Below are 44,673 nucleotides of genomic sequence, written 5' to 3'. Positions count from 1 at the left end.
GTAATAGGGATTTTTATATACAACAGTTCATAATTTGTTCAAATTAATTCCAGCAAAAGGGTTGATTTATACGAATTACTAGATTATAATAATTATAAATTAGTAATTGATATAACATAACAACTCAAAAGGAGATTGATCATAATGAACAAACAAGTAATCGAAGTATTAAACAAACAAGTAGCAGACTGGAGCGTTTTATTCACAAAACTACACAACTTCCATTGGTACGTAAAAGGACCCCAATTCTTCACATTACACGAGAAATTCGAAGAACTTTACACAGAATCAGCTACTCACATCGACGAAATTGCAGAACGTATTTTAGCAATTGGCGGTAAACCAGTAGCAACAATGAAAGAATACCTAGAAATATCTTCTATTCAAGAAGCAGCTTACGGAGAAACTGCAGAAGGGATGGTCGAAGCAATCATGAAAGACTACCAAATGATGCTAGTCGAACTGAAAAAAGGCATGGAAATCGCTCAAGACTCTGACGACGAAATGACATCTGACCTACTACTAGGCATCTACACAGAACTAGAAAAACACGCTTGGATGCTACGCGCATTCTTGAATCAATAATACTTAAAAGCGAAAGCGGCTCGTTCAGAACAGGAGGGTGTTGGAACTCCTGATTACGAGGCGCTTTTTGCCTCGAATGAAGGAGTGAAACAACCGACTGTTCTAGCCGCTGGAGCTGGATATCATTAAAAGCGGAAGCGGCTCGTTTAGAATGTGAGGGGGATGGAGCTTTTGACGTAGAGGCGCTCTTTGCCTCGCAGGAAAAAGCGAAGCCACCGAACATTCTAGCCGCTGGAGCTGGATAATACTTAAAAGCGGAAGCGGCTCGTTCAGAGTCGCTTTTTTCTATTGGGTGTTCCCGTATGATGGTACATGAAATTATATCAACGATTTTTCAAATATATCGATCATAACTTGCAATATATCAACGATTTTTTCATTATATCGATCACAACTCACAATATATCAACGATTCGACAAAGAATATCGATTTACCAACAAATAACGACAATAATAGCACTCACCTCCTCTACTTTCATCAATATATTACAATCTCTTTTATGTTAAAATATAGGAAACACCTTTTAGTAATTAGATCCAAAAAGCTTTTCCAAGTTCATCATTTACTAATTAAATGGCGGGAGTGGTTCAGTTGAAAGACTACTTAATTAGAGCATTTTTTGCGTTAATAACAGTTGGGATTGTCTTACTTATAGCTACTATTTTCAATATACGTGTCGAGGTGAAAGACTATGCTTTCCTCGTTGTTGTAGCAATTGGTGGCGGCTGGGGTGGCTGGTACCTGTATAAAAAACAAAGTAATCAAAATGATAAAGGCATTCCAAAATAATACGGAATGCCTTCTTTTTATTGCCGTCTATAATAAATAATGAAATTCAAGCCGCTAATACAGCCAATCGCAATAAACATGTTAAAACTCTGCACATCTCCGGCTAGATTATACTCATCAACAATAAACCCAGTCATAAACAGTGTTATCGCAGAAACACCAATACATAATATCGAAATAAACCAAAGCGAAAACTCATTAATTAGCTCTTTCTTCTGCGTTGAAACAATTAGCATAACAAGAATAGATGCTGCTAATATACTTTAAAAAACAGGACGTAAATACACAAACTCCTCCATCTATTTCTCCTTTTCCCAAAACATCATATCTCAACATTAACATATTTAACCAAATTAAAAACACATGCCTTTTCAAGATAAAATGACATGTGTTTCCAAAAATCTCTATACAATTGTATTATGATAGTTGCTTCCACTTCGTCCCCAAAACAGGACGTTCATAATTTTGTATTTCATGAATTAACCTATCTGCTGTCTCAGCTGAAACGATCAACTCTTTATTTGATGGATTCATAAACCCTTCTTCTGCTGCACGTTCAACCATTTGCAGAATTGGTCCATAAAAATCTTTAATGTTTAATAAACCAACCGGCTTATTATGTATACCAATTTGTGACCAACATACAACTTCAAATAGTTCTTCAAACGTTCCGTATCCGCCTGGCAGTGCAATAAAAGCATCCGCAAGCTCTGCCATTTTTGCTTTACGCTCATGCATCGTTTCTACTTCAATTAATTCTGTTAATCCTGTATGTACGATTTCTCCTCGAAATAGACCACGTGGCATAACACCTGTTACACGCCCGCCCAAACGAAGAACTTCATTCGCCACTTCTCCCATTAATCCAACGCAAGAACCGCCATATACAAGCTCATAATCGTTCTTAACAAACATTTTCCCTAGCTCTATCGCCTGCTCTTTAAATTCTGGTCTCTCCCCTAAATTGGAACCTGCAAACACACAAATCTTTCTCATTCCTACACCCCAAAACTATATATTGTCATGATACAATGAGTATTGTACAACATATTGAAGGGATGAGGAAGAAATGGATATCGTCGCATTTCAAAGATGGGTGGAGGAATTTTACGAAAAACGAAGCTGGTCACAGTATAATTCCTTTATTCGCTTAAATTTCTTAACAGAGGAAGTTGGGGAAGTTTCACGCGTTGTTCGCGCCATTGAAATTGGCCGTGATCGTCCTGATGAAGACGCGAAAACAGAAGAAGAGCTAAAACAAGAACTAAAAGAAGAACTTGGTGATGTACTGTCTAACCTTATTATTCTTTCACAAAAATATGATTTAGATTTACAAGACATTATGGAAGCACACGTCACAAAGCTTTCGAAAAGGTTTGAAACATCTAAATGAGAATATTATCAATTATGATATAATATTCTTGTCACAATACTAAGGGGGATTTTATGTTATCTAAAAAATTGCACGACGCACTAAACGATCAAATGAACTTCGAGTTTTACTCTGCCCACGCTTATATGGCAATGGCTGCTTACTGTACAGCCGAAAGCTATGATGGATTTGCTAACTTTTTCCTTGTACAAGCTGAAGAAGAGCGTTTCCACGCAATGAAGCTTTACAACTACATTAATGACCGCGGTGAGCGCGCTATTATTACTGGATTTGATAATCCGAATAACGAATACGAATCTGTATTGAATGCTTTTGAAGTCGCACTTGAACACGAGCGTGAAGTAACGAAACGTATTTATCACTTATCTGATATTGCTTGGGATGAGCGTGAACACGCAACAATCACCTTCTTAAAATGGTTCGTTGATGAGCAAGTAGAAGAAGAAGCTTCATTCGATAGCATCATCCAAAAATTAAAACGTATTACAAGCGATTCAAATGCACTATTTATGCTAGATGCTGAATTGGAGAAACGTACATTTACGGCTCCAGCTGAGTAATATTTCAATCACCTTAATGAATGTATTAAGGTGATTTTTTTATTTCTTCCCTAAGCTTAATAACCTTCGCCAAATCCTTCTTATAAAGCCCTGAAACCTTTTCAACAAAGTCACTATGAGTAAAAGTCCCATCTCCTTCTTCTACTATGCTCAAGTATCCGTGTATCAATTTCAAAAATGCTCTAGCATCTTCACCAGTTAATTGGTCAATGTTCTCTATACTCTCATCAAACTCCCTTAAACTATCCCGTTCTTTCAACCTAATTCCCCCTCTCTGTATTACTTATCATACCAAAATAAAAAAGTCGTTCATCCCTCTAGGCGAGAGATAAACGACTTCTATACCGTTTTATTAAAGCATAACCCCAACGATAATCGCTGATAATATACTTACTAGCGTTGCACCGTATACAAGTTTTAGTCCGAATGATGATACAACGTTTGCTTGTTTGCCATCGATACTCTTCGTTGCACCTGCGATAATTCCGATAGATGAGAAGTTCGCAAATGATACAAGGAAGATAGATAAGATACCTACTGTACGAGTTGATAACTCACCAGCTACTTTGCCTAAATCAAGCATCGCAACAAACTCGTTCGTTACTAATTTCGTTGCCATAATTTGTCCTGCTGTTAGCATCTCTGATGTTGGAATACCCATTACGAATGCTAATGGTGAGAAGACATATCCTAAAATGCTTTGGAATGTGATTCCGAAAATTGAATCGAATACACCATTAATTGCTGTAATTAATGCTACGAAACCGATTAACATCGCCGCTACTGTTACAGCGATAGAGAAACCAAGCATAATATATTCGCCTAACATTTCAAAGAATGTTTGTTTCTTATCTTCTTGTAATTCTAAAATATCGTCTTCTTCTTTTACTTCATATGGATTAATGATATGAACGATAATGAATCCACTGAATAAGTTTAGTACAAGTGCTGTTACTACATATTTTGGATCAATCATTTTCATATAAGAACCGACGATTGACATCGATACTGTTGACATGGAAGATGCACAAAGTGTGTATAAACGATTTTTCGGTAATTTGCTTAGTTGATCTTTTACTGTAATAAATACTTCCCCTTGACCAACAATTGCAGCTGCTACCGCATTATACGATTCTAGTTTTCCTAAACCGTTAATTTTACTTAATAGGAAACCAACTGCACGAATGATAATCGGTAAAACTTTAATGTGTTGTAAGATCCCGATTAGTACTGCTAAGAAAATAATCGGTAATAATACTGTTAAGAAGAATGGTGCTTGTCCATCATTTGCTAAACCACCAAATACGAAATTAACCCCAGCTTCCGCAAATTTTAAAATAGCGCCAAACCCATCTGCAATCCCTTTTACTAATACAAATCCGACTTTTGTATTTAGTAAGAAATACGCAAGTACCAATTGAATGACAAGCATAAGTGCAATTGGTTTATATTTAATTTTCTTACGATCTGAACTGATAAGGAAACCTAGTACAAATACTACAAGTAAACCGACTAGAAACATTACTATTTTCATATGTGAATCCTCCACTTCTCCCACGAGTTATCGGTCGTATAACGTTTAACGTATAACGAATGACGTCTGACCATTGATGTTAAAAAATTTAAAACCCCTAAATACTATTCAACTGTTATCTAAAATCAGTAAGCGTTTACATAAATTGCAATTTATAAAAGGTAGCTTCTTCTCTCCTACCATACTTGAAAGTCTGAAATTGATACCACCTACAAATCAAATTGTAAGCGTTATCTAGATGAAATGCAATATAAATTTTAAAAGATTTTTATATGTTAATATATTCCTAATTAATTGGTTTTTTCATGAAAATTTACCATAAAAAAAATAGCCCTAACTATGAGCTAGGGCCACCTTTTTTTTATAACATAACACCAACGATAATCGCTGATAGAATACTTACTAATGTCGCACCATACACAAGGCGTAGACCGAATGATGATACAACATTTGATTGGTTTTCATCGATACCTTTCGTTGCACCTGCGATAATTCCGATAGATGAGAAGTTCGCAAATGATACAAGGAATACAGACAGAATACCAACTGTACGAGCTGATAAATCGCCAGCTACTTTTCCAAGATCAAGCATCGCAACAAACTCGTTTGATACTAATTTTGTTGCCATAATTTGTCCCGCTGTTACCATCTCTGCTTGCGGGATACCCATTACGAATGCTAATGGTGAGAAAATATATCCTAAAATAGCTTGGAATGTAATACCGAACATGGAATCAAACAAGCTATTGATTGCTGTAATTAATGCTACGAAACCAAGTAACATTGCTGCTACTGTGATTGCAATCGTGAAACCAAGCATAATATATTCGCTTAGCATTTCAAAGAATGATTGCTTTTTCTTATTTTCTAATTTCAGTGTATCTTCTTCTTCTGTAATATCGTACGGGTTAATAATATGAATAATAATGAAACCACTAAATAAATTTAATACAAGTGCTGTTACTACATATTTCGGTTCGATCATTTTCATATAAGAACCTACGATTGACATCGATACTGTCGACATGGAAGATGCACATAATGTATATAAACGATGTTTTGGGATTTTACTTAATTGGTCTTTTACTGTAATAAATACTTCTGCTTGTCCAACAATGGCAGCCGCTACTGCGTTATATGATTCTAATTTTCCTAGACCATTTACTTTACTTAACAACGTACCAATAGCACGAATAAATATCGGTAAAATTTTAAAGTGTTGCAGAATTCCAATTAAAACGGCAAAGAATACGATTGGTAATAACGCTGTTAAGAAGAATGAAACCTCTCCTTTATTAACAAGACCGCCAAATACGAAAACGATTCCAGCTTCCGCATATCCAAGAAGCGCGCCAAATCCATCTGAAATTCCTTTTACTAAAATATAACCAACTTGCGTATTTAATAAGAAATAAGATAATACTAGCTGAATAACAAGCATAATTGCGATTGGTTTGTACTTAATCTTCTTTCGATCGGCACTTATAAGAAAACCGAGTACAAATACAACGAGTAATCCTACAAGAAACATAACAAACTTCATTAATAAAATCCTCCATTTAACTCTTCATTAACGTTGAACGTCTGACCACTCAAAATAAGAAATAATCCGAACTTTCCATTTCTCCTCTAAAAGCTTCAATCGGATAGGAAAGATCATAAAACCTCTTGTTTCAAAGGCATTTTCCATTCTAACATAAATCACAACTCATATCCGCACTTTTCTTAAAAAAATTACATTTTATTATAAAACATCTATGAATGTTCGTCTTTTACTACCTACAAATAACTGGATAAAACAAAAAAATGAGCATCAAGTTTCACTTGATGCTCACCTCATTATACCGCTTTTTCTTTATCCGCTACTTGCTCTTCCCAGCACTCTGTATTTTCCAGACCTGGAATAGAATTTGCGTAGAAGACCGGATCTTTTCCTTGTTTCTTCTGCTTAATATAATCTGCTAACGCTGCGAAAGCGTATTTAGAAAGGAATACGATCGCCACTAAGTTAATAACAGCCATAATCCCCATAAATAAATCTGCTAAATCCCAAACGATTTGAATTGTTGCTACAGACCCTAACATAACCATACCAAGTACAGCAATGCGGTATGCATTTAATAGCACTTTACTTCCATTTAAGAACTCAATATTTGTTTCACCATAGTAGTAGTTACCTACTAATGAACTGAATGCAAACAAGAAGATTGCCACCGCTACAAATATAGAAGCCCACGGTCCGATATGTTGACTTAATGCTTGCTGTGTTAATTGAATACCATTTAGATCAGCTGCACCAGGTACATCAGATAATAAAATGATGAATGCTGTACAACTACAAATTAATAATGTATCTGTAAATACCCCTAAAGTTTGAATGAAACCTTGTTTAACTGGATGCGTTACGTTTGCAGTCGCAGCTGCGTTCGGCGCACTACCCATACCTGCTTCATTTGAGAATAATCCACGTTTTACCCCTAGTAAAATCGCAGCTCCTAATCCTCCGCCCACTACTTCTTTAATTCCGAAAGCATGTAAGAAAATTTCTTTAAATACATATGGAATTGCCGTAATGTTTGTTACAACAACGAATAATGCCACTGCTACATAAATAATTGCCATTACTGGTACGATCATTTCAACCGCACGTGCAATACGTTTTACTCCGCCGAAGATAATAACTGCAAGTAAACCAGCCATAAACAGACCTACAAACTTACCATCTGTGTTAAACGCTCCATCAAAAGCCGCCGCTACCGTGTTTGACTGCACGGCGTTGAAAATTAATCCGAAACTAACTGTTATTAGAACAGAGAAAACAACCCCTAGCCAGCGTTTCTTTAAACCCTTTTCCATATAATACGCTGGGCCACCGCGGAATGCATTCCCATCTTTTACTTTATAAATTTGCGCTAATGTGCTCTCTACAAATGCAGAAGCACCCCCAATTACCGCAATTAACCACATCCAAAATACTGCTCCTGGTCCACCCGCTGAAATCGCGATAGCTACACCAGCTAAGTTACCCGTACCTACACGAGAAGCTGTACTCATACAAAAAGCCTGGAACGATGATACACCGCTCTTCTCTTTTTGTGCTTTCCTCGTTTTCGAACTTGCCCCATCCCCAAGCAATCGAATCATTTCACCGAAGTAACGAATTTGGACAAATTTCACACGAAACGAAAAGTAAAGTCCTAACCCAATTAACATCGCAATAATGATATATGACCAAAGGACATTATTTACATCCCCAATTACCTTAGCTAAAAAATCCATATTTGCATTGCCCCCTCTTCCTAACAATAAGAAAATTATATTCTAAAAACTTTTAGTAATCAAGAACTTTATGTTAGGTTTTATGACATGAACACGTTAGATTTATTAACATACATGTTTTTTTTACGTAAAAATATAACCAGTACGTGCATGTATCTAATACTCAATCACTCATCCCATTCGATCATTCATACTTTTAAGACAGTACGTTCCTACAAATAACGAGAGGAATGAATGAACAAAAAATTATATTAATAATTACCTCCCACCCTCTTCATCATTTACTACAACAAAAAAGACGAGCATCGAATTTATCTCGATGCTCGCCTTTTCATTACACTGCTTTTTCTTTATCCGTTACCACTGGCTTATCCCAACACTCTGTATTCGTTAAACCCGGAATAGAATCTGCACTGAAGACTGGATCTTTTCCTTGTTTCTTTTGCCTTACATAGTCTGCCAAAGCAGCATATGCAAATCGGCCAAGAAGTGTAATCGCAATTAAGTTTGTGATTACCATTAGTCCCATAAATAAATCCGCCATATTCCATACAACTTGAAGTGTCGCAACAGAACCGAATAATACCATTGCAACTACCGCAATACGGTAAATTGTTAACCACGTTTTACTTTGTTTAATGAATTCAATATTTGTTTCACCATAATAGTAGTTTCCTAGAAGTGAACTAAACGCAAATAAGAAAATAATAATCGCTAAGAAGCTACTTGCCCATGGGCCGATTTGTGAACTTAATGCATTTTGTGTTAATTCAATACCTTCTAAATTTGTTGCTTTATATGCACCAGAACATAGTACGATAAACGCTGTTGATGTACACACTAAGAATGTATCTACTAAAACACCGATTGTTTGAATAAAACCTTGCTTCGCCGGATGCGTTACATCAGCTGTCGCTGCCGCATTTGGCGCACTACCCATACCTGCTTCGTTCGCAAATAATCCGCGCTGAATACCATATTTCATTGCAGCACCGATACCGCCACCTACAGCTGAATCTAAACCGAATGCACCTTTAAAGATCTCCGTAAACACATCTGGTATTAAATAGAAGTTTTTAATAACAACAAAAATAGCTACTGCAATATAAATAAGCGCCATTGGCGGAACAATCATTTCCGACATACGTGCGATACTTTTTACACCACCAAAAATAATAACCGCAACTAATGCAGCTAATGCAATCCCAACAATGTAACGCTCAATACCAAATGCATTTTTAAATGCTAATGTTACTGTATTCGCTTGTACGGAGTTGAAAATTAAACCGTAACTAATTGTAATAAGGATAGAGAACCAAATTCCCATCCAACGTTTATTTAAACCTTTTTCCATATAATAAGCAGGACCACCACGGAAGCCACTGCCATCTTTTATCTTATAAATTTGCGCAAGCGTACTTTCTACGAAACTTGAAGACGCCCCGATAATCGCAATCACCCACATCCAAAATACAGCTCCAGGTCCTCCCATAGAAATAGCTAACGCTACACCGGCTAAGTTCCCGATTCCAATACGAGCTGCTGAACTCATACAGAACGCTTGGAAAGAAGATACACTACCTTTTTTACGCGTCTTTCCAGTTAATCCATCACTCATTAGTCGAACCATTTCCCCTAAATGAGTAATTTGTACGAATTTCAATTTAATAGAAAAATAAAGACCTAAACCAATTAACATTGCAATAAGAATATATGACCAAAGAATTGTATTCGTTGATGAAACAAATTGTTCCAAAATATTCATACAATTAACCCCTCCTTTTCTCCATAAATCGAATTATATTCAAAAAATATTCAAAAATCAACATTTTTCGACATCTCATAACTTCCAAATATTAGGTCCCCATCACCAATACAATATTCTTTTATGATTTTACTTTCAGTAGCTGTGCATACTAAAACAAAAAATAAATCTACAAACTACCCCATTGACAAAAATACCAACCTGTAACTATAATGATTACAACAGGTTGTAACAAACATAATTACAATACATTCATTTACTTTCAGATATACACTTTAACAAAACACTTTGGAGGGATTTATTATGAAAATCGGAATCATCGGAGCAACTGGTAAAGCAGGAAGTCGTATTTTAAAAGAAGCATTAGATCGTGGACATGAAGTAACTGCAATCGTAAGAAATGCTGCAAAAATTACAGAAGAAAACGTAAAAGTTTTAGAGAAAGATGTATTCTCTCTTACATCTAACGACCTACAAGCATTCGATGTAGTTGTAAATGCATTCGGCGCTCCAGCAGGAGAAGAACATCTTCATGTAGATGCAGGAAATGTACTAATTGAAGCTATGAAAGGTGCACCTAACACAAAATTACTTGTAGTTGGCGGCGCTGGCAGCTTATTTGTAGACGAAGAGAAAACAACACGTGTATTTGATACACCTGGTTTCCCTAACGAATACCTTGCAACTGCTCAAAACCAAGGGAAAAACTTAGAAATTCTGCAACAAACAAACGATATTACTTGGACATTTATCAGCCCTTCTGCACTATTCGCACTAGGAAAACGTACTGGTTCTTATACAGCTGGTAAAGACAATCTTCTTGTGAACTCAAAAGGTGATAGCTACGTAAGTTATGAAGACTTCGCAGTAGCAGCACTTGATGAAATCGAAAATCCAAAACACGTAAACGAACGCTTCACAGTTGTTTCTGAAGCTGAATAAAAAAAAAAAAGAAAAACGCGCATAGATACAATATCTATGCGCGTTTTTCTTTTATTATATTCCCTTTACTTGTTCTAATCCACTTTGAGTAACTTTAAATGAAACTTTTGTTGAAGCTAATTGCTCTTCTAATTTACTCTTTTTATACCATTTTAAACGACTCGGTTCTGCATGATACACTTCAATAACATCTCCATACTCAAATGGAGTGCCATTTACTTGCTCAGCAAAATTCTTTGAAGTCTCTTGCCCTTCTGCTGTTACATGCTTTTTCTCAGTTCCATTTTGATCGTATAACGTAATTCCCATATATAATTCATTTTTAAAGTAGCTATGAATTTGTTCATCTGTAGACGTTACATGTAGTTTCTTATCCTCATGATTTAACGTTACAATAGAACGAACAACATTACTAAGCCCTTGGTATACAATGCTATCTCCATATGTTACTTCTACTGGTACTTCCGTCACTTTCTTATTTCCAAAACGATCTTTCGTTTCTACTTTTACTTTTTGTTCACCAATTTTTGTTGTATTCGGTTTTTCTACAAATCCGATTACTTCTCCATCTTTCACCTGAACAAAGTCTTTCGCTTCTAATTTTTCAGCGTCTATTCCGATTACTACTTTTTGTGGTACTGCCGTTACTTCTTGTAAGCTTTCCAGTTTTTCAAAACCTTTTTCCGTTATTTCAAAGTACAACTCTTGTTTCCCTTTACCGCTACTTACAAACTCATTCTTTTGATACCACTTTAATCGATCTGATTCTGCATGATATACTTCCACAACATCACCATATACAAAATCTAAACCATTTAATTGATTTGCAAAATTCTTTGAAGTCTCTTGCCCTTCTGCTATTACACGTTTTTTCTCGTTTCCATTTTTATCATAAATCGCAAGACCCATATATTTTTCCTTTTCAAAACGATAATGAACTTTAGAGTCCGTTGATGTTGCCTGTAGCTTTTTCGTATTATGATTCGCCGTTACGATAGAACGTATCGTATCGCCATCACCTTGGAAAATTACACCATCACCATAACCAACATTCACTACAACTGGAATTAAATTTTTATTCCCTTTTTTATCTATAATTTCTACTTTTACAGTTTTTTCTCCAATCCCAGGTTTATCTTGTATAATTACACCTGTTACTTTTACACTTTCTCCTAAATTTTGTACAAGTTCGTTTGCTTTTTTCTCATCATATGTAGTACCAACTGCTACATTTTGTATTTTTGTATCATTCGGCTCACCATATGGAACTTCATATGGCTCAGTCTGTTTTTCTCGAATTGGATTACTATCTGTCGATAACCATATTTCTTTTTCTAATTTTGGTAAATTTAATTTTTCAATCTTTTCTCTCGTAGCATCATTTGCAATTAATCCCCATTTATCAAAGAAAGGAATTAAATTTTGTCCTGCGACTTTTGACGTCATATAAATAAACATCTGCTTTTTCTCTTCATCAGATTTAGGCAGTTCTGTATCATGTAACAAACGATACATTTGATGTAAATTCGGATAGAATTGATCCCCATAAGCTAAATGCAACTGCCAAAACATAACTAATTTCTCAAATACATCCATCTTTTCTTGTGCATCCGGTTTACCTAAATAAGCAAATGCAGCTTCATAGCGCCCCTCTTGCTCTAACCTTGTTTTATGCCCGAATGTAGTTTGAACTGCCAAAGAATAAATATTAACGGTTACTTCTCCAAGTCCATCCCATAACCAAGTGTCCTGTTGATGTTGATGTCCCACTTCATGCCAAGGCCCCCATCCATCATTAGTTAACTCTTCTAGATTTAGTACTGACTCTAAATTCCCTTTACTATAAGCTGTTCGATAATAAGTCGCATACATATAATTGTCCGTATACCAGTCTTCAACAAAATGAATGGAATGTTTACCTTGATTCGCAACACCCGCACCATCTTTTGATAAACCTGATATCTTATGTTCTATATTAATTATTTCATCGTGTTTCTTTAATAACGCAGCTGGATCTTCTTGCTTCAAATGTTCCGCCACAGTTTCAGGATGCACAGTTAATAAACTATTTTCTCCCTTCATTTCTATTGCATATGGATCAGGATTCTCTGCCAACATACGCTTCCAATCTTTTGTCGTATGCTTTCCTAAAATAAATAAAGGATTTGGTGTACCACCTTTTTTCACTTTAGCGACTACTTCTCCTGTGTTGTGATAATTATAAAAGTATAATAGTCCCCCATTTGAAGAAGAAATTTTATTCTCACCAGGATTTAAATTGAATTGTTTAGGTTCTTCTTTTTCATAAGAATATGTGCCAATATAGGCTCTAATCTGTTGATTCCCTTCTACTTGAATAACTACTTCTTCACCTGGCTTTACATAAATGCCCGTTGGTTCATAAGGAGAAAAACTCATTCGACGCTGATGCAACTCACGCATCCCTTCTACATCACCTTTTGGCAGTAATTGATACACTCGCTCTTCTTGCTGTTTCTCCTTATCTTCAATCGTCATCTCTGCATACACCTTAGGTAATTCAAGTCCATATGGCGTTAATAACGTAGCTAAACAAACACAAGCTACTAATACCCTACTCGTCTTTTTCTTCGACATAATCTGTGTCCCCTGTCCTGTTTTTAAACCAACCATCCTATACATTCATTTAATGAAAAATCCTATTATTTTTATAAAAACATTTAACAAATAGACTAACACCTCGCACGCCTATATCAATTACTACCGCATTTCTCTAAATATATTCGCTTTCTTACATTGTAAAATTTTCATGTAATATGCCCTCCTCACTTCTCTCTATTTGTGATGAGTTCTCTTCGTACATAAAAAGAGAATAGTAAAAGATATCATTTAGTATTGTCATCTATACATCTAAAAATAGTAATAGAATCTTACATTTTCTTCATATATGACCATCTATAGGCAGTTTTTCCAACTGAATTGTACACGCTTTACACTTTGTTTGATAGCACTCCCAATCAGAATAATGTTACAATTTAGTGAATTCAATCCATTAATCTTAACGTTACGATTAATGGAATTTAATATTATTTTAAAATAAAAACCTGTCAAAAAAGATACTACTCTTTTTTAACAGGTTTTTTTATTAGTTCAGTATACGTTTCATTATAAATCCTTTTCCATTTATCCATTCACCTTCAATTTCACCAGTTAAATGAAACCCGATGGATGGATTCATTTAATTTTTGGGCAAGTTTATTCTCTGGATGTATGCTTAAATATATAACTTTTCTACCATATTCTTTTTGTAAATAATCTATTAGCAAACGCAATAATGTTTTCGCATACCCTTTACCTTGGCAATTACTATCAATCATAAATTGATTTAAATATACAGCCTTCTCTTTTTCTTCAAACCAACCATACATCGTGTATCCGATTGGCATATCACCGTCATAAAAACCTACTGAAGCAGCCTCACCTTTATATCTTGTATCAGCATCGACTAAACACTCTGAAACCGTACTTTCAATACATGCAAGCTGTTCTCCCGTTACTTCTAAATTGGCAATTTCATTTCAATTTTCATCCGTTACTTTACAAATATGAAGAGTCATAATTCCTTCTCTCTTTCTAATTTCTCATTTTCATTATACCTTACGGTGGTGTAATGAAGCCAAAACAAACGAATTCTAACCCTTTTCGTACTTCTAAAGAAAAGGTGCTATAGAAATTTTTCGTGGCAAAATTTAAACCAATAAAAAAGCATTGGCAAATGCCAACGCTTTTTTCATCATCTGTTATATTGATTCGGTTTATGTGGTTCATTTGGTGTATAGGGTTTATTTGGTTTATTATCATGACCATTTGCTTTTTTCCAACTTACCGCTAACTCTGGACTTGTTTTTTCTTCACTACGCTCAAGTAATACTACTGCATTTTGAATTGTCGGTGTGCCCTTATGTGCAATCCCTTGTAACTTCGTTAAATTCCCTATTACTTTGAAACTAAATCCACCAGCCGGTGTTTGTTTCGGAATTAAAATGCGGAATTTCTCTCCCACATTAAATTCTGTTTTCGCCTCACCTTTTTCATTTACGAACTTCGCGCCCTGCGGTGCACCTGTTGCCTGTACTTTATACGTTCCACTTTTCGCGTTAGTTTGTACTGTGTATAAACCTGTTTCAAAAAACTCATCTTTTAATACCGCTTCTTGTTCTTCTGTAGGCGTTACACTCATCGTAATTTCTTGTAACTCTTCACTAGCGTTTGCTTTTGCAACGATATCTTTCGTTACCTTTTCTACATTTTTATTACGGAAATCTAAATCATTAATATCGATTTGTTTTAACGCATTCCATACTGCAAGCTGCGTTGCGTAATGCGCTTCTCTCCAATCAGAAACACCTAATTCTTGTGGACTCTTTTGTGGATATCCATTCAATAGTACGCGGTACACATTAATATCCACTTTCCCCATTTCCGGTAAATCTTGACCGCTCGGAGATTTCAAATCTACATTTAAGCAAAAAGCAATTTTGCCATCTGCCGTTTTAATAAGTTCTGTTCGAATTGGCTTCTTCTTTGACTTACTATAACTCCAATCCATTTGATACTTTGTATGATCCATAACTTCTGCAAATGCTTTTTGAAGTGGGAATAACACAAATAAAACACTTAAAAGCATAGCTAAAAGTTTGAACGATTGCTTTATATTCATGTTTACAGCCCCTTATAACAAACTTAATACTAAGTAGTATTTATTTAGAAAATATTTTTATACACAAAAAAAGAGTGCATAAAAGCACCCTTTTTTCTTTCTTACTTGAATCTTAGAAATCAAAGTTATCAGGATCTGGACCAACGCGGTGATTTTGATTTAACGCATCGATCTTTTCCATATCTTCTTTCGTTAATTCAAAATTAAATACATCAGCGTTTGCAATAATGCGGTGTTCTTTCGTTGATTTTGGAATTGTGATTACTCCATTTTGAAGATCCCAACGTAAAATAACTTGTGCTGTTGTTTTACCATGTTTCTCAGCAATTTCTTGTAATGTTTCGTTATCCAATAATTGACCTTGCATAAGTGGTGACCATGCTTCCATTTGAATACCTTGTTCTTTACAGAAAGCTTGTAATTCTTTTTGCGTTAAACGAGGGTGGTATTCTACCTGGTTAATCATTGGCTTAATTTCCGCATCTTTCATTACATCTTGTAAGTGATGAATTTGGAAGTTACTTACGCCAATTGCACGTACTCGTTCTTCTTTATAAAGTGTTTCTAACGCTCTCCACGTATCTTTGTATTTCCCTTCTACAGGCCAATGAACAAGATATAAATCTAAATAATCTAGCTCTAATTTTTTTAAGCTCTCTTCATATGCAGCAAGTGTCGTTTCATATCCTTGATCTGCATTCCACACTTTTGAAGTGATGAATAAATCTTCTCGAGAAATGCCCGCTTCTTTTATACCAGCGCGGATTCCTTCTCCAACCGCTTTTTCGTTTCCATAAATCGCAGCTGTATCAATACTGCGATATCCTGCTTTGATCGCCGACTTTACAGCCTCTACCAGTTCTGGTCCATCTTCTACTTTAAATACACCTAAACCGAACCAAGGCATTTCTACACCGTTATGCAATGTTATTGTACTTTGTAAATTTTTCATTATATTTTCTCTCCTTTATTTTGCTTGATCTCTTTTTTCTAATGCCATACTCCATGCTGTTAAAATAACAGCACCTACTACCATAACGCCGCCTACCCACGCCGTATGAATTAACCCTAACGAGTTCGTTACAACACCGCCTAAATAAGCACCAAGAGCGATTCCTGCGTTGAATGCTGCAATATTCATTGCTGATGCAACATCGACAGCGCTAGGCACAAAGCGCTCAGCCAAAATAACGACATATACTTGCAGCCCTGGAACATTCATAAATGCGAATAGTCCCATGAAAATAATTGTGATTAACCCAGCAACTTTAAATGGTGCTGTAAATGTTAAAACAAATAATACAATTGCTTGAATAAAGAACATGTAAAATAACGCTCGAATCGGATTATGATTTGATAATTTTCCGCCGACCATATTCCCAATCGCAATTGCGATTCCGTACACTAACAAAATGATTGTAACAGTACTTGCTTTAAACCCTGTTACTTCTTGTAGTAACGGAGATAAATACGTAAACGTTACAAATGTCCCACCGTATCCTAATGCAGTAATGATGAAAACAAGTAATAACCTTCCGTTCGTAATCAGTTTGAATTGATCACGAAATGATACGGACGTACCTTTTTTCAAGTTAGACGGAATCAGCATACTATTGGCGATTAAGGCAACGATTCCAATTACCACAATTACCATAAACGATGCTCTCCAGCCAAATTGTTGACCTATAAATGTTCCAATTGGTACGCCTGTAATGGTCGCAACAGTTAATCCAGTAAACATAAATGCAATTGCACTCGCACGTTTATTCTCTGGTACAAGCGCAGCCGCAATTGTGGATCCTATCGACATAAAAACGCCGTGTGCAAAAGCAGATACAACCCTCGCGATAAGTAACACGGTAAAACTTGTTGCCACTGCCGCAATTCCATTACCAATAATGAAAATAATCATAATCCACATTAATAACGTCTTTCGCGACATACTAGCTGTTAATGACGTTAATACTGGGGCACCAAACGCTACTCCTAACGCATATAAAGAAACGGTTAAGCCCGCTGTTGTAACGGAAACATGTAAATCCTCTGAAATAGATGGTAATAAACCGACACTAATAAATTCGGTTGTACCAATTCCAAACGCACTAATTGCTAGTGCCAATAAAGCAAACATACTTCTCCGATTCTTCTGTACTGCCGAAGAAGATATTGTATATGAATTCAATTGAACTCCTCCTTAATGCGAGAAATCCAATCATAATAGTATGAAAAAAGGCCTTTTTTCTTCTACAAAGATAATGTTACTGCTGATATATGCTATTATGAATGGCTTCACTCTTTTTTTGAAGAACGCACTTTAAAGTACGATAGGTACCAAAAAGTAACATAGGCACTTTTTAGTACCGTACTACTCATTTCCCTCTTACGTATGCTATTATGGAACATATTCAACATGATAAAAAGTACGTACTTTAAAGTGCTATAGGTACTTTTTAGTAACATTTAAATTATTTAGCTTCTTTTGTTGGAAAACTGACATCTACATTCATCAAAGGAGATTTTTATATGAAGAAATATAATATTCCCGTTGAAGCAACTTTAGAGGTTATCGGCGGAAAATGGAAAGTCGTTATTCTTTGCCACTTAACGAAAGGGACAAAGAGAACGAGTGAATTAAAACGTCTCATGCCTGGTATTACACAAAAAATGTTAACACAGCAATTACGCGAACTAGAAGAAGATGGAGTTATTCAAAGAAAGGTATACAATCAAGTACCACCGAAAGTAGAATATTCTCTTACAGACTACGGTTGGTCTTTAGAATCCATTCTTGATTCTCTTTGTACTTGGGGCGAATGCCATCTTGAAAAAAGCGGTAATACATCGATGCTAATTACAGAGGGTGAACAATAAAAAAGGAAAAAATGAACATAAATTTGTCCATTTTTTCCTTTTTTCTTTATATATACGTACATTTCTAACCTTATCAAAATAATTTATGCGCTTTCACGCCTTGTCAGTACTACGTTATACGCTTAATATCGAATAATTAGGAATCATTTTTATGTTAACATAGGTGTATATAGTATATAATATAGGATATATATTATATACACTTTCCGGTAACGGAGCTTTCCATTATGCGGACAAGCCATGTATCGGACAGTTCATAAATAATAGGTAAGACATTATGGTTTTGGATTTATGATTTCAGCTTACTTGCTGGCATAAATTTAAAGGCATTTTATTGTGCTTTGTGAAACTTTGTATAAAGTTTCGCAAGCGTTTACTATCTTACCTATCAAAAATAAGAGTATTGCTATCGTAAAGGAGAATTGGAGATGCCAGAAACTATGACTCAAACAAAGCCAGAACAAGAAACTGTACAAATTTCTGCTAGCCAAGGACAACTTGATGTACTTGATCAGTTGTTAAAACCTGAGGTACAAGAATCATTAACTACACTAGTAGAACAGCTTCCAAAATTAACTGAGCTTGTTAACATTTTAACTAAGTCTTATGACTTCGCTCAAACTGTTGCTACTGATGAAGTATTAAAAAGCGACACTGTTGGTGCAATCACAGAGCTTGTAGAACCTGTAAAAGATACAGTGAAAAGCATGGCTGCTACTGCAATCGAAGCGAAAGATCGTGCTGACGAAAGCAACGAAGTTATCGGCCTGTTCGGTCTATTAAAATTATTAAAAGACCCACAAGCACAAAAAATGTTCCGCTTTGTGAACGCATATCTTCAAATTAGTGCAGAACGTAACAATAAATAAGTTAACTTATAACAACAATTAGTAAAGACGGGGGATATCATACTATGTCAAAACAAATTGTCATCTTAGGCGCTGGTTATGGCGGTCTTCTTGCCGCTTTAAACGTACGTAAATATTACAGCAAATCAGAAGCACAAGTTACAGTGATTAATCAATACCCAACACACCAAATTATCACTGAACTACACCGCCTTGCAGCTGGTAACGTTGCTGAGCAAGCAATTGCAATGCCACTTACAAAGCTTTTCAAAGGTAAAGACATCGATCTTAAAATTGCAACAGTTGAGTCATTCTCAGTTGATAGCAAAGAAATCAAACTAGCTGGTGGCACTACTTTATCTTACGATGCACTTGTAGTTGCTTTAGGAAGTAAAACTGCTTACTTCGGTATTCCAGGACTAGAAGAAAACAGCATGGTATTAAAATCTGCTGCTGATGCAAACAAAATCTACAAACACGTTGAAGACCGTATTCGTGAATACGCGAAAACGAAAAACGAAGCTGATGCTACAATCGTAATCGGTGGTGGCGGATTAACTGGCGTTGAGCTAGTTGGTGAGCTTGCTGACATTATGCCTAAACTTGCAAAAAGCCACGGCGTAAATCCAAAAGAAGTTAAACTTCTTCTTGTTGAAGCAGGTCCAAAAATCCTTCCAGTATTACCAGACCACTTAATCGAACGTGCAACTACTAGCCTAGAAGCACGCGGTGTTACATTCTTAACAGGTCTTCCTGTAACAAACGTTGCTGGCAATGAAATTGACTTAAAAGACGGTCAAAAACTTGTTGCTAACACATTCGTTTGGACAGGTGGCGTACAAGGTAACCCATTAATCGGTGAATCAGGTCTTGAAGTAAACCGTGGTCGTGCAACAGTTGATGCATACCTACAATCTACTTCTCACAAAGACGTATTCGTTGCTGGAGACAGCGCTGTTGTCTTCTCTCCAGATGGTCGTCCATACCCACCAACTGCACAAATCGCTTGGCAAATGGGTGAGTTAATTGGATACAACTTATACGCAGCACTAGAAGGCAAAGCATTCGAAGAGTTCGCACCTGTAAACTCTGGAACACTTGCTAGTCTAGGACGTAAAGATGCGGTTGCTACAATCGGAGCAAGCAATACTCCACTTAAAGGTTTACCAGCATCATTAATGAAAGAAGCAAGTAACGTTCGTTACTTATCACACATTAAAGGTCTATTCAGCTTAGCTTACTAATCTGAATATAAGCCCGAATCATGCCCAGCATGGTTCGGGCTATTTTTATCCCGCATTATCGGGCAGTAAAAGTCCGATTGGTTCAACTAATAATCAGTGGGGATCAACCCCTCCCACTGATTAAAGTTTCACTTTATCCGTAATTTTCTCTAACTTATTTATTCGGCAGAAGAATAATATAACCCTTTTAATTATCTAAATTTACTGATTATTTTACATCTAAATTATGTATACGAAAGGATGGAAGTATTGTTCCTACTCCCATCCTTTCACACAAACTATTCTCCTAACTTCACAAGGCTGTAGTTCTTCTTCCCTTTACGGATAATAATAAATCGTCCATCAAATGAATTTTCTACAGTTACATCCGTACCCACATCTGTTACTTTTTCACCATTCATAGAAATCGCACCATTATTAATGTCTTCGCGTGCTTGTCGTCTAGATGGTTCAATTCCTAAATCAACTAGCCATTCTACGATGTTTTTCGTTTCTTTTGAAGACTCGAATGTTGGCATCTCTTTAAAGCCTTGTTCAATTTCATCGGCTGTTAACGATTTAATATCTCCGCTAAACAACGCTGCTGTAATTTTCACCGCTTGCAATAATGCTTCTTCTCCATGAACGAATTTCGTCATTTCTTCTGCTAATACTTTTTGTGCTTCACGCTTATGAGGCTCTGTTTCTACCTTCGCTGCCAATTCATCAATGCGCTCCTTCGTTAAGAACGTAAAGTATTTCAAGTATTTAACGACATCACGGTCATCTGTATTCACCCAGAACTGGTAAAATTCAAACGGTGTTGTTTTTTCAGAATCAAGCCAAACCGCACCACCTGCTGATTTACCGAACTTCGTACCATCTGATTTTAATAATAACGGAATCGTTAATCCGAACACTTTCGCTTCGTGCCCTTCTAACTTACGAATTAAATCTAATCCACTCGTAATATTTCCCCATTGGTCACTACCACCAATTTGCAGTTGTACATCTTCTTTCGTGTATAAATGATGGAAATCCATCGCTTGCAAAATTTGGTACGTAAATTCCGTGAAAGAAATCCCTGTATCTAAACGACTTGCTACAATGTCCTTCGCTAACATGCTATTAATGCTAAAGTTTTTCCCGTAATCACGTAAAAACTCAATAATGTTTATTTCATGTGTCCAGTCGTAGTTATTTACCATCTTCACTTCGCTATTTCCGCCAAAATCAAATAGCTTTTTCATTTGCGCTGTTAACGCATCTACATTATGCTGAACCACTTCTAACGTTTGAAGTTGACGCTCTGATTGTCGTCCACTCGGATCACCAATTGTTCCTGTTGCCCCGCCAATTAAAATAACAGGATGATGGCCAGCTAACTGGAATCTCTTCATCATCATAAACGGAATCAAATGTCCGATATGCATACTATCACCAGTCGGATCCACTCCGCAGTATAGTGAAATCTTTTTCTCATCTACTAGCTTACGTAAACCTTCTTCGTCCGTCTGTTGATTAATGGCGCCGCGCCATTCTAATTCATCAATAATATTCATCTTTTGTCATCCCCTCTATTTTTTGAAAACAAAAAGTCCCTATGTCTATGACATAGGGACGATGATTCACCGTGTTACCACCCAGTTTGTATAAATAGCATAGCTACTCATACCACTCTTAGCAATAATATCGATTGCCAATCCGCTTAGCATTACCTAAGATACTCCAGAGTGTAATTCGCAAGTTTGTTTGTGCTAGGTTCCAGCAACCCCTAGCTCTCTCGTTAACAGTGACAAACTGCTACTGGGCTCTTTCAACGTATGTTATTTGTTAAATTATTAGCCATTATATTGAATTGAAAACAAATTGTCAACAATACCCAAATATTATTTCAAAATAATTCATACTTTTATACACTTTTAATTCAAAGATTACTGTAGATCTTCCCCAATAATCCTTACTTCTCGCTCTAACTTCACGCCAAATTTCTCTTCAACGGTCTTTTGTACAAAGTGAATTAAATCAATGTAATCTTGTGCTGTTCCGTTATCAACATTCACCATAAATCCAGCGTGTTTTAGAGAAACTTCCACTCCACCAATTCGCTTACCTTGTAGTCCTGATTCTTGAATCAATTTACCAGCAAAGTTATTCGGTGGGCGCTTAAATACACTACCACATGAAGGATATTCTAGAGGTTGTTTTGACTCACGTTTAAACGTTAAATCATCCATTTTTTCTTTAATTTCTTCACGTACACCTTCTTCAAGTTCAAATCTCGCTTCAAGAATAATGTAATGGTTGTTTGCAAATACACTCTTTCGATATCCAAATTCAAATGCTTCTTTCGTCAAAGTACGTAGCTCTCCATCACCTGTCATTACAACAGCTTCTGTTAATACAAACGATACTTCCCCCCCGTAAGCACCAGCATTCATATATAATGCTCCGCCAACTGAACCTGGAATACCACAAGCAAACTCAAGACCCGTTAAATTATGATCTAATGCAATACGTGATACGTCAATAATTGCTGCACCACACTGTGCTACAATCGTCGTTCCTGTTACAGTCACACCTGTAATGTGAATTAAACTTACTGTAATTCCGCGAATTCCACCGTCTTTAATGATGACATTCGATCCATTTCCTAAAAACGTAACTGGAATATTATATTCGTTAGCATATTTGATAACTTCTTGAATTTCATCATAATTCGTAGGCGCAACAAATACATCTGCTTTTCCGCCAACTTTAATATGCGTATGATTCTTTAACATTTCATCTTGTTTAACATGACCTTCAGGCAATACCGTACTTAAATATTTATAAACCTCTTGCATATTCATTTTACGATTCCTCTATTTCTATATTCTTTTTATCCCGTTATACGGGCCCATAATATCCCCACGTACATGAAATGAACCTAAAGTGGTGGATACAGTGTACCCAAAATCAATTCGAGACACCTATAAACCTCTTAATTTATAAGAGGTGCCACTCATATTAAAATATATATTGCATAATAAAGCAACCCAAATGGGCTACTAAACCTGACATGTCATCAGAAAGACAACAATTTGTAAAATATATTACTTTTTCAAAACACTATCCTTCAGTATCTTACTATACCACACGAAAATAAAGTGGTATTTTTTTGTAATCTTTACTTTATTTTCATCAATAAAAAAGATGCTTTTACCTATGTAAAAGCATCCCTTTTATTACTTATTGTAAATTACTTTTCGTTCTCTTCTTTTTCTTTATCAAACCATAACAGCTCGTCATTATCAACTTCACCATTATAATTGATTAAGATTTCTTCTCCCGCTTTTATATCCTTATAAGCGAAGAAGTTAAACGTATGGTTCTCGAAGACAATATCATACGTTGCATTTGGTTTATATGAATGATTAAATAACATACCGTATCCTAAAAGGATTGCCGTATGATTGATCCCATACTCAAATGCGTAATCAGCAAGTAACGTTTTCTCAATGTGTTCATGCTGTTCATTCGGATAAGAGATAACTGGTGCTGCGTGTATCAACTCACCTTTTTTAATATCACGAGTTGCAAATACACCTCTATTAAATTCTCCATCACTAAGTTCAGAAGTCTTAACTTCGATCATATGCGTCACCTATATAATTCTTTCTTTGAAGTATTTTAATTCCGCTATTTGCGGGGTTCAACTAATAATTAGTAGCGTATAGCCCCACTAATTAAAGTCTCACTTTATCTCCTTAAGCTTGGCAGAAAACGCGCAGAAAAGCAATTAAATTCCTATCAAGTATTCGTTTAAATGAAAAAGAGCACACATGATGTGCCCTTTTCAACCGATATTACTTTTCTAAAATATCTTCTAGCAACTTCACTTGCTCGCTAACAGTATGTAACGTCTTCACTGATGTATCATTTCGATGTTTTTCTTCTTCCACACTCGCTAACACTTCTTCCGTAGCCGCAGAAGTTTGCTGGATTACGTTAGAAGCATGTGTAACATCCTTTACGATATTCGTCGTTTTAACTTGGAAATTTTCTTGATGATCAACAATCTCTCTCATTACATCATTAATTGTATCAATAAACTTCCCTAAATCCGTTACGTTTGTTAAAACGCTTGCTAGCATTTCGTTACATTCTTCTTGTACTCTTTCTGATTTTTCTACTTGCACTTCTACCTTACTCGCTTGATTACTAAACTCCTTCAAAATCCCTTGAATTCTCCCCGCAGAATGATTCGATTCTTCGGCAAGCTTTAATACTTCATTCGCTACAATAGCAAATCCTTTTCCATGCTCGCCTGCTCTTGCCGCTTCAATATTTGCATTTAAAGCTAGCAAACTCGTCTGACTGGAAATATTCGTTATTACATCTACAATTTCATTAATTTGCTTCGATTGCATCATTAAATCTCTAAATATAATTCCTGATTGTGAAACAACATCATTTAAACTTCTCATATTCGCTTCAAAATCTCGTAAAGTATGTACACTACCCTTTGAAATCTCTAAACTTTCATCCACACGAATCGATGCATTTCTTACTTGAGAAATGATTTGTTCAATATTCCCCTCCATATCATTCAATACTTCTACCGAACGATGCATCATCTCTGATTGTGATTGCGTGCCAACTGCCACCTCTTCAAAAGCGAAATTAATTTCACTCATCGACTCCATCGATGTATTCATATTTTGTCTTAAATGATTGAAATTACTATCTAGTTTCACCACAGTTTCCTCAATAAGTCTTTGCGTTTCTTCTAGCTCCTGAGCTTTCCTCATTACTTCTTGCTTCTCATCACTTAAACGAGCTAACAGATTAGAGCCAATCTTCGTTACGCCCCACATTGCGATCGTTACGATCGCTAACAAACTCGCGAAGTTTGCAGCTTCAGATGCCGCTGTATAAGCAAAAAATTGCTCCGGCCAATAACTACAAAGAATAAATGTGATAACAACCGCCACTCCGCCGAGAATGATAACGAGACGTTCACTTAAATAAATAAGTGAAACTGCTAGTGTAAAGTAGACCATTTGAAATACAGCTGGGCTTTCATTAAAAGCTTGTACCATAATGAAAGACATCATAAGCAACATAAATGTCATGATGTATTTATACATTGATTCCATACTTTTTATAAAAGTAAAAAACGTCCCAAATACAACAACAGAAATACCACAAACCCAAAACGCTATTGCTCTCTCCGTAAAAATATATCCGTAATACCCAATCGCGATTATTCCAAGGAAGAAACTACAAATCGTGATAAACAGTAATAAATGATTTTTCTGTGATTCTTTCTCAAGGTTAGAAAAACAAGTTCTCTTTAACCACTCCATATATGAAGCCCCACCTTCTGCACTTAATTACTTCAGCTTAAATACCGCACTTACTGGGTTATGATCGCTATTTTCAAACTTTAAATCTTTCCCTTGTACATTTACAATTTCCACATTTGGTGAAACGATAAAGCCATCAATAATCGTGACAAAGTTTTCACCTTCTACATACTTCTTCACATCATCTCTCACCGTCATAACAGACGGATCTACAGCCCACTTAAAGCCTCCATCAGTAAAGTCCTTCGGTAACTCTACTAACCACTCAGGACGCTCTTTCACAAACTTCGGATCACTTAATTGAACGTCAGAAAGCAATTGATTCCAATCTCCGCCCATTATTACGTAATCACCATTTTTATAATGCTTGTTCATATATTCTTTTAAATACTCTACTTGCTGTTTTCTAATTTTCCCGCCTTCGTCATACGCAGACAAATGTAAGTTTACAAGTCTAACATACTTTCCATTATTAACAGGGATTGTATATTCAACAATCGCTCGATCTAAATCGAATAAACGCTTTGGCCAAGGTTCCATTCCAGGAAGCTGGAATCTCTTCGCTGTTTGAACCGTATATTTAGAAAACGTACTTAACCCGGCCTCCGCATATCCCATTGGACTTGTAATTGGTACAGGGACCCATTTTGTGTCATAGTTCTTTCCGAACGACGAAGCATAATCAGGTAATCCATTTTTCAAAAATTCATGCCCATTCACATCAAAAGATCGCAGTGATTTTATATCAACTTCTTGTAATAACGCAAAATCACTATTCTCATTTTGTAAAAACGAAAGCATATTCTTTAAGTTCACTTCAGTCTGTTCTTTACTACTAGAACCAGAACCCTTTCCTCCGTCCATAAAGAAGTCTTGGTCCTTATCTAATCCACCATATCCAATATTAAATGTTGTAACTTTAAATTCATTTCCTGTCGCTAATACGCGCTCTTTATTATTTTCCACCTTCAAACTTACAACATCAGCAGGCTGTTCTTTAGTAAGTGTCATATACCCTAAAAAACCACCGACAACTCCCACCCCTACTAAAATACATATAAGTACTATTTTTAATAATTTCTTCAAATAAACGCCCCTTTTCTAAAACACCCAACTTAATTATCTTTATTTTCAGTTAACTAAAACTGAATGACAGACATACGAAATATTTTATCACATTGAAAACCCTATATCACTATATTTAGTTTATAAGTAATAATTCTTGCTCTTAAATCATCAAAAGTACAAAATGCCCCAACTCCTTCACTGGAAATCCAACGCAATGTTTAGTACACTATATGTAATAATTATAGGCGATGGAGTTCGCCATAAACGCTGCTTAGCTAATGACTCCTACCAGTATAACTACTGGTAGGAGTCTATTTTTTTGAGCAAGCTATTTAAAGAGGTGAGAAAATTGATTTATATTATCGTTGGCATTGCCGGTATATTAGGAGCCCTCTCTCGTTATTATTTAGGACTTACTATTCATACATTTTGGCATCATTCATTTCCATTAGCTACATTACTTATTAACTTAGCCGGCTGCTTCTTATTAGCGTGGCTAACTACCTATATAGCTCGGCGAAACATCTTGCCGTCAGAGATTATCACAGGCATTGGGACTGGATTCATTGGTTCCTTTACGACGTTTTCAACATTTAGTGTAGAGACTATTCAATTGATCAATCATTCTGAGTGGAGCATAGCCTTCTTATATGTATCATGCAGCATACTTGGTGGCCTCATTATGTCTGGACTTGGCTTTACACTAGGTGATTTCTTAATTAAGAAACATCTTACGGAAGGTGATCACTTATGATAGAAGCTTTATTAGTAGCAACAGGAGGATTTTTCGGTGCTATTACACGATTTGCAATTAGCAATTGGTTTAAAAAAAGGAATAAAACTTCATTTCCAATTGCTACGTTTCTCATTAATATAACAGGAGCATTTTTACTCGGATATATAATTGGTAACGGAGTCACTACAAATTGGCAATTATTATTAGGTACTGGATTTATGGGAGCGTTCACTACATTTTCAACATTTAAGCTAGAGTCCATTCAGCTCTTCAATCGTAAAAACCTTGGCATACTATTTCTATATTTAAGTGCTACTTACATAATTGGTCTCCTCTTCGCATTCCTTGGAATGAAGCTAGGCGGAATATAAAAAAGAAAGCGACTCTGATCAGTCGCTTTCTTTCATAAGAAGTATGTCCCGCCATATGGAATGGAAAATAAACCTGCTGGATGCACATCGTAATGTACAATTTGCATAGGCGGCTGCGCATACGGCATATACTGACTTTGCATCATTTGCGCTACTTGTGCTTGTTGCTGCTGCATTTGAATGGCCTGATGATACACAGCATGCATAGTCCCTTGCGCTCCTGCCAGCGTAATAGCTGCTCCCACTTGTCTACCACTATAAAAATAATGATTCATCATGATTCAGCTCACTTATTATTTTTCTTACATATAGTATGTTTCTATTTCATAGTGAGTGTTTTATCATACTGTCTTTTTTCGAAGCACCGAGAAAAGAGCCACGCACAAAACCAAAACAATTCCAGTAAAAGTAAATAAATATGCTAACGGAATTAAGAAAAATGGCTCCACTAAAGTTCCATCTGGTTTCACTTCAGAACCAATTATATTAAACATGATGATGCATAACACTCCTAAAAATATTGGACTAGAAGCTAGTAAGTATTTTTTCTTCATCTTATATTCTCCTCTATTCGTATAATCTTTTGATTAGTTAACATCATATTACTCAAAATAACATTAATGGTCAATAATTATTTATTGTAAAACGATAAATAATTATTGACCAAAACGAAAAAAAGGTTTGTTAAGGCATCTTAAATCGCCTCGCAAACCTTTTCAAACATAAATATTTACACTTCAAATCTCTTACTTACTACAACATAAATCGCACATAATAGCACGAATATCCCAGCATAAATTAACAAAATTTCTACACTAAACATATCAGCCAATGGGCCAAATATGATCATTCCTAAAGGAAGCGCGCATGAATTAGCGATTTGTACAACACTAAACATACGCCCATGCATAGAAGGTTCTACTTTTTCCTGCAATAACACAGTAACTGGTGTATTGAAGCACGGCATTGTTATACCAATTAAAAAATTAAATACTAAATACATAATAAATATGGGTGCAATTCCTAGTCCAATCATAAGCAGTCCATACAACGCACAAGCTAGCGCTGTTGTATGCATACGATTACGGAAACCACCCCATGCCGCAATTAATACGCCACCAGCTGCTGCCCCCGCACTAAAAGTCATCTCACTAGCAGTAAGTCTCCACATTTCTGCACCGAAGGAACGAGTTACCATTAAAGGGGTTAAAAAGGCAGCTGGACTTATTAAAATCATGACAATGATTAATAAAACGAGTAGCCTTTTAATACATACATTTTCTTTTAAATAAGCAAAACCTTCTTTTATGCCTTGTAGATTAGATTTTTGCTTACTCTCTGCATTCACATGTCTCTCCACTTGAATAATAAACATAATACTAATTCCAATCATAGCCGTAATAACATCAATAAAAAATGTCGTTTCAATGCTAGCAATAGAAAGAATTGCAGCACTTGCTGCTGGAGAAAGAAACATAATTAAAGATGTAATACTGCTATTTATCCCATTTACTTTCATAAGATGATCTTTCGGAACGATTTGTGGGATTAACGCATTCACAGCTGGCGTTTGTACCCCTGTCCCAGCTGAACGAATAAGTAGTACGATAAAAAGTAACCAAATACTTTTATATCCTGTTAAAAATAAACCTGCTAAAACTAACGTAGCAATTGCTATAACCCCGTCCGATAACATAATCATCTTTTTACGGTCATAACGATCAATCCAAACACCTGCAAACAAAGATATCGCAATTTGTGGTAGGAAACCACAAACGGTTGAAATGGTCAACATTAACCCTGACGATGTTGTTAAGGTGATATACCATATAATCGCGTATTGCACGAGAGAGGAACCGAACAACGAAATCGTTTGAGCGGTCAAAAATATAATAATTTTCTTTTTCCAATCATTTTTACTCATATGTTTCACACCCCCTTAACTAATCCTGTCTCTATATTAAAAATACTATCTGCCCAATCAAGATAAAAACTTGCTTCGTGAGATACGAGTATAACGCTCCCCTTAAACTGTATTAACGCCTTTTGCAAAGCTTCCTTCGCTTCTGCATCTAGGTGATTTGTCGGTTCATCTAAGATTAAGAAATTACAAGGTGATAATAATAATCCGCATAATTTAACCTTTGATTGTTCACCACCACTCAACGTACGAATTTCTTGTGAAACATGAGTATCCTTCACACCACATGCAGCTAAATGATGACGTATTTCCTTCGTATTCAGTTTTGGAAATCGTTCCGCAATAATTTGAAGCGGCGTTAAAGAATCATTACTCCAATTTAAATCTTGCTCATAATATCCCATCTTTATTTGCTCTGAAAAATGAAATTCTCCAGAAATACTAGAAATAATACCCATGATTGTTTTTAATAAAGTAGATTTCCCTACTCCATTGAACCCTGTAATAACAAATTTTTGCCCACCCATTACTGAAAAATTCAATTTTGGTAAAAGAGCAAAATCGTAACCAACTTCAAGGTTATTTACTTCAAGAACTGTCTGAACAGAAATAGGAAGTTCCTGAAAATGAATAGACGGTTTATGAGTAAAACTTGGCGGCGCAATTCTTTCCATACGCTGCAACTGCTTTCTACGTCCTTGTGCTATTTTGGAATTCACTCCAGCAATGTTTCTACGAATATACTCTTCCGTTTTTTCAATTTTCTTTTGCTGTGCATCATATTGGCGAATATAATCTTTTCGTAAATGCTCCTTTTGTCTTACAAAATCTGAGTATTTGCCGTAATACTTCTTCACCGTTCCAAACTCTACATCACATATGCAAGAAGTTACTTTTTCTAGAAAATCAAAATCATGTGATACTACAATAAACGCCCCTTCAAAATTCATTAAATAATTAGCAAGCCATTCAACATGCTCTTTATCAAGAAAGTTTGTCGGTTCATCTAGTAATAAAATATTAGGCTCTTCTAATAAAAGCTTTGCTAAAATCACCTTTGCCCGTTGTCCTCCGCTTAATTCACCAATAACACAATCCATCCCAATAGCGTCAATACCTAAACCGGCTGCCACCTTATTTATTACGCTGTCTACCGAATAAAAATCGCGAGCCTCAAGCTGCTCTTGTATTTCAGCTGCTTTCAATAGTTGATTCTCATCTCCAGTCATCGCACTTTCTTCATATAACGTATTCATCCTCTTTTCCATTTCAAACAAATCATAAAAGGCTCGCTTTACATATTGTGCAATGGTATAGCTCCCATCAATTTCTGCATATTGATCAAGATGTCCAATTTGAATATTAGGTTGCCACTTAATGCTCCCCTTGTCAGAAATAATTTCCCCCACCAATATTTTCATTAATGTGCTTTTTCCTGCACCATTCTGCCCAACAATCCCCATATGTTCTCCTTTATGCAAATCAAAAGAAGCATTTTCGTATAATGCTTTATCTATAAAACTATGTGATAAATTTTCAACTTTAAGTAAACTCATTTTTATTCCTCTTTTCCTGAAATTAAAAAAAGCAGAGAGATAGCGTCATTCGACACTAGCCCTCTGCTTCGTGGTTTTTCCCATACTACTCCAATTTACAGTAAAAGTTCATTGGAATAATATACACAAAGGGCCATAGACAAAGCATTGTCTATGGCCCTTAATCTATTTTATACATCAGCTGAAAAACCATAACGAAACAAGCATAGGTAAACTATACTTTTTTCGAAAAGTTATTCAGCCGATGAATATAGGGGATTTATGCCCCTTGATTAAGCTCCGTACAACGCTTCACCGTATACATTTGTGCGGAGCAAAGTTTTCTAATGAGTTTTACAAATTTTATATAAAGCATGTTCTGCACCTTCCTTAATACTTAAAAGGGATTTTAGCATACAGTTTTACGAAGCGTCAACATTACTTCCAAATCATTCAACTACTTGCTTTCAAAATATTCCTTCTGAAACATGCACATTCTTATCGCATTATGATAGTTACCATCCACGAAAAACTCGTCGAGAAGTTCACCTTCTACCATAAATCCAACTTTTTTATAAACATGTACTGCTTTTTCATTTTCCTTATCCACCACTAAATAAAGTTTATGCATATTTAATACAGAAAAAGCGTAATCCATCGCTAAACGCGTCGCTTCCGCTGCATAACCATGTCCTTGATAATTCGGATCAATAATAATTTGGAATTCAGTTCTTCGATGAATATAATCGATTTCCACTAACTCGACTAATCCAACCATCTCATTATCTTTCTCCAGGATAAAACGGCGTTCACTTTGATCATGGATATGTTTATCATATAAATCCTGTAGTTCTACAAAAGCTTCATACGGCTCTTCAAACCAATACGACATAATATGTGCATTATTATTAAGTTCGTGTACAAACTTTAAATCTTCCCGTTCTAAAGGACGTAACTTCAATTCCTGACTCATTGCTATAACCTCCAAGTAAAAGAAACCTCTTCACTTAATTTCTCAATTTTTTTCAATTTCAAACGCCCTATTTTCATTGTAAACTTTCAAGTAACTTGAAGGTCAAGACATAAAAAGTAGTGCAAGCTACGCCTGCACTACTACTCTTTTCTCAAATCTCTCATATTCGATATGTATAAAGCAATAACTAAAACAAGAATGGATCCCGCATATAATAACGTCTCCATCGGTTTCTCATGAGATACGATAATTAATCGAATTAATGCCGTAATTCCAATATAAATAAAATAACGTAACGGGAAATGATAATTCGATTTGAAATACTTAATAATTAATGCGATAAACTCAAAGTATAAGAAGTAGACAATGATGCTTTCAACTAATTTATAGGACGTATACTTCTTCGCTGAAAATATGTATTGAATAAATGTGATTGTCTCGTTAATTAAAAAGATCGATAAGACAATGGACAATATAATTAGAGCTATATTTAATATCCACTGTAAAACACTCGCGATAAAATGATCGATATTAAATGATTTCATTTTCACATTAAACTCCCCTTCGTATAAGTACGTATTTATTATAGCAAAATTATGATTGGAGGTGTGTTAAATCATAGGTTCGTCCTTTGTTGTTGCCGGTGTAGGGAAGATTTAGTGTGTGGAGAATTCTGTTTACAATCATACCCGATGAAACATGTAGAAACTCTTTCAAATTACCGTTCGTACATGTCGTACTAATGAGCAATGCATAATCTCGTATAGCATCCTCATGTGCCACTTTTGAAAAATCTTTACAACTTGTACAACGCCAGCCTTTCTTCACTTTAACCATTGGAATAACTAAGCATTTCTCACATTGTACTCCATTTAGCAACTCCTCTTTTTCTATTTTATATTGCTCAAGTATATTTTGTTGAAGTGGAGAATGCTCCATTATTATTTGATGAATGAGCCTATCTACATTATCTATAACTTTTCTCTTATATTTACTTTCAAACCACTTTATTTTATGAGGTAAATTTGCACTGTGAATAATTGTATGAAGAAGATTGTCATCTGAAGATTTTATAATGGTACGAGGCGAGCTAATAACAACGAGGGACTCAATTGGACAACTAGAAGAAAATCCATGTAAGCTTAACCATTTCTTAAGTTGTATTTCTTGCCTTTTTATTTGTAAAACCGGATCTGGGAATCCCTCTGAATTTCCTTCTGTTATTCGGATAAGTTGATTGAACTTTGCATCAAACAGTAATGTACCTGCTATATTTTTTATCTCAAGAAAAAGAAGAAATTTTGTGGAAAGGATAATAGTATCAATTTGAAAGTATTGATCATGATTAGATAAGCGAACATCATGTAAAATACTATACTCTTTCTCAGAAATAAAACTAAGTGGATAATCAATCGCTTGCTCCCCTTTATACCCCGCCATGTGTTTTGCCAAGTTTTCTCCAATTAAATTTCGTTTCGGATGATGTACAGGTAACCTTCTAAGAAGTGCTTCTAACTGTCTTATATAAATCGGCATTTTTCGTTCTTTCACAATCACCTCAAACACCCCTTTACAAATATATCAACGATTTTTTCAATATATCAATCATAACTCGCAATATATCAACGATTTTTCCAATATATCTATCACAACTCACAATATATCAACGATTTTTTCAATATATCGATTAGTCGACAATATTCTACACTACCTCACTCCAATCACCCACAGCATATCCTAAAAAAACACCATCAGCAAAAACTTAAAATCGCATTTCCTCATAACAAAAAACCATAACCCCGCACTTTTAGCAACACTTGTCCAAGTAATAGGAATTTCATTTCAATCCATTTTACGTGAAGAAGTAAATCGACGCCGATTAACTATATGAGGAATTACATTATTAATCAGTGGGGGTTTTGTTCATCCCCCACCTAACTTCTTTGCTTTCGCTGAATTTTGAGGTGGGGGTCTTACTGCCCGTTAATGCGGGATAAAATTTGTGACTAAGTAAAAAAGCGCCCTAGCTATAGGGCACTTTTTTATACTTAATGATTAATACTAGCTGTTGGGTATAATGTTGTTCCTCCAATTGAAACTTTTATTTCATTTGTTAATGGAACATTTTGTTCATTAATAATTGTTCTCCACCATTCCCATGCAAGACCTGTACATTCTCTTGCTACGACCTTTATATTTTTTGAATTTGGTGGGAGAGGGATAACTGTAGAGTAATGAGCCGTTTTGTCTTTTCCGCTACCATCCCATGTTTTATGTGTTAGTACTTCATTACCCTTTTGGTCAAATGTGAATTCATCCCAAGATACATCAAATTGAGCAACGTAAGCACCGTAATGATCAAGTGTCATTTTAGCACTTGAATATTCTGTAGTTGTCGTTTCAATATAATCTGTATTGTTATGAACAGCAGCAGTTGCATTATCTTTTAAGAAAGTACTTGTATATGAAATTGGGTATGCTGGATTTTTAAGACTTAATTCAGCATTATCTTTAATGATATTTCGGATTTCATTGAAATCTTTAGTAACAACCTTGTTATGCTCTTTCGCATCTCCGCCTAATACTACAGCAGTAAAGGTACTTTCTTCAAAAATATCTTTGTACTGTCCACTCGTTTCGACGCTGTTATTCTTAAGTAGGGCTTTAAATGCAGCTTGTACATCTTTGCTCTTAGATGTTGTTTCTAATTTTACATAAACAGTTCTACCATAAGCTACATTTGAGACCATAACAGGTGGAGCCGAATTACTTACACCTTTACGAGTTAACTCACCAAAAGTAACACTATTATCAAAAAGATCGGATGGATTGTTAGGTAGTTCAGCACTTACGGTATAAAATATTTGCTTATATGCCGCTACCATCACTTTTTTCTCTCCATTTGCAACCGCATTAAAATCAATGTTTAGACTGTTATCAAGATATTTAGCGTTAACGTTAAGGGCACTTGCGATTTGTGATTTACTATAAACCATAGATTCTGTATACTGCATTCTTGCAGGTAACGTATGTGTTTTAGAATACTTTTCATTCCAAGTAGATACTAAATCATCTACTGCTCCAGCCACATTACCATATGTCGGATTTTGGACAGTAATTGTATTTTCTTTTCTCATGCCAGGTAAGTCTATACTAATATTCAAAGGCTTTCTCTTCGCCACTAATAAACTAGGTTGATTGTCTGCAAAAGCTTTATTTGCAAGTTGTACCGCTCCTGGATACGTGCGATTCACTACAGAATCAATAATTGAAATATCGACTGGTGACGTTGTAAGTGATTTTTTCTCGCGTTCCACTACTACAAATTTACCATTTGAATTGATACTTTCTTTCGGAACAAAACTCTCTACTTTATCACCATTTACAGCTAAAACCTCTTGATTATTATATTTAAGATTTGCTATACCAGTATCAATGCCACTAGCATTTTTGGTTACATCAGTTGCATTACTGGCTTGTGTTTCTGCGAAGGAAATAGATGAATAATTAATAGTGCATAGACTAACTAATAAACATGCAAGGAACTTTCTTCTTTTAGTGTTTTTCTTAATATTCAGAAAAATCACCCCGTTCTTTTTTTAGTAAGATATGATAATGATTGATAAATGATAGCTAACTAATACACTTACATAAATGCTTTTAAAAGTTCTTGAATTAACGGGATTACGCCACCTACAAATTTCAAAACTGCCATTGCGATTTCCATATTATTTCCTCCTTTTTATTGCTACGAAAATGTGATTTATCTTTATGCCCTCATTATAGTGACCCCTTACACTTTTATCAATACACTCTGATATGCAATATTACATATAAAAGAAACAGGATGAATTCTTTTAAAAAGTTATACAGAGATATTTTTTTTCGCTTGGTAGATACTTGAAAAGGTGAAGCATTCTTTTGCATTTTATGAGTAATCACATAAAAAAAGCTGCTGCCTATAAACTACAGACAGCAACTTCAACTAGAGTAACTTGCATAATCTACACAAGCTACAGTATTTTTTTACATTTTATAACTAATAAACAGCGATTGGACCATAAGGACCATTGATAATTTCTATTTTTGTTTCAAAAATATCTGTCAAAATTGTTGGGTCCATAACCTCTTCTACTGTTCCAAAAGCAGCAATTTGTCCATCTTTCATAGCACAAATTTTGTCAGAATATTTAGCTGCAAAATTTATGTCATGCATAACCGTCAAAATTGTTCTTCCAAATTCATTAGCCGCACGTCTCAAATGCTCCATCATTTGAACAGAACGAGCGACATCAAGGTTGTTCAGAGGCTCGTCCAACAGTACATATTCAGTCTCTTGGCACAATACCATCGCTACATATGCCCTTTGTCTTTGACCACCAGAAAGCTCATCTAAATATCTATTCTCTAAATTAGTTAAATCTAAGAAATCGATATATTTAGAAATGATAACCTCATCTTCTTTCGTTAATCTTCCCTTTGAATAAGGAAAGCGCCCAAATCCAACTAATTGTCTAACAGTAAGCCTAGTTACAAAATGATTTTCTTGTCGCAATATAGTCAAAACTTTTGCTAAGTCTTTTGATTTGGATTCAGAAACATCCATATTTGCTACTTGAATTTGACCTTCATCCATATCTAAAAGTCTTCCAATCATCAAAAGTGTCGTGGACTTTCCGGCGCCATTTGGTCCAATTAAAGAAGTAAAGCCTGCTTTTGGTATTTCAATATCCAAAGGTCCTATTTTTACCTTATCAGTATAGAACTTTTTAACATTATCAATTTTTATCATAAAGCCCTCTTCCTTAAAACTATAGTTAAGAATATAATTCCACCAAATAATTCAATAATAACTGAAACCACGCCTTGAGCATGGAATACATGATACATTAAAAAGTATGCACTCGTCATTATTAAAAATCCTATTGCAAAAGCCATTGGAAAAATGTATCTATGATCATACGTTGACGCCGCCTGATAACTCAAAGTTGCTACTAAAAAGCCGTAGAAAGTAAGTGGCCCGATTAAAGCTGTTGAAATGGACATTAAAATAGCTACTAATACAAGCGTATAAATTACACTAGGTTGATATTTAACTCCAAAAGAAGTAGCAACATCCTTTCCTAGTGACAAAACATTCAAATTCTTAGAATGAGCAAAAATTAATACCGCTACAATTATAATCATAGGAATTACAACAGGAAAATAAGCAGGATCTGCATGATTAACAGAACCAAATAATCTCGCTTGTAAAATATCAAATTCTGAAGGCGCAAGTAGTTTTCTCATGAAAGTTGACACAGAATTTAGCCCGGTACCAATAATAATTCCAACTAAAAGCATAAGTTGTAAATTCCCGTATTTACCGGAAAGTAACCATCCATAAAGTATCAAACTCATGAAGACCATAACAACGACTTGAAATAAAAATGATCCAATTCCATTAAAATTGAGCAATGCACTAGCACCAAAGAAGAATATTGTACTCGTTTGAATTGCTGAATAAAGTGATTCGAAACCTAAAAGTGAAGGAGTAATAATCTTATTATTCGTAATAGATTGGAAAGCAACTGTCGATAAGCTATGGCAAACTGCAGCAATAATCATTGCAACAATAGCTACTATTCTTCTCTTAACAACTGGAATAAAAGAAGGTGAATCTATCGGAACTGGGTTGTTATAAACTAAAAGTCCATATGAAGAAAGGAGACCTAAAGCAATCAATGTTACCAGTACAATCCAATAACGTCTTGCTTCCTTCTTAGAACGAAAAGCACTAGCTGATCTACTTTCATTATGAAGGCTAGAATCGATTTCGACATTTTCTTTATTTCTATAATCTAATGTGATCATCGCAGCCTCCTTGGTTTTCTTCGTCTCAATAGAATAGTAATAAACACGACTGCCCCCACTGTTGCAAGTATTAAAGAAACAGGTACTTCAAATGGCTTTATAATTGTTCGAGAAATGATGTCACAGACAGTGATTGTCCCCATTCCGATCACACATACCCAAGGTAAATTACTCCTAAGATCATCCCCTCTAAACATGGAAACAATGTTTGGAACAATTAATCCCAAGAAAGGTAAGTTTCCAATAACAGCTGCAACAATTCCAACAGCAACAGAGATAAGGCCAGTCCCAAAAAGAACAATTCTATTGTAATTAACTCCAAGGCTTGTTGCGACATCTTCTCCTAGTCCAGCTAAAGTCAATCTATTAGCATACATAAAAATAAGCACAGTAATGATAACAATCAGCCATAAATATTCATATCTTCCCACCTGAATGTTAGCAAATGAACCTACAAACCAAGTTTCAATACTTTGCGTCATTTGAAACAGGAGTCCCAAAAAAGTAGACACTGCAGAAATAACTGCTCCAAGCATCAATCCGATAATCGGGACAATTAAAGACGAACGAAGTTTAACTCTTCTTAAAAATAGAAAGAAAATCATAGTTCCTATAAAAGAAAAAATGATTGCACCAGTCATTCTTTGAACTAAAGTCGGGGCAGGAAATAATAAATAGACAAAAAGCAGGCCTAAGCCTGACCATTCAATAGTCCCCGTTGTAGTAGGTTCAACAAAGCGATTCTGTGTAATTAATTGCATTACGAGCCCTGCCATCGCCATTGCAGCTCCAGTAAGCATTAATGCAACTGTTCTCGGAACACGAGTGATGAAAAACATCTCCATTCCGTCCTCTTGTCCACGTATATCATAAACTCCAGTAAACAGTGATATAATCCCTAAAATTATAACAATCATAATCGCTATTATAAAAGGTTTTGTCCATATTTTATTGTGATTATAAAACTGGGGTTGAGAAATATTCTCAACCCTAGAAATCATATTTTTTGACACTGTTTCGTACTCCTTTACACTACTTAGCTAAAGTTTTTGCGATATTTCCAAATAACTCTATATAAGTCTGAATTGATTCATTTGTGTAAGTATCTGCTGGTGCATAAATAACTTGTTTTTTAGAAACAGCAGTTGTGTTTTGAAGAGCTGGTGATTTAGAAATAACATCCTTAGCAGGAGCTGAAGTAGCAGCATCAGATGTTGCAGCATCACGATCTAATACGAAAAGCCAATCAGGATTTGTTTGTGCAATAGCTTCAACAGAAACGTCATCACCTTTATGACCTGCAGTAGAATTTGAAACTTCTAACGCTGGAGTCCAACCGAAAATTTCATACATTGGTCCCCAAACGCGACCAGAATGCGGAGCAGCAAAACCAATATTACCACCAGTAACGATAACACTCATAACTTTATCTTTTCCGTTATAAGCAGATTTTGCGTTTTCAATAGATTTATCAAAATCAGCTACTAATTGTTTAGCTTCTTTATCTTTATTAAAGATTTTTCCTAAAGTAACTGTAGAATCTTTAAGTCCTTTTACTAAGTTTTCGCCAGGCTTAGTAGCTTTCTCAGAGACATCAAAATTAAGATCAATAACTGCTGCATTTGGTACTAATTTTTTGATTTCTTCGTAATGGTCAGCAAATCTTTGACCAACGATTACAAGGTCAGGGTTTGCCGCTGCAATAATTTCAAGATTTGGTTCACGGTGATTCCCAATATTTTGAACTTTTTCATCCTTTTTATATGCTGAATCAGCAGGCATGATATCCTTTGGAGCAGCCGCTAATTTAATTCCCCAATCAGCTAAAGTTTCAAAAGTTCTATTATCTAAAGCAACTACATTCTTTGGATTTACAGGAACAGTAACCTTTCCATGTGCATCAGTGATTTCAACCGTTTTTGGCTTATCACTACCATTATCTTTAGTAGCCTTCGAAGTTTCTTTACCTGAATCTGAGCAAGCTACTAACATTAAAGTGAAAATTGCTAGAATACTTACTAATTTTAAAAGCATAGTTTTTTTCATACGTATACTCCTTATAATGTAATTTAGTTCGAAAATGATAAAGTCCATAGATTGAATTAGATAGTAACTGCTATTCACCTAAATCAATATTGATAATCATTTTCATTTGAACATCCTGTTAATTAGTATAGTCATTAATTCTGTGAAAATCTTGTGAATGGTGCGAATTAATAAAACCAAGCATAAATTGGATGCAAGAAGTAATATTTGAAGTCATGCATGTTGACTAACCATGATTTTCCCTACAAAACACCCCCATTACTAGCTAGTATTTTCATAATCTATTGCCTGATAGAAATATTCTTTTTACGTATTTTAATACTTCCCAGAAACTATTTGATTATTAGATTTAACAGAAAAAACGAGTAAAACTGAATGAAACAGTTTTACTCGTTTTTCTATTATGCTAGATATTGATTATTATGAAAAACTGTACGTTACCTATTATCTTATTTTTATCATTCAATCATTGAATAGCCCCTGCCATGTATCGTTTGAATATATCTGTCTTTCTTCTCACACTTTAACTTTTTTCTTACATATCCAATATATAAGTCTACTACATTTGGATTTACTACTATGTTATATCCCCAAACCTGATTCAAAAGCATTTCACGGCTCAATATTGTGTTTTTATTCTTGATTAAAAATACAAGTAAATCGTACTCGCGCTTAGTAAGCGAGAGATTTTCACCACTTTTTTTCACAATATTGCTAGATGCATCAACAAAGAGATCTTTAAACTGAAAAAAGCTTATCTCATTTTGCTGGATATAGTCACTTCTCCTTAAAATGGCTTGAACCCTTGCTACTAATTCTTCTTTCACAAATGGTTTTCTTATATAATCATCTGCTCCTGCTTGTAACCCTGCTATACAATCCTTGCTAGAAATATTGTCTGTCACAATAATGATCGGTGTCGTTTTAACAAGTCGTATTTGTCTGCAAATTTCTGGTCCGGATATACTTAATGAATCCCAATCCAATATGATAATATCCCAATCTTGTTCATATATTATATTTAAACCTTCGTTTTCATTGTGAAGTTTTAAAATGAAATGGCCTTCTTTCTTTAGACCGCTTACGATTTTCTTTGCTAAAGACCGTTCATTTTTAATTACTAACACCTGCCTCACCGATGGTTCACCTCTACTTCAATATAACTTAGTTAGATAAAAAATAATGTAAGATTTATAAATATTAAACTCCTAAAAAAAGCCATTATAACAGCTTATTAGGGGAACTCTATATAATCTTACAATAGATATGGATACGAATACAAAAGATATGAAGATTTAAATAAATATTATTTAATTATTAAGGTGCAGCTATAGTATCTACCTGATTATCATCAATAACTATTTCTTCATTTTCTGTTTCAGGGATACCGCCCCATCCCCATAACAAGATTTTTATCTTCTACAGTTATTTATGAGAGTACAGCCGAGATACGTATAATTTTAAGTATTAGTCTTGCTTTTTATCTATTTACAATAAAGTCTCTCTCTTGATCTATATGGGTTAACACGAATCACACAATTAAAAACACTTTGTTTTAAACGTCTTTATTGTAAATTAAACAACTTTATTATTTGTATACACCATTACCAGAAAAACTCCTTAAAAAATAGAAAAACAAATAACCAGTTCCTTAACATACAAGAAATCGATTATTTTGTATCTAAACGTACCATTTTCTTTTTTTGATATGATGAGCCCTAATGATATTGCCCAATCCGGTGTAAACTCCTCAATAGCAATGGATCTTTTCATATTTCTAATGCACCTTATGTATTTTACGCTTAAACATAATATTAAAATTAGATGAGCGAAGCCACGTCAAGTGAATAGAATTCACTCTTTAAGAATACATAAAATATATACACACAAGTTTAGCCTACTCATTAGTGAACATAGGATTCTATAAATTTTGGAGGAAGAGATATGCCAAAAAAGGTTCTCCTGTTTACAGATTTGGGAATTGATGATGCGTTTGCTATACTGTACACCTTTTTTCGTAAAGACATTCAACTTGTAGGAATTGTAGCCGATTATGGAAATGTATCAAGAGAAAATGTAATAAGAAATATTAACTATTTGAAGTACATTGCGGGAAGAGAAGAGATACCTGTATTCCTTGGTGCTTCTGTGCCGTTGACAGGTATATTGATTCAGTATTTCCCTGAGGTACACGGAAAAGTCGGATTAGGTCCTATTATTCCCCCTGAAATTCCATATCCAATTTACCCCTTAAATGATATTTATCAAATTATAGAATCAAATTTAGAAGATCTTACAATTATCAATTTAGGAAGACTTTCTTCGCTAGCCACGACTTTTGTATTGAATTTAGAAACAATGCGAAACGTAAGAGAATGCATTTGCATGGGGGGAGCTTTTTTCTATCCAGGTAACGTAACTGCTGTGGCTGAAGCTAATTTTTACGCAGACCCTTATGCAGCAAATTTAATTCTGCAGCATGCGAAGAACTTGACAATTATTCCTTTAAATGTGACACAACATGCGATTGTTACACCTGAAATGGTCCAGCAAATTGATACATTTCATCGGAATACACAAGATCTTGCAGGACTCATCATCAAGCCCATGCTAGACTATTATTATAATTTCTACTCCAAGTCTAATCCTGGTATAAGTGGAAGTCCTATGCATGATTTTGTAACAGTGTGGTATTTGCTAAATCAAGAGGCTGTTAGCCTTTCAAGAGTACCCATTAAAATAATTCCTGATCAAGGAGAAGGATTTGGTCAAAGCATTGCAGATTTTCGCTTTGTTGCTAATCCAGGCTATAAAATGCATAATGTTGCTTTTCAGTTTGATTATGAAAGATTCAAAAAGGATATTATGGAGACGTTCTTAAAGAAGAGAGTATAACATGCTTTATTAATTTCAGATAATAAGAATCACGCGAATAAAAATTCACTTTACTTAATGTACAGAAATTCGAATTTTTTAGGTTAAAATTCGCCTAGTAGGGATCCCCCACATGCCCATCGAACCAAAAAGATTATTTATTAGTTTTGGGGTATTTGCTTTTCCTATCTTGATTGTAATGTGGTCCTTAAAATGTAACAAGAAGCGTAAAATGGCTATTCTACGCTTCTTGTTACATTTTATTTTCGGAACCATAAGTTTGCCACAAACAAAAAGAACCATAACCTTGCCAATCCGGCAAAATTATGGTTCATATCATACAAAATAAAAAAACCACCAAATATGTATTGGTGGAGACGGTGGGAGTCGAACCCACGTCCAAAAATATCGGCACTTAAGCTTCTACGAGTGTAGTCGATATATTAGCATTTCGCGAACTCTTCAGCCTATCGACAGGCTTCCAAGTTGCTAGTCTGGTTGTTCTCTTCCTTTGTCCTCAGACGGCGAACTCCGGCGTAGTCCACTTAGTTTGAGTCCCTTACCCTACCACATGGACGATGGAGGGAGGAACCTTTAGTGCAATTAAGCAGCTAAAGAAAGATTGTTTTGTTTGCCAATTATAGGCTTTGACGTTTTAACGAGGCCGATCCCCTCGACTCGCAACCTAAGCTCGAACTATCCCTGTCGAATCCGTAACGTCCCCATGATAAAAATGGAGCATACGAAGAAAAATCGTGATAGCTACTAAGAGCTGTTTTTCAATGTGCAACAATCTTACATAAGTTATTATATCATACGCGCGCCGTTTTACAAATGTAAATATCTGTATTACATCTTTTGACGATCACGGAACGCGCGTGCAATTTCACGTTTTGCTTCTTTTTCTTTTAAATCGTTACGCTTATCATATTGCTTTTTACCTTTTGCTAAACCAAGTGCCATTTTCGCAAATCCATTTTTCAAATAGATTCTAACTGGAACTAATGCATAGCCTGTTTCTTTTGAAGCGCCCGTTAACTTCTCAATTTCTTTTTTATGAAGAAGTAACTTTCTCGTGCGAAGCGGATCATGGTTGAAACGATTCCCTTGCTCGTACGTACTAATATGCATATTATGAACCCATACTTCACCATTATGTACACGTGCAAACGCATCTTTCAAGTTCACGCGTCCAGCGCGAATCGACTTAATTTCCGTTCCTTGAAGGACAAGCCCTGCCTCGTATGTTTCTTCGATGAAATAATCATGAAATGCTTTTTTATTTTGTGCAATAACCTTACCTGTACCCTTTGGCATAAAACGTCCCTCCTCTATTTTTACTATTGTAACAAATGTTAATAAAAAGCGAAAGTGGCTCGCTTAGAATCTTTGGACATTGGAACTCCCGACAGAGAAGCGCTTTTTGCTTCGTTCGAGGGAGTGAAATGGCCGATAG

42 protein-coding genes, 1 other RNA gene, 1 riboswitch and 1 other annotated feature are annotated in these 44,673 nt (G+C 35.3%); of the genes, 11 read left to right on the top strand and 32 right to left on the bottom strand.

All coding sequences use genetic code 11. The annotated features are described in order from the left end of the window. Positions 1 to 144 precede the first annotated feature (144 nt). Complete coding sequence (locus ACXY7N_RS27720; RefSeq protein ID WP_001041891.1) at positions 145 to 585, top strand: Dps family protein; 441 nt, start codon at positions 145 to 147, stop codon at positions 583 to 585. A 592-nt stretch (positions 586 to 1,177) separates the two neighbouring features. Beyond that, entirely contained in the window at positions 1,178 to 1,375 is a 198-nt protein-coding gene (locus ACXY7N_RS27715; protein ID WP_016085645.1) for a hypothetical protein, read from the top strand. A 17-nt stretch (positions 1,376 to 1,392) separates the two neighbouring features. Here ACXY7N_RS27715 and ACXY7N_RS27710 read toward each other — a convergent pair whose 3' ends face one another. Next, positions 1,393 to 1,635 carry a hypothetical protein gene (locus tag ACXY7N_RS27710; protein WP_488592815.1) on the bottom strand — a complete coding sequence of 81 codons (243 nt, stop codon included), beginning with the start codon at positions 1,633 to 1,635 and terminating at the stop codon, positions 1,393 to 1,395. A gap of 157 nt (positions 1,636 to 1,792) precedes the next feature. Further along, a complete protein-coding gene (locus ACXY7N_RS27705) occupies positions 1,793 to 2,371 on the bottom strand; it encodes an LOG family protein (RefSeq protein ID WP_033659971.1) in 579 nt (192 codons plus the stop codon). Between the two features lie 73 nt (positions 2,372 to 2,444). Here ACXY7N_RS27705 and ACXY7N_RS27700 point away from each other — a divergent pair, with 73 nt between their 5' ends. Both ACXY7N_RS27700 and ACXY7N_RS27695 read left to right on the top strand, forming a co-directional pair. After that, positions 2,445 to 2,768, top strand: a complete 324-nt coding sequence (locus tag ACXY7N_RS27700) for a MazG nucleotide pyrophosphohydrolase domain-containing protein (protein ID WP_000355762.1) — start codon at positions 2,445 to 2,447, stop codon at positions 2,766 to 2,768. Between the two features lie 53 nt (positions 2,769 to 2,821). After that, complete coding sequence (locus ACXY7N_RS27695; RefSeq protein WP_016085642.1) at positions 2,822 to 3,328, top strand: ferritin; 507 nt, start codon at positions 2,822 to 2,824, stop codon at positions 3,326 to 3,328. A gap of 25 nt (positions 3,329 to 3,353) precedes the next feature. On the opposite strand, the gene ACXY7N_RS27690 is transcribed toward ACXY7N_RS27695, so the two are convergent. From ACXY7N_RS27690 to ACXY7N_RS27670, 5 genes are all read right to left on the bottom strand, one after another. Further along, positions 3,354 to 3,587 carry a hypothetical protein gene (locus ACXY7N_RS27690; protein WP_016135978.1) on the bottom strand — a complete coding sequence of 78 codons (234 nt, stop codon included), beginning with the start codon at positions 3,585 to 3,587 and terminating at the stop codon, positions 3,354 to 3,356. A gap of 93 nt (positions 3,588 to 3,680) precedes the next feature. Continuing rightward, complete coding sequence (locus ACXY7N_RS27685) at positions 3,681 to 4,862, bottom strand: NupC/NupG family nucleoside CNT transporter (RefSeq protein WP_016085639.1); 1,182 nt, start codon at positions 4,860 to 4,862, stop codon at positions 3,681 to 3,683. A 361-nt stretch (positions 4,863 to 5,223) separates the two neighbouring features. After that, on the bottom strand, positions 5,224 to 6,405 hold the full coding sequence (locus ACXY7N_RS27680; RefSeq protein WP_016085638.1) for a NupC/NupG family nucleoside CNT transporter: 1,182 nt from the start codon (positions 6,403 to 6,405) through the stop codon (positions 5,224 to 5,226). A gap of 296 nt (positions 6,406 to 6,701) precedes the next feature. After that, positions 6,702 to 8,141: an alanine/glycine:cation symporter family protein gene (locus ACXY7N_RS27675; protein WP_098560993.1), complete on the bottom strand. Its 1,440-nt coding sequence runs from the start codon at positions 8,139 to 8,141 to the stop codon at positions 6,702 to 6,704. Positions 8,142 to 8,475: 334 nt separating this feature from the next. Continuing rightward, a complete protein-coding gene (locus tag ACXY7N_RS27670; RefSeq protein WP_098560994.1) occupies positions 8,476 to 9,906 on the bottom strand; it encodes an alanine/glycine:cation symporter family protein in 1,431 nt (476 codons plus the stop codon). A gap of 303 nt (positions 9,907 to 10,209) precedes the next feature. Here ACXY7N_RS27670 and ACXY7N_RS27665 point away from each other — a divergent pair, with 303 nt between their 5' ends. Further along, a complete protein-coding gene (locus ACXY7N_RS27665; protein ID WP_016085635.1) occupies positions 10,210 to 10,848 on the top strand; it encodes an NAD(P)-dependent oxidoreductase in 639 nt (212 codons plus the stop codon). A 54-nt stretch (positions 10,849 to 10,902) separates the two neighbouring features. Here the strand turns inward: ACXY7N_RS27665 and ACXY7N_RS27660 are convergent, their stop codons facing one another. From ACXY7N_RS27660 to ACXY7N_RS27640, 5 genes are all read right to left on the bottom strand, one after another. After that, positions 10,903 to 13,464 (bottom strand): M60 family metallopeptidase, encoded by a 2,562-nt coding sequence (locus ACXY7N_RS27660; RefSeq protein ID WP_488592809.1) that lies wholly within the window; start codon positions 13,462 to 13,464, stop codon positions 10,903 to 10,905. A 566-nt stretch (positions 13,465 to 14,030) separates the two neighbouring features. Then, on the bottom strand, positions 14,031 to 14,360 hold the full coding sequence (locus ACXY7N_RS27655) for a GNAT family N-acetyltransferase (protein WP_488592814.1): 330 nt from the start codon (positions 14,358 to 14,360) through the stop codon (positions 14,031 to 14,033). Between the two features lie 260 nt (positions 14,361 to 14,620). Then, positions 14,621 to 15,547: a thioester domain-containing protein gene (locus tag ACXY7N_RS27650; protein WP_016085632.1), complete on the bottom strand. Its 927-nt coding sequence runs from the start codon at positions 15,545 to 15,547 to the stop codon at positions 14,621 to 14,623. 112 nt (positions 15,548 to 15,659) lie between these two features. Next, entirely contained in the window at positions 15,660 to 16,499 is an 840-nt protein-coding gene (locus tag ACXY7N_RS27645; protein ID WP_016135983.1) for an aldo/keto reductase, read from the bottom strand. Positions 16,500 to 16,514: 15 nt separating this feature from the next. After that, positions 16,515 to 17,678, bottom strand: coding sequence for an MFS transporter (locus tag ACXY7N_RS27640; protein ID WP_176553795.1), 1,164 nt, complete (start codon positions 17,676 to 17,678; stop codon positions 16,515 to 16,517). A 392-nt stretch (positions 17,679 to 18,070) separates the two neighbouring features. Between ACXY7N_RS27640 and ACXY7N_RS27635 the strand changes: the two genes are divergently transcribed. The 3 genes from ACXY7N_RS27635 to ACXY7N_RS27625 all read left to right on the top strand — a co-directional run bounded on the left by ACXY7N_RS27635 (position 18,071) and on the right by ACXY7N_RS27625 (position 20,510). Next, positions 18,071 to 18,418 (top strand): winged helix-turn-helix transcriptional regulator, encoded by a 348-nt coding sequence (locus ACXY7N_RS27635; RefSeq protein WP_000760478.1) that lies wholly within the window; start codon positions 18,071 to 18,073, stop codon positions 18,416 to 18,418. A 428-nt stretch (positions 18,419 to 18,846) separates the two neighbouring features. Further along, a complete protein-coding gene (locus tag ACXY7N_RS27630; RefSeq protein ID WP_001115309.1) occupies positions 18,847 to 19,287 on the top strand; it encodes a DUF1641 domain-containing protein in 441 nt (146 codons plus the stop codon). A 44-nt stretch (positions 19,288 to 19,331) separates the two neighbouring features. Next, on the top strand, positions 19,332 to 20,510 hold the full coding sequence (locus tag ACXY7N_RS27625) for an NAD(P)/FAD-dependent oxidoreductase (RefSeq protein ID WP_000043197.1): 1,179 nt from the start codon (positions 19,332 to 19,334) through the stop codon (positions 20,508 to 20,510). A gap of 278 nt (positions 20,511 to 20,788) precedes the next feature. Here the strand turns inward: ACXY7N_RS27625 and tyrS are convergent, their stop codons facing one another. From tyrS to ACXY7N_RS27600, 5 genes are all read right to left on the bottom strand, one after another. Further along, the gene (gene tyrS / locus ACXY7N_RS27620) at positions 20,789 to 22,051 is read right to left on the bottom strand and encodes a tyrosine--tRNA ligase (RefSeq protein WP_016085629.1); all 1,263 of its coding nucleotides are present in this window, start codon (positions 22,049 to 22,051) and stop codon (positions 20,789 to 20,791) included. Between the two features lie 51 nt (positions 22,052 to 22,102). Beyond that, positions 22,103 to 22,318: a binding site (T-box leader), on the bottom strand. A 105-nt stretch (positions 22,319 to 22,423) separates the two neighbouring features. Then, positions 22,424 to 23,341: a UDP-N-acetylmuramate dehydrogenase gene (gene murB / locus ACXY7N_RS27615; protein WP_016085628.1), complete on the bottom strand. Its 918-nt coding sequence runs from the start codon at positions 23,339 to 23,341 to the stop codon at positions 22,424 to 22,426. 389 nt (positions 23,342 to 23,730) lie between these two features. After that, positions 23,731 to 24,126 carry an SET domain-containing protein gene (locus ACXY7N_RS27610; protein ID WP_000573647.1) on the bottom strand — a complete coding sequence of 132 codons (396 nt, stop codon included), beginning with the start codon at positions 24,124 to 24,126 and terminating at the stop codon, positions 23,731 to 23,733. Positions 24,127 to 24,337: 211 nt separating this feature from the next. Beyond that, positions 24,338 to 25,840, bottom strand: coding sequence for a DUF4077 domain-containing protein (locus tag ACXY7N_RS27605; protein WP_016136930.1), 1,503 nt, complete (start codon positions 25,838 to 25,840; stop codon positions 24,338 to 24,340). Positions 25,841 to 25,867: 27 nt separating this feature from the next. Beyond that, positions 25,868 to 26,926 carry an endonuclease/exonuclease/phosphatase family protein gene (locus tag ACXY7N_RS27600; RefSeq protein WP_016135986.1) on the bottom strand — a complete coding sequence of 353 codons (1,059 nt, stop codon included), beginning with the start codon at positions 26,924 to 26,926 and terminating at the stop codon, positions 25,868 to 25,870. Between the two features lie 217 nt (positions 26,927 to 27,143). After that, positions 27,144 to 27,203, top strand: a riboswitch (Fluoride riboswitch). Between the two features lie 54 nt (positions 27,204 to 27,257). Here ACXY7N_RS27600 and crcB (ACXY7N_RS27595) point away from each other — a divergent pair. Next, positions 27,258 to 27,662, top strand: coding sequence for a fluoride efflux transporter CrcB (gene crcB, locus ACXY7N_RS27595; RefSeq protein ID WP_016135987.1), 405 nt, complete (start codon positions 27,258 to 27,260; stop codon positions 27,660 to 27,662). Further along, complete coding sequence (gene crcB / locus ACXY7N_RS27590) at positions 27,659 to 28,015, top strand: fluoride efflux transporter CrcB (protein WP_454497723.1); 357 nt, start codon at positions 27,659 to 27,661, stop codon at positions 28,013 to 28,015. The genes crcB (ACXY7N_RS27595) and crcB (ACXY7N_RS27590) overlap by 4 nt, the downstream gene beginning before the upstream one ends. A 32-nt stretch (positions 28,016 to 28,047) precedes the next feature. Here the strand turns inward: crcB (ACXY7N_RS27590) and ACXY7N_RS27585 are convergent, their stop codons facing one another. The 13 genes from ACXY7N_RS27585 to ACXY7N_RS27525 all read right to left on the bottom strand — a co-directional run bounded on the left by ACXY7N_RS27585 (position 28,048) and on the right by ACXY7N_RS27525 (position 41,479). Beyond that, entirely contained in the window at positions 28,048 to 28,293 is a 246-nt protein-coding gene (locus ACXY7N_RS27585) for a DUF3947 family protein (RefSeq protein WP_098412657.1), read from the bottom strand. 63 nt (positions 28,294 to 28,356) lie between these two features. Continuing rightward, positions 28,357 to 28,569, bottom strand: coding sequence for a DUF3955 domain-containing protein (locus ACXY7N_RS27580; protein ID WP_016085623.1), 213 nt, complete (start codon positions 28,567 to 28,569; stop codon positions 28,357 to 28,359). Between the two features lie 176 nt (positions 28,570 to 28,745). Further along, positions 28,746 to 29,939: an MFS transporter gene (locus tag ACXY7N_RS27575; RefSeq protein ID WP_141533919.1), complete on the bottom strand. Its 1,194-nt coding sequence runs from the start codon at positions 29,937 to 29,939 to the stop codon at positions 28,746 to 28,748. Positions 29,940 to 29,944: 5 nt separating this feature from the next. Beyond that, positions 29,945 to 31,492: an ABC-F family ATP-binding cassette domain-containing protein gene (locus ACXY7N_RS27570; RefSeq protein WP_098412655.1), complete on the bottom strand. Its 1,548-nt coding sequence runs from the start codon at positions 31,490 to 31,492 to the stop codon at positions 29,945 to 29,947. Positions 31,493 to 31,928: 436 nt separating this feature from the next. After that, on the bottom strand, positions 31,929 to 32,444 hold the full coding sequence (gene speG / locus ACXY7N_RS27565; protein ID WP_016085620.1) for a spermidine N1-acetyltransferase: 516 nt from the start codon (positions 32,442 to 32,444) through the stop codon (positions 31,929 to 31,931). Positions 32,445 to 32,584: 140 nt separating this feature from the next. Continuing rightward, positions 32,585 to 32,989, bottom strand: coding sequence for a phosphate-starvation-inducible protein PsiE (gene psiE, locus ACXY7N_RS27560; RefSeq protein WP_016085619.1), 405 nt, complete (start codon positions 32,987 to 32,989; stop codon positions 32,585 to 32,587). 49 nt (positions 32,990 to 33,038) lie between these two features. Then, positions 33,039 to 33,995 carry a nuclease-related domain-containing protein gene (locus ACXY7N_RS27555; protein WP_016085618.1) on the bottom strand — a complete coding sequence of 319 codons (957 nt, stop codon included), beginning with the start codon at positions 33,993 to 33,995 and terminating at the stop codon, positions 33,039 to 33,041. 497 nt (positions 33,996 to 34,492) lie between these two features. Continuing rightward, positions 34,493 to 36,031, bottom strand: a complete 1,539-nt coding sequence (alo, locus tag ACXY7N_RS27550; protein WP_000576724.1) for an anthrolysin O/cereolysin O family cholesterol-dependent cytolysin Alo — start codon at positions 36,029 to 36,031, stop codon at positions 34,493 to 34,495. Positions 36,032 to 36,483: 452 nt separating this feature from the next. Beyond that, the gene (locus ACXY7N_RS27545; RefSeq protein WP_016085615.1) at positions 36,484 to 37,236 is read right to left on the bottom strand and encodes an iron ABC transporter ATP-binding protein; all 753 of its coding nucleotides are present in this window, start codon (positions 37,234 to 37,236) and stop codon (positions 36,484 to 36,486) included. Continuing rightward, positions 37,233 to 38,297, bottom strand: a complete 1,065-nt coding sequence (locus ACXY7N_RS27540) for an iron chelate uptake ABC transporter family permease subunit (protein ID WP_016085614.1) — start codon at positions 38,295 to 38,297, stop codon at positions 37,233 to 37,235. The genes ACXY7N_RS27545 and ACXY7N_RS27540 overlap by 4 nt, the downstream gene beginning before the upstream one ends. Then, on the bottom strand, positions 38,294 to 39,310 hold the full coding sequence (locus ACXY7N_RS27535) for an ABC transporter permease (protein ID WP_016085613.1): 1,017 nt from the start codon (positions 39,308 to 39,310) through the stop codon (positions 38,294 to 38,296). The genes ACXY7N_RS27540 and ACXY7N_RS27535 overlap by 4 nt, the downstream gene beginning before the upstream one ends. Positions 39,311 to 39,329: 19 nt before the next feature. After that, a complete protein-coding gene (locus ACXY7N_RS27530) occupies positions 39,330 to 40,343 on the bottom strand; it encodes a siderophore ABC transporter substrate-binding protein (protein WP_016085612.1) in 1,014 nt (337 codons plus the stop codon). 458 nt (positions 40,344 to 40,801) lie between these two features. Continuing rightward, a complete protein-coding gene (locus ACXY7N_RS27525; protein WP_016085611.1) occupies positions 40,802 to 41,479 on the bottom strand; it encodes a response regulator transcription factor in 678 nt (225 codons plus the stop codon). Positions 41,480 to 42,287: 808 nt separating this feature from the next. Between ACXY7N_RS27525 and ACXY7N_RS27520 the strand changes: the two genes are divergently transcribed. Then, a complete protein-coding gene (locus tag ACXY7N_RS27520) occupies positions 42,288 to 43,238 on the top strand; it encodes a nucleoside hydrolase (RefSeq protein ID WP_001125076.1) in 951 nt (316 codons plus the stop codon). 348 nt (positions 43,239 to 43,586) lie between these two features. Here the strand turns inward: ACXY7N_RS27520 and ssrA are convergent. Next, positions 43,587 to 43,941, bottom strand: a transfer-messenger RNA (tmRNA) gene (ssrA, locus tag ACXY7N_RS27515). A 125-nt stretch (positions 43,942 to 44,066) separates the two neighbouring features. Continuing rightward, positions 44,067 to 44,534 carry an SsrA-binding protein gene (gene smpB, locus ACXY7N_RS27510; RefSeq protein ID WP_001123922.1) on the bottom strand — a complete coding sequence of 156 codons (468 nt, stop codon included), beginning with the start codon at positions 44,532 to 44,534 and terminating at the stop codon, positions 44,067 to 44,069. Positions 44,535 to 44,673 lie beyond the last annotated feature (139 nt).

It is taken from the genome of Bacillus sp. 5w2, from assembly GCF_054353775.1.
This window is presented reverse-complemented; position numbering and strand designations above follow the sequence as displayed.

Bases quoted from the DNA above. Each gene is read 5' to 3' on its own strand.
- ACXY7N_RS27720 (WP_001041891.1), top strand. From the start codon at position 145: ATGAACAAACAAGTAATCGAAGTATTAAACAAACAAGTAGCAGACTGG.
- ACXY7N_RS27705 (WP_033659971.1), bottom strand. From the start codon at position 2,371: ATGAGAAAGATTTGTGTGTTTGCAGGTTCCAATTTAGGGGAGAGACCA.
- ACXY7N_RS27700 (WP_000355762.1), top strand. From the start codon at position 2,445: ATGGATATCGTCGCATTTCAAAGATGGGTGGAGGAATTTTACGAAAAA.
- ACXY7N_RS27695 (WP_016085642.1), top strand. From the start codon at position 2,822: ATGTTATCTAAAAAATTGCACGACGCACTAAACGATCAAATGAACTTC.
- ACXY7N_RS27685 (WP_016085639.1), bottom strand. From the start codon at position 4,862: ATGAAAATAGTAATGTTTCTAGTCGGTTTACTTGTAGTATTTGTACTA.
- ACXY7N_RS27680 (WP_016085638.1), bottom strand. From the start codon at position 6,405: ATGAAGTTTGTTATGTTTCTTGTAGGATTACTCGTTGTATTTGTACTC.
- ACXY7N_RS27675 (WP_098560993.1), bottom strand. From the start codon at position 8,141: ATGGATTTTTTAGCTAAGGTAATTGGGGATGTAAATAATGTCCTTTGG.
- ACXY7N_RS27670 (WP_098560994.1), bottom strand. From the start codon at position 9,906: ATGAATATTTTGGAACAATTTGTTTCATCAACGAATACAATTCTTTGG.
- ACXY7N_RS27665 (WP_016085635.1), top strand. From the start codon at position 10,210: ATGAAAATCGGAATCATCGGAGCAACTGGTAAAGCAGGAAGTCGTATT.
- ACXY7N_RS27660 (WP_488592809.1), bottom strand. From the start codon at position 13,464: ATGTCGAAGAAAAAGACGAGTAGGGTATTAGTAGCTTGTGTTTGTTTA.
- ACXY7N_RS27650 (WP_016085632.1), bottom strand. From the start codon at position 15,547: ATGAATATAAAGCAATCGTTCAAACTTTTAGCTATGCTTTTAAGTGTT.
- ACXY7N_RS27645 (WP_016135983.1), bottom strand. From the start codon at position 16,499: ATGAAAAATTTACAAAGTACAATAACATTGCATAACGGTGTAGAAATG.
- ACXY7N_RS27640 (WP_176553795.1), bottom strand. From the start codon at position 17,678: ATGTTTGCTTTATTGGCACTAGCAATTAGTGCGTTTGGAATTGGTACA.
- ACXY7N_RS27635 (WP_000760478.1), top strand. From the start codon at position 18,071: ATGAAGAAATATAATATTCCCGTTGAAGCAACTTTAGAGGTTATCGGC.
- ACXY7N_RS27630 (WP_001115309.1), top strand. From the start codon at position 18,847: ATGCCAGAAACTATGACTCAAACAAAGCCAGAACAAGAAACTGTACAA.
- ACXY7N_RS27625 (WP_000043197.1), top strand. From the start codon at position 19,332: ATGTCAAAACAAATTGTCATCTTAGGCGCTGGTTATGGCGGTCTTCTT.
- tyrS (WP_016085629.1), bottom strand. From the start codon at position 22,051: ATGAATATTATTGATGAATTAGAATGGCGCGGCGCCATTAATCAACAG.
- murB (WP_016085628.1), bottom strand. From the start codon at position 23,341: ATGAATATGCAAGAGGTTTATAAATATTTAAGTACGGTATTGCCTGAA.
- ACXY7N_RS27610 (WP_000573647.1), bottom strand. From the start codon at position 24,126: ATGATCGAAGTTAAGACTTCTGAACTTAGTGATGGAGAATTTAATAGA.
- ACXY7N_RS27605 (WP_016136930.1), bottom strand. From the start codon at position 25,840: ATGGAGTGGTTAAAGAGAACTTGTTTTTCTAACCTTGAGAAAGAATCA.
- crcB (WP_454497723.1), top strand. From the start codon at position 27,659: ATGATAGAAGCTTTATTAGTAGCAACAGGAGGATTTTTCGGTGCTATT.
- ACXY7N_RS27585 (WP_098412657.1), bottom strand. From the start codon at position 28,293: ATGATGAATCATTATTTTTATAGTGGTAGACAAGTGGGAGCAGCTATT.
- ACXY7N_RS27580 (WP_016085623.1), bottom strand. From the start codon at position 28,569: ATGAAGAAAAAATACTTACTAGCTTCTAGTCCAATATTTTTAGGAGTG.
- ACXY7N_RS27575 (WP_141533919.1), bottom strand. From the start codon at position 29,939: ATGAGTAAAAATGATTGGAAAAAGAAAATTATTATATTTTTGACCGCT.
- ACXY7N_RS27570 (WP_098412655.1), bottom strand. From the start codon at position 31,492: ATGAGTTTACTTAAAGTTGAAAATTTATCACATAGTTTTATAGATAAA.
- speG (WP_016085620.1), bottom strand. From the start codon at position 32,444: ATGAGTCAGGAATTGAAGTTACGTCCTTTAGAACGGGAAGATTTAAAG.
- psiE (WP_016085619.1), bottom strand. From the start codon at position 32,989: ATGAAATCATTTAATATCGATCATTTTATCGCGAGTGTTTTACAGTGG.
- ACXY7N_RS27545 (WP_016085615.1), bottom strand. From the start codon at position 37,236: ATGATAAAAATTGATAATGTTAAAAAGTTCTATACTGATAAGGTAAAA.
- ACXY7N_RS27540 (WP_016085614.1), bottom strand. From the start codon at position 38,297: ATGATCACATTAGATTATAGAAATAAAGAAAATGTCGAAATCGATTCT.
- ACXY7N_RS27530 (WP_016085612.1), bottom strand. From the start codon at position 40,343: ATGAAAAAAACTATGCTTTTAAAATTAGTAAGTATTCTAGCAATTTTC.
- ACXY7N_RS27520 (WP_001125076.1), top strand. From the start codon at position 42,288: ATGCCAAAAAAGGTTCTCCTGTTTACAGATTTGGGAATTGATGATGCG.
- smpB (WP_001123922.1), bottom strand. From the start codon at position 44,534: ATGCCAAAGGGTACAGGTAAGGTTATTGCACAAAATAAAAAAGCATTT.